This is a genomic window from Lysinibacillus sp. CTST325, assembly GCF_054665055.1.
Genome location: NZ_BAAFHO010000013.1, coordinates 1 through 57671, shown reverse-complemented (window position 1 = coordinate 57671; position 57671 = coordinate 1). Strand labels below are relative to the sequence as shown.

The window sequence follows — 57671 nt, the reverse complement described above, 5'->3', positions numbered from 1 at the left end:
TGCCATACCGAACTCATTTTACCAAAGCTGCCTAATGAAATAACCGTGTCTAACTTTTAGGGGTCACTTCAAATATAGTTATGAGGCTTTTTAAATTAATACCTATGTTTAAGAACTCTGTTGATATTTGATAGGAACGAACTCAGATGGAAGAAACGAGTTCGAGGGGTTTATCAAATTCAGAATGTAAAAAGTTTTCATAGTCGTTTGAAAGGCTGGAAAGTTGATTTAATGGCGTGGCAACTAAATACCTTGACCATTATTTAAGTTGCTTTCTATTTTCGCACCAAATCACCGTAATGATGATACAACAGTTAGCAAGATAATTGTTGAAGTTGCTTGTTCTCAACGATCGTTACCTATGATAAACTCAGGTTATCAAAATTTTCCATTCCAGAAAATAATCAGGGGGAAAGAGGATGCATACAACTGAACTACCAAAAGTCAATTTAAGAGAATTAACTCTTAATGATGTTGAAGACCGTTATCAATGGTGTCTTGATAAAGAAGTGATAAAGCATTTAAATATGCCAGAGAAATATCCACCTTTTAGTAGAGAAGAAACTGAAAGGTGGATTACAATGTGCATTACAAAAACAAATGGATATGAACAAAAAGCTATCGTTACAGAAGAAGGCAAGCATATAGGTTGGATAGATTTGAAGAACATCGACAAACTCAACAAACACGCAGAACTAGGGGTGGCAATAGGAGATAAAACCTATTGGGGTAAAGGCTATGGATTTTCTGCAATGAAAGAAATGCTTTTGTGGGGCTTTAATGAATTAGACCTTAACAAGATTTGGCTTAGAGTAGAAGTTGACAATGCAAAGGCAATTAAGTCTTATAAGAGAATTGGGTATGTTGAAGAAGGTATACTAAGACAGGACCGACTAAGAAATGGTGAATTTATTGATCGTTTAAGAATGAGTATTCTTAAACACGAGTTCGTCCGTTAACAAGAGCATAAATAGATTAAGGGAACTCCAACGATGTAGTTCCCTTCTAGTAATATTCTTTAACATAGCTAAATTAATAAAATATTAATAAGAGAGTACCTACAAGAAAGCAATAATATGTAAAGTAGCTAAGCTTGCCACTTTTCATGATTCCCATAAACCAACGCATTGCAAAATAAGTCATAAATAATGTCACAATAAATGTCGATGTGTAAGGAATTACTAAAGCACCTTTATTTGGCTCATTTAAAAAATCTGAAATTCCAAGGACAACCCCACCAATACTTACAGGAATATAAAGCATGAAGGAAAATCGCAAAGCAGTTTCCTGCTTCATACCAACTGCAATGGCTGAAATAATGGTCGCTCCTGAACGGCTAATGCCTGGTGTTAGAGCTACAGCTTGACCAAGACCTACGATAATGGCGTCTTTTGCAGTCAAATCCGCATCTTTTTTCGTACCACGCATATTACGGATTAGCCATAGGGCAATACCTGTCACAAATAGCATAAGTGCTATCGTAGTCATACTAACATTATCCGCAATAACATCCCTTAATAAAACACCTAAAATGCCTGCTGGAATAGAACCAATCACAATGAAAACGGCAAAACGGAAATCAGCTTTATAACGATTCTTTCCTGTTTTGAGATACAGGAAAAAGTTTGTAATGAGTCGGACAATATCCTCTCGATAAATATAGACAATAGCTAGTAAAGAAGCTGTATTCGTTAAAATAGCAAAAGTAAAACCTTGCTCACCAAGACCAAGAATTTCGCTAGCAATCATAACATGTCCGCTCGATGATACAGGAATTGGCTCAGTAAATCCTTGTACAAGACCGATAATGATATGTTTGATTATAAGTATTAAATCTATGTTTTCCATAAAAACCTCCCTATTAATATGTATGACCCAAACGTTACATTAGACGTTGAAGGCAGTGGAAAAGTTCATAAAGAATACCTAGAAAGTAAAATAATGCAAAAAAAGCTACCTCAATAAAAAAATTGAGATAGCTTTTTTGCAAACTAAAGAGTCATTCAAAATTATAACTTAACTGTATGTGCAAGCTTATTTTCTGCTGCTTGAACTGTGTTAAATAGAAGCATAGTAATTGTCATTGGTCCTACACCACCTGGTACAGGTGTAATATGAGAAGCCATACCATCGACCTCACTAAAGTTAACGTCACCGCAAAGTTTGTTGTTTTCATCACGATTAATGCCAACATCTATAACAACTGCGCCTTCTTTAACATGTTCCTTCGTAATAAAGTTTGCACGTCCAACTGCCGCAATTAATATATCTGCTTGTTTAGTGAATGAAGGTAGATTTGGTGTTTTGGAATGCGTATATGTAACGGTTGCATCTTTTTGTAGTAGTAGTTGTCCCATTGGTTTCCCCACGATATGACTACGACCCACGATGACCGCGTGCTTTCCTGCTATTTCAATTCCTGAATATTCAAGAAGTTTCATTACGCCAAACGGTGTACAAGGCAAAAATGTTTCTTGGCCAAGCATCATTTTCCCAACACTTACTGGTGAGAAGCCATCAACGTCTTTTTCAACAGCAATTGTGGCAATAACAGTATCCTCATCAATATGTTTTGGGAGTGGTAATTGTACTAAAATACCATGAATATCTTCACGATTATTTAATAATTCGATTTGTGCTAATAATGCATCCTGTGTAGTTTCTTCTGGCAGTTTGATTAACTCAGAAAACATACCAATCGCTTCACAAGATTTTTGCTTATTTCTCACATATGTAGCCGAGGCTTGGTTGTCTCCTACTAAAACAACCGCTAAGCCTGGTGTTAATCCTTGCTCTTTTAAACGCGTTACTCGCTCTGCTACTGAATTACGAATTTCTTGACCAATTTCTTTACCATTAATAATTGCACTTGACATAGACCTTAGTTACTCCTTCCAATTCAACACATTTTATTGTTCTGTAAATTTAGAAAGTACGCCATTAACAAATTTCGACGAGCCATCGTCGCCAAATGTTTTGCATAACTCGATTGCTTCATTAAGTACTACTCTTTTTGGTGTTTCTGGCATGTATAAAATCTCGTATACAGCTAGACGTAAAACCGTTCTTTCAATTTTGGGTAAACGGGCAAGTGACCACTTTTCAAGATGCTGCTCTAAAGTAGCATCGATTTCCTCTAAATGTTCAACTGTTCCAGTAACAATCTTTTCGTAGAAGACATTTGTTGGTTGTCCTTTAATATGACCCATTGCTTCTTCTACTGTTAGTTCAGTATTGTCTAGCTGAAACAAAACTTGCAACGCTTTTTCGCGTGCTTCATGTCGTTTCATGTAAAGCTCTCCTTCTTAAGTGGCATTAAGGTTTATAATAGCATAAATTCGTACGAGAAACACGAATTCAAGCAAGTTTTCAATAATCTGATACCTTTTTCAAGCATGTTTTTGCTTATTTTAACACCCTTCAATCAACTTTATGAAATTAAATGTTAAAAAATAAAAATCCATCATTATTATTTAAATAACAAGAATGTTATAATTAAGGAAATAATTCCATCTTTCGAGGTATTCATTATGTATTAGAAGTTACATTTACACGCAGTAAAAGGACTTTCTAGTTATATGAAGACGAGGAACAATATAAACAATACAAGGAACGCAAATCTCGCTTATTTTACTGCGAGGATTGTAAATAATATTCGGTATGATGTCATAAGAAATTTCTTTAGCAATTACAATTAGAAGCAACGCTCAACTTCGTAGTACGAAAAGAAATATATTGTGCCACCTTGTATAACTGCGAACTAATACTTCCACACTTATAAAAAACTGAAAAAAATAAAACAAATCTTTTGACCCTATAGTTACTATAGGGTTTATTGTATTACATGGAAATATTCTAGTAGATTTAGATTCATGTATCGTGAAAGATTGAAGGAGAACAAAATGAATAAGCAACAAATTTTAACCTTAAGTATTTTATTATCGAATTTATTCATTGCCTTTTTAGGTATTGGTTTAGTTATACCCGTGCTACCAACAATCATGAATGAGCTGAAAATTTCAGGCTCTGTCGTTGGTTATATGGTAGCAGCATTTGCTATTACTCAACTTATTGTCTCACCGATTGCTGGTAAAATGGTGGATAATATTGGCCGAAAAATCATGATCGTTACAGGTCTTTTTATATTCGGTTTTTCAGAGCTACTATTCGGGCTTGGACGCACAATTGAAATACTCTTTATCTCACGTATGCTAGGTGGTGTAAGTGCTGCCTTTATCATGCCGGCGGTGACTGCATATATCGCTGATATTACAACATTGTCACAACGTTCAAAGGCACTGGGCTATATGAGTGCAGCGATTAGTACTGGCTTTATTATCGGACCTGGAATCGGTGGTTTTTTGGCAGAATTCGGAACACGCATACCATTTTACGCGGCAGGTATACTTGGATTTTTAGCAGCTATCTTATCAATACTATTACTAAAAGAGCCGACACGTGCTTTAGATGATGTAGAGTCTGCACCATCAATTTTAGGTAGTGCGAAGCGCATTTTTAGCCCACTATACCTTATTCCATTCATCCTTATTTTCGTACTGTCATTTGGTTTAGCAGCATTTGAATCGTTATTTAGCTTATTTGTGGATCATAAATTCGCATTTACGCCTTCAGATATCGCAATTATTATTACGGGGAGTGGCGTAGTCGGGGCCCTTGCTCAGCTAGTGTTATTCGATTGGCTGACAAAGAAAATGGGCGAAATTAATCTTATCCGTTATTCACTCATCCTTTCTGCTGTTTTAACATTTGCTATGACCATTGTTAACCACTATTTCGCAATTTTATTTGTCACATTCTTTATTTTCGTCGGCTTCGATTTAATACGTCCTGCCGTTACTTCTTATTTATCGAAAATTGCCGGTAATGAACAAGGATTCGTCGGTGGCATGAACTCCATGTTCACAAGTCTCGGTAATATCTTCGGTCCTATTTTAGGTGGGATATTGTTCGATATAAACTTAAACTACCCATATTACTTTGCGACAATTGTTTTAACAATCGGCGTAATACTTGCTTTGTTCTGGAGAAAGCCAAAGCAAATTGAAATATAATAAAGTAGCGATACTAATCACTGCTGATCAATTTCCGTTAATAATGTAAAAAGAAGGATTGCCCTATAGGCAACCCTTCTTTTTATTCTTGTACGGCTACTTCTTCTTTTTCAAAGTGAATACCTGTAATGTGTACATTCACTTCCGCTGTTTCAAGTGCCGTCATATTATAAATCGCTTGGCGAATTTGAGTTTGTACTTCCTTCGCCACTTTTGGAATTGTATAGCCGTATTTTACAGAGCAAAATACATCAATGGCAATCTTACCAGTTTCAGTAACACCCGATTTAATGCCCTTATTGTGAACTTTTTTACCGAAGCGTTCTACTACACCAGTAGCAATATTACCACGAGTTGCCGCGACTCCTTCTACCTCGTTCACTGCGATTCCAGCAACAACCTCGATTACTTCCGCTGCTACTTCAATTTTCCCAAGTTCTTCTTTTCCAGAAGGCGTTGGTTGTACGAAAGATTGTCCTACTTTCTCTGCCATACAAATATCATCCTTTCCCTTACACATCACAAACAAATGCTGTACTTACGCTTATTATACTATAAAAAGGAAGGTTTGGCTTCGTAAAGCCGATTTAATTTATTTAGGAAAGGATAATGTCGATAAATTAACAAAGGATATCGATAAAAATGAAAGCGAAGAAAATCTTCATAGATTTCTTCGCCATAAACAATATTCCTTTTCTTCAAATAAAAAATATATCCGTTCAACAATAGCTCCCTTTTAATGGACTAACTAATCTACTTCTAAAGCGAAGGCGTAGAAAGCGTCGCCACGAGATAAATTCGCTTCCTTTTCATCCTTCCACCATACGCCATATGAATAATAATAAACTCCACGTTGTGTAGGTGCGGTAAAACGATTGTCTTTGACCATTACTTCAGTTTCTTTTTTATCATTCATTTGTACAACACTAAATTCATTTGGTTTTGGTTCGTATTCCATCACAAGAATTATATTTTCACCAGCTTTAGCTTTTATAGGTTTTTGACCTTCTAATAGTTCAACTGGTCCAGCAGTATCAACGCATTTATTTGGCCAACAATAGGTACCGAGTGTAGTTTCAAATTTTTTATTATCAATTTCTATATAGACTTTAGGAGGCTTTCCTCCTGGCAATCCATTAGTATTTGAACATCCCATTAAGGTAAGTCCAAAAAGAGCTGCTAAATATAAAAAATATTTCTTCTTCATGCACATCCCCCCTCGAATATTTGACGAACTCATTTATACTACGTTACAAAACAGTTTTTATGTTTTCTGATCCGTTCCATATTTTTTTGTTTCATCACATAGATATGTATCATTTATTTCTTCGATATATGCATTTTTATCAATTTGATTCATATATTGTTAGTTTGTAAACAGTCAGCTTTTCCCCTTTCTTTATTTACTATATATTATCTAATTGCAAAAATCGTTCGTCTAAAATAATCACGTCAAAAAAGCCTGAACACTCATTAATTTTAGACAAAAAAACCTCCTGACAAGTAAAAGTCAGAAAGTATAAGAAATAGACGTTAGCGCTTTATTCCGTTGTTTACAAATCAATTCGTATTGAATTGAGCTGATTTAAAGACATCATTGTTCATTAATTCTGCTTTTTGATACTTATCAAAGACTGATTAAACTTGACTGACTCTTCCCACTGGGGAAAATGACTAGAGTTTTCGAACCAAATGAGTTTTTTTGTCGTTTTTATTGTGTGATAGTAATCCTATGCTAATGAAGAAGAAACATGCTGATCATGACGCCCCTCAAAAAACGTAATAGGGATATCGAAACTCTTGTATTCACTAAAATTAATTTCCATGAGCTCTTGCCACAAATATTGTATAGATTGTAGACTACCTTTTTCGCGATTGATTAAATCTTTAAATGTGTACTTTGATGAAAAAATGAAATCCTTTACCAGTTGGTTGTAATTGCTTTTCCCATATAAAGAATGTCTGTATCGAACCACTAATTTAGTAACAAATAATAAATCGTTTAACCAATCTTTTTGAGTCAATGAAAGGTCAATATTTTCCAATCGCTGAACAACTTTTTTTTTATTTTGTTCTCGACTTTCTTTCAAAACAAAATCATATTGACACTGCAACCCTTTTTTCATGTTAACGACTTGGCCACATCCAAAATAACTATGTACTAGCTGTGGATATTTTTTAACGAAAATTAAGCCTAGGACACTTCCCCACGAGTGCCCTAAAAGGTAAACTTTCTCTTGTTTAAACGTTTCTAATAATGAATTAAACCGTATAGGTCTTCTATATAAGTTTCAATAGTTATTTGTTCCTCTTTCGAAAAAGTATAGTAAGATTTATGTGCCCAGACTACAACATTAAACGTTTTTCCAAGTTCTGAGTTATATTTATAAGTGGTAAAGCGGCATCACCTGGACCACCATGCAAATACACTAAAAGAGGCAGATTGTTATCTTCACCAAAAATAGAAATAAATTGTTCTGAAGAGCCTATTTTTATATAGTTTGACACTTGAGTTTTCATTTTCTTCTCCTTCCTTACTATCGATTTGTTCCACTTGTAATGACCGCGTTGTTTGACATAAGGAGCAATTTAGTTTTTGTATTATGGCTCTTCACCAAAATGTGCGCTTGACAGTATATTCCGTTACAGGTGGATGTTTTCCTCAGGCACAGCTTTCCTGTACTTGCCCCTTTGCTTTCGGTACAAAAACTCGCCACCTTCCACTCCATATTCAGTCTATTAAATTGCAAGTACACATATTTTGATGTTGACCTGAATTATTTCAATTGTATCATTTTTCCAAAAAAAGATATTTTATTTAAGTGTTAAAAAGCACATTAGTATATAAAAAAATAAGCCGATCAATAATCGACTTATTAAACACTCCAATTGTTGAATAAGTGAGAGTCTACATTCACTTCTCACTTTATTAACTTATATAAATTATTGTGAATATGTAGTGTTACTGTCTCTTTTCAACAAATAACAAAATTAGTGTTGCCAATGGACCTAACAAAAGAGAAAGTAAAAACCAATTGAATCCCGTTCTATTCTTCCCTTGTGCAAGTGCAGCATTGATCAACGCCAATGTACCCCAACCTACGACATATTGGTTATCCATCATTTGTTCCCCCTACTTCATTTAACCATACTGCACCGTTAGTGTAGATTTCTTCATAAATTTGATTATAACACATCCAGATAACATGCTTCATAAAAGGTGTCAATACAGTTAAATCAAATAAGCCTGAACGCGATTTCTGCTTGCGAGTCATATAAACCGTTACAACCTCCGTAACTACCTAGCCTCTCACAATTCCGATACCTCCAAAACAAAAGCATTCTTATTAGTATGTAAGCCTAGCTTTTTGCGTAATTGGTCTACTGATAAATTTCGTGTATGCACCTTCAATCACTTTCCTTAATTCGGAGTATAACGCCCTTGACACCGCATGAAAATAGGCTTTCATGTCTTTTATTTTGGGCTATTATTTATGTAGTATTTGAAAAACGAGTTATGAGCGTATGGGATTCCTGCGCTTATTTTTCCAACGCAAAACTGACGCGAATTAATCGGGATAACTAAATTCTATATATTGTAATAAACGACGTATTTAACCTAATTACGAGCGTCATTCAGACGACTCATGACGACTAACTATCCGCTTAAACGATCTCGATACGTCTGACAGCGTTAAATAAGTGAGGTAACTAAAGAATGATAATTTCACCAGAGTATTCTCTTAAATGTTCAATAGCTAATGTCACTGCAACTTCCTCTGTCTCAATCAAACTCAATCCTATTTTAATAGGACTCCAAAATTCATATCCGCAGTCTTCTTGCCACATATATACTTCTGTTGTATAAAGACCATCCCTCCGTTTTATAATTTGAACTTTATATTGATTACTTGGGGACATCATTTCCTTTATCATCTGTTCCATCGTTTCACCATCTTTACAAATATTAATGTGTATATTATAACTATTATTCTTCAAAATGTTTAAAAGCTGTGCGCAAGTTCCGAGCACCAGAATGCACCTGTCAGAATGAAGGGCTTTGGGGTCACGCACTTTCAACGCAAAAAAGAACGACCAACAAACGAGATTTAATTCTTTCGTTGATCGTATTGTGATCGTTTTATTCCTTTACGTTCAAGCAGTCGATAAATTGTTCTCGTTCCAACTTTGTAAGTCTTGCGAATGTCAGCGATTGAAAAGCCGTATTGATAATCCTTAATGATTGCGTTGCGTCTGACTTCTTCTTCTTCGCCTTCAACTAACTTCGTTTACGCCCTTTAAACTTTCCTTTGGCTTTAGCGAATTCGGACCCCTTTATTCAAATTAATTATGAATAATAATTTTCAATGGAATAATAATCCTATTTACCTTGATAAGAATAAAACGATAAAATATGTTAGGCCAACTTTAAATTTGCTACAAGGAAATATTCAACAGTTATACATAGGAAGTGAAGAATTGTATTATATAGTACTCTCAATAGGATTAATACTCGCTCTCTCGCAAGCTACATCATTAATCTTTATGTATCAAGACAAAGAATTGCTATCTTTTGATGGATTTAAGTCTCTTTTTGGTTTTTTAATAGGTTTGTACGATCGAAGTTGGTTCATTCGGCCGCCGTACATCAACAACTTTTGAAATGATCAAAACTGGTGAACAATATACCTCTTTCGATATCCCTGAACTGGATGCTTATGGTAAGTCAATTCCTTACTATTGCAAGGTGTCAGTTCAAAAGAAAATATGTTTACAAAAGACAATATGTTTACTATGGGTTACGAAATTTATGATGTAAAGTCACGAAAATTAATATTAAAGAATGACTAGAGACGAATGCAACCGCCTCTAGTTTTTTTGTCAACATTGGCACAAAGACCGTGTATAGGATGTTGGCGCAATCCTTAGTGATGTATTGCCCGTTTTTCCAACGCAAAACTCACGTAGGTTAATCGGGATCACTACATTCCGCATATTATAATAAACGATATATTTAACCTAATCATGAGCGACATTCAAGCGGTTCGATACCGCCAACTATCCGATTCAACGATTCTCGTTGCGTCTGACGGCACCCCTCTTCCCTTCTTTCACCTCAGTTACGTCCACTAAAATTTTCGAGGGTGCAATTAGCTCTGTATCATCCTGTTGAAATGCTCCACTGAATGTTGGAAGCTGTATGCTCCCTTAATGTCATTCAAATCAAATATCCCTGTTCTCTATTTATTTTTAGAAATAAAAAAACCTCCTAACTAATAAAAGTTAGAAGGTAATAAAATTGCGAACTTTGATAGGATTCTATTCCCTAAATCCACAAATCAATTACTTACTTGTCCCCAAAACATCATTCTCTTCAAGGAACTTCGTATTGAATTGTGCTGATTTGAAAACGTCATTGTTCATCAATGCTTGGTGGAATGGAATTGTTGTATTGATCCCAGGACCAGATACTTCAAATTCGCTAAGTGCACGATTCATTTTCGCAATCGCTTCTTCACGTGTATTGGCATGAACAATTAGTTTTGCAACCATAGAGTCATAGTATGGTGGGATTGTATAGCCAGCATATACAGCAGAGTCAATACGTACACCGTAGCCACCTGGAGTTACGTAAGTATCTACAGTACCAGCTGATGGCATGAAGTTTTTATAAGCATTTTCTGCGTTAATACGGCATTCAATTGCCCAACCATTTAGTTGAATATCATCTTGAGTGAAAGGAAGTTTTTCACCAGATGCAATTTTTAATTGTTGTTGTACAAGATCCACACCAGAAATCATTTCAGTTACTGGGTGTTCTACTTGGATACGAGTATTCATTTCCATGAAGTAGAATTTATCTTCTTGATAGTCATAAATAAACTCGATTGTTCCGGCACCTTCATAGTTACAAGCTTCAGCAGCTTTAACGGCAGCGGCACCCATTTCAGCACGACGCTCAGAAGATAGCGCTGGAGATGGAGCTTCCTCTACTAATTTCTGCATACGGCGTTGAACGGTACAGTCACGTTCACCTAAATGTACAACGTTACCATAGCCATCCGCTAATACTTGGATTTCACAGTGACGGAAGTACTCGATGAATTTTTCTAAATATACGCCTGGGTTACCGAATGCTGCAGCAGCCTCTTTTTGCGTAATTTCAATGCCTTTTACAAGGTCTTCTTCAGTACGAGCTACACGAATACCTTTACCGCCACCACCAGCAGTTGCTTTGATGATCACAGGGTAACCAATTTTAGCAGCCCATTCTTTACCTGTTTCGATATCTGGAACAATACCAGTACCCGGAACAAGTGGGACACCCGCTGCTTCCATTGTTGTACGTGCAACGTCTTTAATACCCATAATTTTAATAGAATCAGATGAAGGTCCAATGAACTTAATGCCTGCGTTTTCACAAGCCTCAGCGAAGTCAGCGTTTTCAGATACAAAACCGTAACCTGGGTGGATACCGTCTGCACCAGTTTTTTCTGCTACGCTAAGTAAAGCCGGGAAGCTAAGATATGAATCTTTTGATAGCTTTGGTCCGATACAATATGCTTCGTCTGCTAATTTCACATGTAATGCGTCAGCGTCTGCTTCTGAGTATACGGCAACAGATTGAATGCCTAACTCTTTACAAGCACGAATAATACGCACAGCGATTTCGCCGCGGTTTGCAATTAAAACTTTTTTCATGGTTGTGCACTCCTTACTCAGCTTTTACAAGGAATAATGGTTGACCGTATTCTACTAATTCACCGTCTTTAACAAGTACTTCAACGATTTCCCCTTGAACTTCTGCTTCAATTTCGTTGAATAGTTTCATAGCTTCTACGATACATACGATTGTTTCATTCCCAACTTTGTCCCCCATTTTAACGTAAGCTGGTGAATCTGGATTTGGAGATTGATAAAAAGTTCCAACCATCGGTGACACAATTTTATGTAACGATGGGTCGTTATTTGCTGCTGCTGCAGCTGGTGCTTCTTCAGCTTTTGCTGGAGTAGCTGGTGCTACAGGAGCTGCTACAGGCGCAACCTGTTGTACAACAGGAGCAACTACCTCTTTTTTTGGTGCTACAGTATCAGTAACAACAACACCATTCTTTTTTAATTTAACTTTTGCGCCATCTACTTCGTAAACGAACTCGTCAATCGAAGAAGAATCTACTAATTTAATAATTTCGCGAATTTCTTGAATTTTGAACATTCCTAACTCTCCTTATGAAATAAAATCTACTACAAACACTATTTTATATTTTTTTCGAACAATTTGAAATACTTTAATGCAAATTAAGTAAATATGAACAAAATAAAAGGCTTTCCTTTAATAAACGAAAGCCTTTTCATTATACTGATATATAACAATAGTTTCAAATAAACAGAAAATTCCTATTTATCTTTCTATTTTTTAATAGTTATTCGCGCTGAATTTTACTTGGACGTCATTTGCGCCTTCCATCTCTGTTTTTACCAAGTAAATAATTTCATTTGCTTGAGCTTTTGATAGCTCCTCTGCCATAACAGTTACCTGTACTTTATCACCATCTGCTCGTACAAACGCATCAGAGTAACCTGAAGATTTAATAAGCATTTCTAGCATTGCTTCAGAAGATTCTTGTTTTATAAGGTTATCCATGTCATTATAAGCCTTACTTTTTTCTTCTGCTGTGTAATCTTTTGAACCGATCTTCTGCTCTAATTGCAAACGAAGCTGACTTCTTTCATCACTAACTTGCATGCGCATTTCTTCAAATAAATGACTTGGGGAAGATACTTCCTTCGTCTCTCCCTCTTTCGTTGCTTCTTGATCAGTCACACCTGTTACTGCAGTTTGCTGTAATGCGTCATCTGTGAAAATAGTTAGTCCATTAAATTGTTTTGCTGGATCAACCAAATAATACACTGAGATAACCGCTACTAGACTTAATAATGTCATAAACCAAACTGTTCTTCTACGTACGCGCATTTACTTTTCCTCCTTATTCTCCATTGGAACGATAATAATTCGATGAATCGGCAATTGCATTACTTGACTAACAACAGCACGAATTTCATTTTTCACAAAGATATCTGATGCTCCTTCTGAAACAATTAGCATCCCTGTTACTTCTTTCGTGCCTTGTTCAGTTCCTCGAAAATATTGACTGAATAGTTTATTGTCATCCTTCTCAGCTGTCATATCTCCGTAATAAAAATAGACTTTAACCTCCCCAACACCTTTCATAGCCTTCAGTGTCTGCTCAAGTTTTTCTTCACTGGTCATCGATGTTACTTGCCCATTCGTTGTACCCGTTTGATACATTGGTAAAATGATGAAAATTCCCACGGAGGCAGCAATAAGCATTAAGACTATAAATGACGTTGTTTTTTTTCGGTTCTTTTCCACATCACTTGTACATTGCCTCCTTTCATCTTCTCTTTTTCAAGTGTATGTACGCTTGTTTCCTCCTATGAATTGATAAATGGAATCTTTAATAGCAATTGCAAAAATACTAACGTAATAACAAGCTTTGTAAGTGAAATTATTTCTTTATCGTCTGTTAAAAACACAAATATCTGACAGATAAAGAGCATCGCTAATAAAAGAATCAATCTATCTCCCCCCAGCCATAACTTGCACAAAAACGATGAGGAATAAACAAGAAAACATAAATGAAAAAGCAATTAGAAATGATACAGCACATAAGGTAAATAGAGACTTACTAACATGATCAAGTAGTTTACAAATATCATCAAAAGCAATTGGTTCTAAAATAGCAGCTAACATTTTCAACGAATACGCACTGACAACAAGCTGAACTGTTGGAATGAACGACACGGTAATAACCGCTATAAAAGCAGAAATACTAGTAATAGAAGAGGAAAATTGTGTCATATGCTGGAACATCGAAAAACTATCTACTATAAAGGAACCAACAACCGGAATATTTTCCTCTATTAATTTCTTCACAGGCTCTGCAACAGCTGCGTTGACACTAAATGCAGCAACGCCACTCGCCGACATTAAAATGATGTAACAAATTACAGATGCCGACACGATACTCATAATGGTAAAACGAATCAATTCGGCAATTCTCGTAAACGAAATTTCTTTCACAATGACACTGCAGACATCAAATACAATGGCAAAAAGCACTCCTGGAATAAGCCATTTACTACTAATAATCGTTAAGACTTGTACAAAGAAAAGTAAAAAAGGCTGCCAAGAAGCAATCGCTGTTATACTGCTAGATAAAAGAAAACTTGAAGTAAGAATGGGATAAAATGCGGTAAATATATGAGCAAGCCCCTGTGCTATTTCGTCTATTAATTTAAATGAACTCACAACAACTGGTCCTATAGTTGCCAGTACAATAAGAAAAAAAAGTATCCTTGTCCCTTTTTCAAATTCTGGTAAAATCATATTAACAATCAAAATAATAATGACATAGCCACACAAAATAAGCGTCATCTTCAGCAATAGAAAGAATGGATCAGTTAAAAACGAAAATATTTGCTCCAGCAATGTCTTCGCCCCTTAGTTTAGCCGTTGTAAAATGGCCGACACCTCCTGTAAAACAGCCAAAAATTCCTTAAACCAGTACAACAAAATAACAATCTTGACCCCATCATAGACAATATGTCCGAGTACTTTATAGCTTTGTTCTACAAGTAAAAAAGACACCCATTGCCCTACATAAAAGAGGCTAGCACTTACTACAATTGCTTTTGCATAAGGCAAAAAAGCTAATGTCTCAAGCAATTGCTTGATGAATGGCAATAGGAGTGTAGAGAACAACATACCAAACAGCAAAAACGAAAACATTACACTAATTAGCGCATGGAGTGGCTTTATGACTTCTTTTATAAGCAATAATAAAAGCAGCATGACAACAGCTACAATGACAATTTCCATTTACACTACCCAGAAGAGGTCAGCCATTGAAAGAATGTAAGGATTTCATTGAAAAATAGACGTAAAAATCGCAGTAATTCCGCTGTCATATATAAGTAGGCAATGAAAAATAGGAAAAATGAAAATTCTTTTTTTCCTGTTTGATCAAAGAAGACATGAAGAAGCGCAACTACTAGTCCCACTCCAGCGACTCTTAATACGTCTTGTAATTCCATTTCATACGCCCCCTCGTGTACAGCAATATATGTTGCTACCCACAAAAAAAGACCTCCATACATACGTATAGAGATCTTAGTATTTTTATGAAATTAATGATGCCTCGCATAACTTCGTCCGGAATCGGAAAGAAGTTAAAGTAGCTTTTCAATGATACTTTTCACAGTACCTGGTTGTTTCACTAAATAGCTCTTTTCACCCATCCACATCGATAAATATTCGGCTTTGCCCTGTTTTGCACTTTCTTTACGAATAGTTGTAGTTAGATCATTTTGCAATGGATAAGGTGCTACAACAGCATCCTTCATACGTTCCGTAAAACCATTTGCTAAGCCTCTTGCTGGTTTACCAGAAAAAGCACGAGTAATCGTCGTTTGCTGTGCTTTCGATTCAAGCAAAGCATTTTTATAAAGAGGTGAAATTTCACACTCATCCGCTACTAATAAGGCTGTACCAATTTGAACCGCTTGAGCACCCTTTGCTAGTGCTTTGTCTACATCTTCCTTCGTCACAATACCTCCTGCAGCAATAATCGGTATGGAAATTTGTCCTACTACTTGTTGCAGTAAATCATGCAAATCAATTAATTGCATTGGTTCAGTGAAAGAACCACGATGACCACCAGCTTCACCACCCTGAAGGACAACAGCTTGCATCCCTGCTTGTTCTACACGCTTTGCTTCCTCTAATGTAGTAGCTGTACCAATAACATAAACATCGTTGTCCTTTAAACGATGAATCACATCTGCTGAAGGAATGCCAAACGTAAAGGAACAAATGGCTACATTTTCATCAAGAACAGCTTGTACTTGTTCTTCAAATACTTCCTTGGACGTGACACTTTGTACAGGTGAAAGTCCAAGCTCATCATAAAACGGTTGTAAAGCCATTCGAGCTTTTTGAAGGACATCGATATCAATACGTGGCTCTTCCTGTACAAATAAATTAACAGCAAATGGCTTTTTCGTTAGCTTTTTAACTTCCTGAATAAAACTTTTTGTTTGTTCCCCATCTAAATAGCCTGCTCCAATCGAGCCTAATATATCTTCCTCTGCACAGGCAGCCACAAATTTCGGCGTCGTTACACCAGCCATTGGCGCCTGTATTATTGGAGACGTGGTCTCAAAAATTGTTTGTAACATAGCATTCACTCCTTACTATTATTGTAAACAACTTTTCCAACTATGACCACATATCAAATGATAGAAACTACTTTTTATACTAATAGCAAAGGTTGCCATTTCTCTATCTATTGTCACAAAATTTAACTTTATATGTATCAATTATGAGCAGATGTTTTTGTACCGAAAGCGTAGCGACAGGTACAAACGTTTGGACATAAAAAACCTACCCTTTTGTAAAAAAAGAGTAGGCTGAATGTTTTTATTTATTACGCACGAGAAACGTAAGAAGCTTCTTCTGTATTGATGATTAACTTGTCACCTTGGTTTACGAAGAATGGCACTTGTACAATAAGACCTGTTTCAAGAGTTGCAGGTTTTGTACCACCAGAAGCTGTATCACCTTTAATACCAGGCTCTGTTTCTGTTACTTCTAGCTCAACAGTGTTTGGTAATTCAACACCTAGCATTTCACTTTGGTATGATTGAATATGAACTTCCATGTTTTCTTTTAGGAATTTTAATTCATATTCAATTGCAGCTGAAGAAAGTTCAGTTTGCTCATATGATTCTAAGTCCATGAAAACATGCTCGTCACCTTGTGCATAAAGGTATTGCATTTTACGGTTATCGATTTGTGCTTTTTCAACTTTCTCACCAGCACGGAAAGTTTTTTCATTTACTGAACCGTTACGTAAGTTACGTAATTTAGAGCGTACGAACGCAGCACCTTTACCTGGTTTAACGTGTTGGAAATCTAACACGCGATATAATTGGCCATCTACAATAATTGTTAGACCTGTACGGAAATCGTTTACTGAAATCATTTGTGTTCCTCCATAGTTTATAAAATAATAAGTTCTTTTGACGAATGAGTTAACAGTTCATTACCTGTCTCTGTGATTAAAATATCGTCCTCGATACGTACACCACCGATTCCCGGTAAATAAACTCCTGGTTCAATCGTTACGGCCATACCTGGCTCTAGCACCGCTTCTGAACGTATTGATAAGCCAGGGCCTTCATGTACTTCAAGACCAATCCCGTGTCCTAATGAATGACCAAATGCCGCGCCATATCCTTTTTCTGTTAAGTAGTTACGTGCAATCGCATCTGCTTGAATCCCTGTGAAGCCAGGGCCAACCTTTTCAAGTGCTAAAAGCTGGGAAGCAAGGACTGCGTTGTACATATCCACTAATTTTTCAGATGGCTCGCCAACTGCCACAGTACGAGTAATATCCGAGATATAGCCATTGTACAATGCTCCATAGTCTAATGTGACAAAGTCGCCTTTTTCAATCACTTTATTCGTTGCAACGCCATGTGGTAAAGCTGAGCGGAGACCAGACGCAACAATTATATCAAACGAGGATTGAGTTGCTCCTTGTTTACGCATGAAAAATTCTAATTCATTCGAAACTTCAAGCTCTGTTTTACCAGGCTTAATGAAGTTTAAGATATGTGTATATGCGTGATCAGCAATTTCACACGCAACCTTAATAATATTAATCTCTTGTTGCGTCTTAATCAAGCGAATTTTTTCAATTAGCCCAGAAATCGGCACTAAATCAGCTTGAATTTTATTTTTATACAGCTCATACGTGCCATAGCTAACAGTATCTTTCTCAAAGCCCAATAATTTGATACCCATATTTTTTACTTGTGTTGCAATTTCTTCAACGATCGTCGCCTCATGCTTTACAATTCGGAAGTCCTGTACTTGCGCAGCTGCTTGCTCTGTATAACGAAAATCCGTGATAAACACAGCATCATTTTGAGACACAATCGCTACGCCCGCTGTTCCTGTAAAACCAGTCATATAACGACGATTGTACTCGTTCGTAATTAAAATGCCATCAATATTTTGTTCCTGAAGTGCCTTACGTAGCTTTTGTAATTTCATCATAATCAATTCTCCCTCTCAATAAATGTGCGTAATGCCAGTTCATAGCCTTTCGTACCTAGTCCACTGATTTGACCAAGGCATGCCGGAGCGAGATAAGAATGATGACGGAAAGCCTCACGTTTATGGATATTTGAAATATGTACTTCTATAACTGGCACAGAAATCCCTGCAATTGCATCATGTAACGCAATGCTTGTATGGGTATATGCACCGGGATTAAAGATTATACCATCATATTTTTCGTCCTCTGCTTCATGTACCCAATCAACAAGTACCCCTTCATGATTAGATTGACGAAACTCGACAGTGGCACCTAAAGACGCCGCAAGATTCTGAACATTTTTTTTCACATCTTCTAATGTTTCATAACCATAAATATGTGGCTCCCGTTTACCTAGTCGATTTAAGTTAGGTCCATTCAAACATAATAACTTCACGCATATTCGCCTCTTTCTATGTACTTGCCATTATTTTATCATACAAGGCGCATACAGCAACTAATTTCCTTTTTGTGCTGTGTGCTCCTTTTGATGAAAATTCGCAGTTTCAAGCAAGAAACGTAATAGACAAATAACAATGACCATGAAAGGAATCGAGAGTTTTTTAAAGGAAGAAGATTGCAAAGGCAAATCCAGAACCATCCATTCTAATGTGATGGACAAAAGTAGGCCAAGTAAAAAAGAAGATAGCACAGCTGGGATAATATAGACATATCTCAATGTAATAAATAATAAAAATCCAATAAAAAATAAGACTAGGATGAGAAAACTCCATTGAAATAGTTTTGAGCTTCCTTCAAATATATCCCACTTCTTATAAAAACCTATTGGATTCCATTTAATAAGTTGAAAGTATTGAAGTCCCTTTAAACATAATGCTAAAACAAGTGCACTGACGAGCGATGTTATACTAGCTACTTTCAAGCAAAAATCCTCCTAACTTGTACCACGAGTTTATTTTCAAACGTTAATCATTTCCTAAACTGTACGATTAGTGTAACCATATAGAAATTTTACTATGCGTAACTCTAGAGGTTTTTCACTAAATTTAGTACAATGGTACAGTTGAAATATATAAAGAGAGTGGTGTTAGCCTTGAGCAATTCACCTGTATACGGGGGACAAGCACAATTAGAAGGTGTAATGTTCGGAGGAAAGGAACATACGATTACCGCTATTCGCCGTAACGATGATTCCATTGATTATTATCATTATAAAAAAGTTCAAAACCCTATTTTGCAAAAGCTTAAAAAAATTCCATTGGTACGAGGCGTTGTAGCATTGATTGAATCAGCTGGCTTAGGCTCCCGCCATATGCAATTTTCAGGGGACCGTTACGACGTTACACCTGGCGAAGAAGAAGAGCATCAAGAGGAAGGCTCGAGACTTCAAATGATTTTAGGCGTTGCAGTTGTAGGTATTCTTTCCTTTTTATTTGGTAAATTTGCCTTTACATTAATTCCTGTATTTATTGCAGATTTTTTCTCTAAATGGATAGAGGGCAAAACCGGTCAAATTTTACTTGAAAGCGGCATTAAGCTATTTTTACTACTTACCTATTTATATTTTATATCTTTAACGCCACTAATTAAACGAGTATTCCAATATCATGGTGCAGAACATAAGGTTATAAATTGCTATGAAGCTGGTATGGACGTAACAGTGGAAAATGTGCAAGCACAATCACGTTTACACTATCGTTGCGGTAGTAGCTTTATGCTGTTCACTGTGTTTGTAGGCATGTTTTTATATTTCTTCGTGCCAACTGATCCACTTTGGTTACGCATTTTGGACCGTATTCTATTAATTCCAGTTGTACTTGGTATATCATTTGAAGTACTTCAAGCGACAAATGCGTGCCGTAATATTCCCGTGTTACGCTTCCTTGGCTATCCAGGCTTATGGCTGCAATTACTGACAACACGTGAGCCTAAGGATGAGCAAGTAGAAGTAGCCATCGCTTCCTTCAATATGCTGCTTCAAGTTGAACAACAACCAGAAATCGCAGCTACTTTGAATCATGATTAAAAATTAAAGGGCAGGTCCAACCGATGCATTTGGTTGGACTTGCCCTTTTTATCGTTTTTACAAAGGCTGTACAGAAATTATTTGTTGCTTTGCTTTCTCGTACTCTTCTTCCAATGTTATAAGTATTTCACGAACTGACTCTCGTTTGACAATATTAGTAATGCCATGCCCGGCTGACCAAATATCTCGCCATGCCTTGACATTCACGAGATGTGTTAAATCAACATCCTCTCTTGGCTTCAATGTCGCTGGATCAATGCCCTCCTTCAATAAAGATGGAATTAACACATTCACATGGACACCGCTAAAGGCGTCGGTATATAAAATATCAGAGGTATCACTGTCAATCACCATATTTTTGTACTCCTCAGGCGCATTTCCTTCATCACAAGCTAAAAAACGCGTACCCATATAGGCATAGTCTGCTCCCATTATTTGAGCAGCTAATACGTCTGCACCACTAGAGATGGAGCCTGATAAAATGATTGTCCCTGTAAAGAATTTCTTTACCGCAGATACAAAGCCAAATGGGTTCAGTTGCCCACCATGCCCGCCTGCACCTGCGCAAACAAGAATTAGTCCGTCTACACCCGTGGCAGCAGACTTTTCTGCATGCTTGACGTTCGCCACATCTGCATAGACCTTCCCTCCATAGCCGTGCACAATGTCCATAACTCTCTTTGGATTGCCTAGTGAAGTAATGACAATTGGTGGTTGGAATTGTTCAATTAACTGTAAATCTTCCTCAAATCGTGTATTCGCTACAGGATGGCATATAAAGTTAACTGCCCATTGCTCAGTCGGTAGTGCCTTTTTTATTTCTTCAAGCCACTCAGCACATGTTGAAGCAGGTCTTGCATTTAATAATGGAAATGAACCAATAGCCCCTGCTCTACTTGCTTCAATAACCATCTTAGGGTTAGAAACTAAAAACATCGGAGCCACTATAATTGGTAAACTAGACATACACTCTCCCCCTTTATACTTAAATATTTCGAGAGATTTCCTGAAAATCCTACTAAAAAAATTAAAATTTTAATTCTGCCCCCGCATCTTACATTAGAATAACAGCGACCCATCCCCTCTCAAAGGTGGAAGCTGGTGGTTGTCTATATGAAGATAAAAAAGTGCTATCCGTTTTTTTAGGAGTTAGATGTTGCCTTGCAATAAAGTTTGATGAAAAACACCCCACAACCAGTATTTAAGATAAATAAAAAGAATCCATTTTGAAAAAAAGATTGATCAAAACGGATTCTTATTCAGACGATTTAATTATCAGTTTTATAAAAAAAGTTTGACGATTTTCTACTGTGTTCTTCACAACCGCGCCCTTTAATGGAAGTTTTCTTGAAGATCATTGCTTAAGCCTAATTCAACATAAGCACCTGTTTGTGGCAAGATAAACTATATAGCCAATTTTTTAATGACGGTTATGAGTGGAGTAATCCGTTAAAGCGTGATTTCAATTCGAATACGTCAATGTGAAGGAAATAATTTAGCGAAAAGAGAAGGGAAATACCACGGAAGAGGTAAAAAGTATCATAAGCATACCGGGATTAACTATGCAGTGAGTCGGCTTTTTTCGATGTGATTAGCGGAAGAGGTAAATCAAGAAAAAAAACTGAATAGTTTTACCAAGTTCTTTAATATTGCACAAAAGCAGATACGAAGATATAATTATATCACAATCGCTATCTGCCTAATGTACACAATTATCCTATCTTATAATTTAATATTATCACGCAGGTATACTCTTGTCAAATAATTTTTCTCAATAGAATGGTTAGGAGAGATGTAGAATGAGTTCTTTGGTTCTTGATTTTCAGGAAATGGATAAATCACAGCTTTTGCTCGTTGGTGGAAAAGGGTTAAATTTAGGGGAATTATCAAAAATTGAAGGAATACAAGTACCGAAAGGATTTTGTGTTTCAACAGTGGGTTATCAAAAAGCTATAGAACAAAACGAAACCTTTCAAGTATTGTTGGATCAACTATCAACGCTAAAAGTAAATAATCGTGATCAAATTGGTGAAATCAGCAGGAAGATTCGACAAATCATTTTGGAAGTAGATATTCCTTCCGATGTTGTAGAAGCAGTTGTTCACACACTCTCTCAGCTTGGTGATGACCATGCTTATGCAGTACGTTCTAGTGCGACTGCTGAAGATTTACCACATGCCTCTTTTGCTGGTCAACAAGACACCTATTTAAATATCATCGGCAAGGAATCCATCTTGCAGCATATTCGTAAATGTTGGGCTTCCCTATTTACGGATCGCGCGGTAATCTACCGTATGCAAAATGGATTTGACCACAGTCAAGTGTATTTATCCGTTATCATACAACAAATGGTTTTCCCACAGGCATCAGGGATATTATTTACCGCTGATCCAATTACTTCTAACCGAAAGCTGTTATCAATCAATGCCAGTTTTGGACTCGGAGAAGCACTGGTCTCCGGCTTGGTCTCTGCCGATTGTTATAAAATACAGGAAGATAAAATCGTCGATAAGATGATAGCGACCAAGAAATTAGCTATCTATGGACTAAAAAGAGGAGGAACAGAGACACAACAAATCGATCCAGATCAGCAAAAGACACAAACACTTACTGATCAACAGATTTTACAACTAGCACGCATCGGAAGACAGATTGAAGCTTATTTTGGTTGCCCACAAGATATCGAATGGTGTTTGGTTGATGATACATTTTATATTGTTCAAAGTCGCCCGATAACGACTCTCTTCCCCATCCCTAAAGCGACTGACCAAGAAAACCACGTCTATATATCTGTCGGTCATCAACAAATGATGACAGATCCCATGAAACCATTGGGATTGTCTTTTTTCCTGTTAACGACTTCTGCGCCCATGCGTAAAGCAGGTGGAAGATTGTTTGTTGATGTTACGCATCAACTGGCTTCACCGGTCAGTAGAAACAATTTATTAAATACTATGGGACAACACGATCCGCTCATGAAAGACGCACTTATGAACATTATTGAGCGTGGAGATTTTATAAAATCGTTACCAAATGATAATAAAGCACCGAGTCCAAACAGAGGCAATACAGATACGCTAGCACAAATCGATAACAATCCATCAATCGTTTCTGAATTGATTAAGCGTAATCAAACATCCATAGAAGAGTTAAAACAAAACATCCAAACGAAATCAGGAATAGATTTATTTGATTTTATTCTAGAAGATATTCAGGAATTAAAGAAGTTTTTATTTGACCCACAAAGTTCAGCTGTATTTATGGCTGCTATAAATGCTTCCATATGGATCAATGAAAAAATGAACGAGTGGCTAGGTGAAAAAAACGTAGCAGACACGCTTTCTCAATCTGTACCAAATAATATTACTTCGGAAATGGGGCTAGCACTATTGGATGTCGCAGATGTGATCCGTCCTTATCCAGAAGTAATTGCATATTTACAACACGCAAAAGATGATAACTTTTTGAATGGACTAGTTAAGTTTGATGGCGGACAGGAAGCTAGAGACGCTTTCTATGTTTTTCTCAACAAATATGGAATGCGATGTGCTGGAGAAATCGATATTACGAAAACTCGTTGGAGTGAAGAACCAATTACACTTGTCCCCATGATTCTTAACAATATCAAAAACTTGCAGCCTAATGCCAGCACTCGGAAATTTGAGCAAGGGCGACAGGAAGCTTTGAAAAAAGAACAAGAGTTATTAGAGCGATTGAAGCAATTACCGGATGGTGAACAAAAAGCCAAAGAAACAAAAAGAATGATCGACCTAATTCGGAATTTCATCGGCTATCGTGAATATCCAAAATACGGCATGATTAATCGCTACTTCGTTTATAAGCAGGCTTTACTGAAAGAAGCCGGACAACTCGTACAAGCCAACGTTATTCATAAAAAAGAAGATATATACTATCTCACTTTTGAAGAACTTCGTGAAATCGTACACACAAATAAACTAGATTACCAGATCATCAGCGAACGAAAAGACGAGTACAAATTATATGAAAGACTTACTCCCCCGCGCGTTATCACGTCTGATGGTGAAATCATTGTAGGTGAATACAAACGAGAAAATCTCCCAGCCAAAGCTATTGTAGGGCTACCTGTTTCTTCCGGAGTTATAGAGGGACGGGCTCGTGTCATCTTAAACATGGAAGATGCTGATTTAGAAGAAGGAGATATATTAATTACCTCCTTTACTGACCCTAGCTGGACACCATTGTTTGTATCCATAAAAGGTCTAGTCACCGAAGTTGGTGGACTGATGACCCATGGAGCAGTTATCGCACGTGAATATGGCTTACCAGCAGTTGTTGGGGTGGAAAGTGCCATTAAACTGATAAAAGACGGACAACGAATTCGCGTACATGGAACAGAAGGGTATATTGAAATATTGTAATATCTAATTCGTCAAGTAAGAGCCTCTGTCTTAATGGACGGCACTAAATTCAACCTGTCATAGATAAACGGACGCTTCCCCTAATTTGTCCTATTTTCTATCCATTTTTGATTGATAGTAAATCCATTGCAAAATTGGGATTCTATTGTTCAATAACGAAAAGTCGATTCTTCCTTACTTTTCGTAAGAATAATTGATATTGAGCTTCTCTCGAATAAGATTTAGGCATTGATCTTCAACCACTGGACGCGTTTATGTAGTAACAAAAAAAAGGCCAATTTCTCGATTTTAATTCCGAGGAATTGGCCTTTTTATATATTAACGTTGAAATCCTCATTTCCTGACGCTCCCCCTCAAAATTTACTCTTCGTATTCATAAATTTTGAGATTCTGTTCATACCCATCTTTCAAATTCCTTGTACGATACATTTTAAACTCTTGGAAATAGAAGGAAGAGCATACTCTTATTCGATAACACTCATTTCTAATTTTTTCTGTACAGCTTTAATCATTCGAGCAGATCCATAGCAAGTTTCTCCATTTCCCATTAGAATTTCTTTCTTTTTCAAGTCCACTTCCTGAATATTGTCGATATTTACTACGTAAGAATTATGGCAACGAATGAAGCCTTCATACTCTTTTTCTATTTCTTTCAGCTTCCCATAAAACTCCACTTGACGATTATCCAAATGTAAAACAACTTTATGTAATGGGGAGGATTCAAAAAACATGATATCATCATAGTTGACACTAATAATTTTATCTGCAACTCTTTGAACGAATTTTTTATTGGATGTTTTGTTCATTACTTGCTTTCTTTCATTTGTCACCTTCAAACAGCTAACAATCTTGCTCTGTACAGAATCGACATCATCTTTAATAATAAAATCCATCGCAGCTACTTTATAAATGAAATTTAAATATGTAAGTTCTGAGTGGGTTGTGATAAAAACAATATCACCTATTGGATCAATTTTTCTGATTTCCGAGCCAAGTGTGATACCATTCATCTCATGATTCAAGTCGATATCAAGAAAATATAAACCAGGTCGATTACTCTCCTTTATATAGGCTAATATTTCTTCTGGATCTGCAGTTGTTAGTACCAGTTGCATATCAAGGTTTTCAATCATTATGTAATTTGAAACATACCTGGCTATCTTTTCTCTTTGTTCCTTTTGATCTTCACAAATAAAAACATCAATCATCTCAATCCCTCACTTTAAAATTACAATTTCTTGTTTAAAAAATCCATCCTCTATAACTGTATCCAACTGTGTGTTATTTTCCTGATCAACCATTTTCTTCAGGCTATTCAGCCCCAATCCTCGATTTTCTCCTTTTGTTGAGAAACCTTTTTCGAAATATTGAAAGAGCTTATACCCAGTATCTAGGAACGTATTCCAAACGACAAAGGACACGGAATGTTCAAACTCCACAAACCCCACTCGAACCGTACCCTTTTCTACTTCTTCAGCTGCTTCAATGGCATTGTCTAAAATAATTCCGATACAGCGGCACAACAGTATACTATCCATATTCAGATAATGAATTTCATTAGGACATTCAAAAACCACATCTATACCTTTTTCCTGTGCTGTAATCAATTTGGAGGATACCAAACCTTTTACTTCTGGGATTTTAATTTGGGACAATCCCCTCATTTTAAAATCATTGTCACGAATCTTTTGACTGACGCGCATTATATTGTCATTAAAATAGCTTTCTAAAGCATTCATATCACGATTGGTAATGTATTCTGACATAGAAGACAGGATATTGATGTAATCATGGCGGAAAGTTCGCATTTCATTATAGTTTCTTTCCAGCTGTTCAGTGTACATTTGTAGACTGTTTAGCTCAATTTCCTTTTCCCTCATCTCAAACCGCTTTCTGAAGGTATATACTAGAAACGACAAACTAACAGCAAAAATAATAAAATAGATAAATAAGTACAGCGTATTCATCAATACAAGCTTATTTTGATTTCCTGTTAATCGTACATAAACAATCATTGTAAAATAAATCGCATATGTAAAAAGACCCAATAAAGCTGCAATTCGCGTTAAATTCCTATCATCTGTATCCTTCTCAAAAATTCGAATAGTAACTTTTTTCCAAAAGGCTATAAATATAAAGCCAATAATCAGTGTAATAAATTGATGAAGTAATGTCGCTGATGAAATTATTCCGTTTGTTTCTATAAAGGTAGTACTAATCCCGAAGATTTTTACCATAATGAAAGTTGCTATATGATCAATTAGAATCGTAGCAATCATTACTGTTGATGCGTAGTACAATGCAGGTATCCACTTTAGATATGTATATTTAAACATAGCAAGAACAAACGCAAATATTAATAACGAACCAAAAATATCTAAATACGAATATAACCCAGCCATAATTAAACTAAACAATACGGCCGCAAAAATATATTCCTTTCGAAAAAAACGTTTACCTATAACGAAACTTACCAAAATACAATAAAATAAAACCTGAATGAATGCTAATATAGCCACTCACTGACCCTCATTTCTATATAGTAACTCCACTATATAGTATACTATAGACAAGTAAATAAAAGGAATCCAGGGAGGCGTGTTAGAGGAATATAGGAAATTAAAAGAAAGACAAAACCTGACCAAAATACAGGCTTATATTCCAGCTCTTAAAGCTATCACTTTTACAAAGCTCTTTCAAAAAATTCATTTAAAACAACAGCTCATTATCAAATAGTGTAGAAGACAATGTCTACTTATAACGATTCTCACCAAATCGTTGGAACTCATTAAAATCTTTTTTTGAGCTTCATAACAACTAATGAAATAATTAGAAGAAACGATGTGTACCCGATTGAAATCAACATATCTTGATTGAATTCAAATGTCTGATTCCAAATTGAAATATACATTCTATTTAAATGGTAGAACGGATTCACATAAGATACATATTTCACAAAATTCGGAAGACTATCCACAGGAACAGAAAAGCCGCCAGTGAACATAACAATTTGAAACAAAACAATAGACATAATTAGTGCTGTTTTCACTTCCTTGAAGTTTGAATAAATCGCATGAGAATAAACTAACATTATCGCATTAATAAGTAACAAACATAAATATGAAACTAAGAAATTAACAATAGAAAGTTGCAAATCATAAATAAGTATGCCAATCAATGTTATTAAGACAAATCCTGCAGTTGCAATAATAAATGACTTGGCAATACTGGACATCAGAAGAATTTTATCTGTTATAGGCGTAATGAAAAGTCTTTTTTCAATTCCTTCCGCACGATTCATTACCTGATCAAAACCAAAAGCAAAAAATACTACTGAAAAACTAATTAGGACAATAAACGATGGTGTATACATTTGAACATAGTTCATTCCTCCGCTATAGGTTGCATTACTGAACATTTGTCCCATTAAAATATATGTTACTGGCGGTACAACAACTGTGAAAACTAAATAAAATAACTCTCTAAAAAACATGATTAAGTCATATTTAATTTGTGTTAATAACATCTTTTCTCCTCCTTATTTAGAAATTTTATCAAGATAAAAGCTATTAATAGACTTATAACCTGATTTCAATATATTTTCTGGCGTATCATATATTTCGGTTACACCGTCGTTGATGAATAGAACTTTATCACAGTAGAGTTCTATTTCGTCCATGTAATGAGTCGATAAAATCACTGTACTGTCATTTTTTTTTATATAACCTGTGATGCTTTCCCATAATATGTTCCGCATATGAGGATCCAGACCGGTAGTCGGTTCATCCAAAATAATCAAACGCGGTTTTGAAGAAAAAGCAATCGCTAGGCTAACCTTTTGCTTCCAGCCTCCAGATAAATTATCAAAAAACGTATTTAGATGCTCTTGCAATTCAAACTCTTCGATAATTTCATTTAAATCTACTTTGCTACCATAATAGGCACGAAAAAGATCTAGTAATTCTTTTACTTTTAATTTTTTATAAAACTGTGTAGGCTGAAGTACAGCAGATATATTACTTTTGATTTCTTCCAGCTGAGCTTGATCAATTTCCTTTAAGTTATTACCAAAAACAGCTACCTTACCGTCATTATAATCATTAATCGTCATTAAAATTTCCAAGAATGTCGATTTCCCAGCACCATTTTTACCGATAACACCAATAATTTCACCTTTTTTAGCAGTAAAGTCTATTCCTTTCAGAACAGCTTTTTTCCCATAGTTCTTTGTTAATTTTTCTACCTTTACATTGTAATCCTGCATGATTCACCCTCCTAATTTACATACATACTATAACTCGAGAATTCTACTGTTTTTCATTCCATGCATACAATCTGCTCCTATATACTTAGATGTCCAAAGTATTTGATTTAGGTGTTCTATTTTTATTCCTAACTGTCAACAAGATTCCCTGTGGCAGCACTTGTTTTACAAGTACAGCTAATTTGAACAGGCAGACTGCTGCATGATTAGGAAATCACCTTCTCCTTTAGGTGTTCTATGAAACTCTAATAGACCATCTACTTTTCACAAAATAGGTTATGAAGTGATACTTCACGTTTCTGTCAGCCCCCCGGATAAGCACATACACTTTAACACCATCTTTCCACCTTATTTATCCGATACGGTCTTCAAAAGAAAGCGCTTTGTTTTATTGAGCAAACTCATTCTGAACTAGCCTTATATGTAGTAGTGTTCCTAGGGCAGGTGTGTTACTTCCTTCAGAGATTGGAACTTGCACCCTAAAGTTCATGTGCAAGCTACGCATACCACTAAAAAAAGCACCAGCAAGATGCTGATACTTTAGGTCTGTTAAATACATAATCAAATGGTTTTTTATTAAATTGATAGAAATTCTTGCTGTTTATTTATTTTAAAATGTTTTAACGAGCGGACCTTCCTAACTATGAAACATCAAGTTTAACTACAGTATATAATCCGCACCAACTCCAGCTTCTTTAATCCATTCTGACCGAAAGCCTACGAAAGATGAAATCTTAGAATTATCGTTTCCATGGAAAAACTAGGAATCATACCATACCTTTTATTTATGGCGTGTCCTTTATCTTAGTTTTAAACCAAGGCGGATAATCTACCCAACTGCCAGTTCCTTGACCCTCTTTAGTCCACCTATCGATTTTAAATGTTCTTTTTTTTTTCGACACAAAAACGCCCCTTTAGATAATCATATCCAAAGGGGCAAAGCTTCGCGAGTTTATTCTAAACATCACATTTTTTATAAACGGTTTATAGGCCACATTTTAACTGTGCTGCACAGTTTGTACATGTATTACAGCCACCGATTTCTTCTACAGTTCCTTTACGGCATACAGGGCAAGTATTCCCTACATCCGAACCGATAACTGTTGTCGATTCTAACGCTTGAATTGTATCTACTAATACAACCGGACGCTTCGTTGGTACTTCTACTAATTCTTCCTCGAATGATAGTTGATCCATATCATTTTCTTCAGCCTTTAATGTCAGTACTTGTGAATCACGGCTACCATCTACATAGACCGTACCACCTTTAGCGCCGCCTTTATATAAGCGCTCATATACTTTTTCAACTTGTTGTACTGTATAACCTTTTGGTGCGTTTACAGTTTTTGAAATAGATGAATCAATCCATTTTTGGATGATACATTGTACATCAGCATGTGCTTCTGGTTTTAATTCCATCGCCGTAACGAACCAATCAGGAAGATTATTCTCATCTACTTCCGGATGACGTTCTAAATATTCTTGTACGATTTCTGCTTTTACCTCGATGAATTTACCTAGACGACCTGAACGGTAATATGTGAACGAGAAGTATGGCTCAAGACCTGTTGCCACGCCAACCATCGTACCAGTAGAACCAGTTGGAGCTACTGTTAGTAAATGCGAGTTGCGAATACCTGTTGCTAAAATTTGCTCTTTAATGTGTGCAGGCATTTTTTGCATAAAGCCTGTTTCAGTAAATGCTTTACGTAAACGTGCTGTCTCTTCCTCATTTGTTCCTACAAGGAATGGGAAGCTACCGCGTTCTTTCGCAAGTTCTGTTGACGTCTCATACGCAGTTTCAGCAATCGTCTTAAAGATTTCATCGACTAGCTCATTACCAGCTTCTGAGCCATATTCTTTCTCACAATAAATTAGTAAGTCCGCTAAGCCCATTACGCCTAAGCCAACACGACGCTCTCCAAGAGCTTGTACACGATTTTCTTCTAAGAAGTATGGTGTTGCATCAATTACATTATCCTGCATACGAACACCAACACGAACTGTTTCACGTAGTGCTTCGAAATCAATTGTTTGATCTTCTTTATTTGCAAACTGCGCTAAGTTCACAGCGGCTAAGTTACACACAGAATATGGTGCAAGTGGTTGTTCCAATTATTGTTATCCTAAAGGCTTTTTATCCTCTAGTTCTTACAGTTCAATTCCTGTAAGTTCAGCATACATTTTCATTACACACTTTTTTCATAAACCTAAGTAGTTCTTTTCTTCCTCTATCTTCCCCAAAAATTGATTTTGAAATTACTCTAAAATCTTTAACTCCAAATTCTTGATATATTCTTTCGATTAATGGTTGAAGAGTTGATTTTATTTGATTATAAGGGGTTGCAATTATAATTTCTTTATTGTCGATTGCCCATTGAATTACTGTCTGTTTAATTTCTTGATGAATTTTCGCTCGCTTATCAACATAAGTTTGTGTGGCAACTTGAATATTTGAATATCCAGCACATGATTGAGTACAAAACAATTTTGATGAAGAAACAATCACTTCAAAGTTGCTCCCACAACTCTTACAGATTCTTTGTTTCCTAGGTTTCTTTTGCTTACCCTTTTGAGCCAGGCCAGATTTTCTTAAACCTTCAATCATTCTTGCTTTTGCTGGACTATTAGATTCCCACAATCGCTTTGTATGCTGTCCAATTATTTTTTTAGTTTGCTCATTATGTTGTTGATTGAAATGGCCATTATACTTACCATAACTAGCTTTGTTTATTGTCGTATTTTTAGATTCTATCCACTCTGTTATCGTAGAAGTTAACGAAAATGGTACAAGCTTATACATTTCGAGCAATTCTTCATAAGAAATTAATTCGCAATCAATATCATAAATTGTTTCAATAACCTTTAAAGCTTCAAGAGCTTTTTCTTTCGCTGTAATATCGCGAGACTTAATTTCAACAATCTTTATAATATCACCGTTATCATTATAGAAGAAAAAATCAGGTTTATAAAATTTAAATCCTATATTAAATACTTTGTCTTCATAGCCCCAAGAAATGGAATGATAATCTAGAAATTTGGCGTATGCATACTCATATGAACTTCTTAAATAATATGATTTATAAAAACCTGCATAACCTCTGTTCATTTGATCACAGCCTTTCTTTAATTAGGCTAGTATTTATTATATTGTGTAATGTTGCGGTCTCGTGCCCGGATTATAGTCTACTAGTAGGATCACCGGGTATGCGTTGCCCCTGACTTAAGTTTTACCTTTAGCCTTCGGTTCGGATTAGCATCTCAGCCTTCCCGCTTTATCCCGCAATTTTTAATGTGAGGCGAAGTCCACCACACGGATTTGTCGCTACAACGCTTTGACCATAAGCTTTTGCGTTTGTCATTTCATTGGCGTTGTCGATGAAGAAAATACCTGGCTCTGCAGAGTACGTTGCACAAACGTTGATTAAATTCCATAATTCCTTCGCTTTAATCGTGCGGTAAGTGCGTACTTTATAGCCCATTTTCTCCCATTCACGCACATCTCCAACTTTATGCCATTCACTGTTGTAAATAGCCATCTCTTCTTTTGTATATTCTTCAACAGCTGGGAAACGAAGCTCAAAGTCAGCGTCATTTTCTACAGCTTGCATAAATTCTTTTGTTAATGTTACAGAAATATTTGCACCCGTTAAAAACTCTTGATTGTGAACAGTATAAGTACCACCATCACGAAGCTTGTTTTCCGCTTCACGAATAATAGCCGTATCAAAACCGCCTAAACCTTCGATACCTTTATAGTTTACAATACCTTGATACATAGCTTCCTCTTGAGTTGAAAGAGGTTTAAAGTTTAATTTTTCTTTTGCTAGACGAATAATCGTTTTATCCGTTGTATTTTCGATTAGGTATCGTAGAATACGTGGATTTTGCATTTTTGAAATAATAAATTCCACGATATCAGGATGCCAATCTGCCAGCATAATCATTTGTGCCAATTTCTTACGCGGGTTCGCTATACCCACTCTCTATGTCACCATAGAAGTTGAGACCATATCTTACATCTATTAGATGTCCTCGCACTTCGGAGTGGCTTCACTCCTACTCTACTCACTTCCGCTAACTTAGCGTGCTTTCGATGGTCGTTGAACCTTCCTCTCTGAAAGAGGCTCGGCTGCTGATTGTCTTTATCCCACTGCTATTTTCAAGCATTCACGCTTACCGTTTCCAGTTACGTTGTAGCTAGCAGTGCATTTATAATGCGTTGTTTAACATTTTCAAAATCGTTTTTTATCTCATCTTCCCAGAAACGGAGTAAAGTGTAACCGTGAGCTGCTGCAATTTGATTTTTTTCAATATCCCTGGCTTTTATCCTCTTTTGAACTTCATAAAAAGTGGAATAAAATTTCGGATTCCCATGCCAAAAATCGCCATCACATTCAATTAGAATTTTTGTCCCTAATAGTAAAAAATCAAATTGTGCTCCTTCAAAGATGAAGGAATATTTGTAGGGGATTGATTGTTCAACTAAGAAATGCTCTAAAGCTTTTTCAATACTAGTTTTTCTAAATGTTTCCCTCTCTAGTTGCTTTAATGCAGCTTGTCGAATCTTTTCGATGGTTTCTTCACTATAAACCCCTGTCTTACCGCTATTCCATGAAGGAGTTCCATTTATTTTTCTAGTTTTAGCTGTTTTTGAAATGATACTTTCAAAATGAACCTTTTTTTGTTCATCTGGCATTTCATTATGCCATTTTCCTGTATTTTGTGATCGAAGCCTACTCGCACACTCTTTACTACAAGTTTTAGTCTGCCGATGTTTTTCATCGAATAGTTTTCCACAAATTACACAAGTTAAAGGCTCACCTTTTCCTCGACAGCTTCTACTACAAAATTGATTGGGAATCCCACGCCTCAATTTTACCTTTTTATTACATAAAATATATTGGCAGGTAACCGTTTCTATTGGATAAAAATAAGATATTAAATAATTATCTAACGTTAAGTTATGCTCATTTTTCAAATGAGACGTAAACCAACCTTGTTTATTATGATTTATTGTAAAACCACATATTAAACAAGTCTGTGGCTGTTTCGCATCATAAACATCCATATTTCCCACCTCGATTAAAGTGACAATATTTCCGTTAAAGAGTTTCCAGCAATTCACGAGGTTTGTTTACGCAGAAGCACCTAGATTATGCTTACCTCTGCGGCTGCCACCTTGTTCAACAAGATGAGTCAGCTTCGCAATATCATCTAACCATGAAACGGAACCAGATGATTTACCATTTACACCACGTGCTAAAGTGTTACGCGGACGCAATGTCGAACCATTTGTCCCTACACCACCACCGCGGCTCATAATTTCCATCACTTGCTTACGGTGATCACTGATTCCTTCACGTGAATCTGCTACAAATGGCATTACGTAACAGTTGAAGAACGTTACATCTGTTTCAGATCCTGCTCCGTAAATAACTCGTCCAGCTGGAATGAATTTTAATGATACTAACTGCTCATAAAACTTCTCAAACCATTCTTGGCGTTTCTCTGGTGTTTTTTCAACAGCAGCAAGTCCTGTTGCATTTCGTTTTGCGATTTGTTCATAAAATATTTCAAGAGGCTTTTCTAGCACGTCAATTGAACGCGTAATCACACCTGTTTCTTGCTCTTTCGGATCATCTAAAGCACTACGGTAATCTTCCTCAATTAAAATTTCTGCTGTTTTTGTAGACATATCAAGCTTTTGGATTGTCCCTAAACCACGTGCAGGGAATTTTGGATCTGACTTCACTGTTAATACGACAAAATCACCGGCTTTTAACGTTTTCTTCTCCGTATCCTTAAACGAGTAGCGATCGATCATCACAAGTCTTGATACACCTTTATGCGTAATGTGCATATCAGATGTTACAGGATGAACCTGCGGAAATTGTTCAATATCTTTGTTTAACTGTTCAAATTTGTTTACTTCGGGTTGATGATTTGTAAGTACCATCGTTTTGCCTCCCTTGTTTTCTGCATTACAATAATAAATACACAATATCATGTGTCGTTAAACACTACATATTGTGTATGTTTCTTTAAAAAAGATACTATATATAGTTTTTTAATTCAACTCTTGCAATTTCGAATAGAATCCGAATCACTTGTTATTACAAGGGTTGAACGATAAAAAAATATTTTTCTTATACCATTTTTTATTTTTTGAAGTTCCAATCATCACATGCATATTTTTTTTCTTCTAGTGCATGCACATATTCTAATTGCTCCTCAGAAAGTGTAAATGGTTTTAAATCAATTTGCAACGATTTTGCAAAACCATCACGAAAAGCTGTGACACATTGTTCAATAGTCACAGGTTCTTTAACAAGGTTATTGATAGCAACCGCTTTCTCGGGCATCTTTCTACGCATACGGTCCTTCGCTTCTTCACTTGAAAAATTAAAAACAGACAATAATTTCTCCTGATCTAAATCAAGTAAAATAGCTCCATGCTGTAAAATAACACCTTTTTGACGAGTTTGTGCACTACCAGCTACTTTTTTACCTTCTACAACAAGCTCATACCAGCTTGGCGCATCAAAGCAAACTGCGCTTTTTGGTTTCTTTAAGTCTGCTCTTTGTTCTTCTGTATCAGGTACACTAAAATAAGCATCCATCCCTAGATTATGAAAACCTTGCAATATACCTTCACTTAACACTCTATATGCCTCCGTCACTGATTCAGGCATATCTGGATAGCTTTCCGAAACAATGACGCTATATGTCAACTCATGTTCATGTAAAACTGCTCTACCACCTGTTGGTCGGCGAACAAAGCCTAGTCCTTGTTCTCGTACGGCTTCTAAATTGATATCTCTTTTCGCCTGCTGAAAATAGCCAATCGAAAGTGTTGCTGGCTCCCATTCGTAAAAACGAATGACTGGCGGAATTAAACCTTCACTATGCCAATCAAGTAATGCTTCATCTAAAGCCATATTAAAAGAAGGGCTACATTTCCCTGAATTAAGAAAATACCAAGTTGTCATATTTTCATCTCCTACAAATATTTAATTGAACATTAGCGATCGTGTACAAAAATAAGTCTCATCACCATAACGTGAGGTAGATTTCCGTCGGCTGTGCGCTTTCTTGGTGGAGTCAGATAAGCCCAAAGGATACTCTCCGCCTCATTTTGACACTTTGCGTTTAGTTCTATTCTTTATTAAAGCAATCATCCATCCTAGTCCAAGAATAGTGGTGGAATGATTCTGTGACCTTTCACTAATAACATCCATAAATATAGATAGATTAATTCTAGCCACAATCTAATTAATTTTATCAAACTCATTGGACTATCGCTAGCGCATCTTTTATAATAATAAAGAAGATAGAAAGGGGTAAGAAATTTTGTTGAACATACTTATCACAATCGGCGTTATTTTAGTAGTTGTAATTGCTTATATCGGCATTAATGCTCTACGACTAAAAAAAGCCGTAACGAACCTAACACAAGAACAATTTATTGAAGGCTATCGTAAAGCACAGCTTATCGACGTACGTGAACAAAAAGAATTTGATGCTGGTCACATCCTTGGTGCACGCAATGTTCCTTCAACTACACTACGTCAACGTCACAAAGAAATTCGCCCAGATTTACCAGTATATTTATACTGTCAAAATACAGGCCGTAGCTCACGTGCTGCTCTATTTCTTAAAAAACGTGGCTACAACCAAATTTATCAACTTCAAGGCGGCTTCCGTACTTGGACAGGTAAAATAAAGTCCAAAAAATAAAATTAAAAATCAATAAGACAATAGTGACTAATATCAATAAACCTACTCATGGAAACTAGGTAAATTTATTTATATTTACCTATATCACTTTGTTTTAAGCAAAAAGAAACCATCTCAAATAACTATGAGATGGTTTCTTTTTGCGAAAAATTCTGAGTTTCTACTATATTATATATATATATTGTTTAACGTCTGACAAGTAAGTTAAAGCAACGAAAGACACTATGCTCTCATTCACATTCCTTTGCCAAAATGCCAACCGCTTCCTAAGCTAGTTCCAATTCCCACCTCTTTCAACACCATATACCTCGAATTAAACATTATCCTTAAATTAACATATGTCTAAAAATACTATTTTTCGTAAAGTATTTACCTAGATGAACTCCATTCTTCTTTTTTTCTGAAAATGTCTGTAATTTATCCTTGAATAATTAAGTAGGCACTGATAGGATTTATAATATCTTAAAATAATGTCATACAGACATACAATACAAGCTATGAATGCTATGGATAACACTATAGCAGGAGCAGTTCTGGAGAGAGCGCATTTTGCGTCGCCGAAGGGTTCACTATCTCAGGCAAAAGGACAGAGGAGTAATATCAACTTTCAACATGAAAGCTATACCATACGGGTGTTTTCTTTTTTACATACAACATTCGCAATCGGTATTTGTTATTCTGTCGTTTACGAGACTAGTGTCACTACTAGTCTCTTTTTTATTTTCCAGTCATAGTTTTTACGTATCTTTGAGGGGGATCAACGTGGAACAACAACAATTAAAACGTGAATTAAAAAATCGCCATGTGCAACTCATTGCGATTGGCGGAACAATAGGTACTGGTTTATTTTTAGGATCAGGTAAAGCTATTGCTTTAGCGGGACCTTCCATTATCTTTGCCTATCTCATCGTCGGAACCGCCTTATTTTTTGTTATGCGGGCATTAGGTGAATTATTATTATCGAATGCTGGCTATACATCATTTACTGATTTTGCATCCGAATACATAGGACCTTGGGCAGGTTACATCACTGGCTGGACATACTGGTTCTGCTGGATCATGACCGCTATGGCAGATATTATTGCTGTCGGCGTTTATACACATTATTGGTTTGATATACCTCAATGGGTGCCTGCAATCGGCTGTTTAGTACTATTACTAATTTTGAATTTGTTAACTGTAAAACTATTTGGCGAACTAGAATTTTGGTTTGCCCTTATAAAAGTCATCACCATTGTGGCACTGATTGTTATTGGCCTAATCATGTTATTTACAGGCTTTCAAACAAGTTCTGGCACAGTGACAGTTGAAAATCTTTGGGCACATGGCGGGTTATTCCCGAACGGCCTATACGGTTTCCTAATGGCATTCCAAATGGTTGTTTTCGCCTTTGTTGGTGTCGAGTTAGTAGGAGTTTCTGCTGCAGAAACGGCCAATCCTAAAAAGAATATTCCTTCTGCCATTAATAAAATTCCATTACGCATTTTATTATTCTATGTAGGAGCGTTATTTGTTATTTTATGCATTAATCCTTGGTATGAAATGTCTGCATCAAGTAGCCCATTTGTACAAGTATTTACACTAGCCGGTATTCCAATTGCTGCAGGTATTATTAATTTTGTCGTCCTAACATCTGCTGCTTCTGCCGGTAATAGTGGTTTATTTTCTACTAGTCGCATGCTTTTTAATCTTGGAAACAACAAGCAAGCTTCGCCAAAGTTTGCAAAGCTCAATAAAAACAGTGTGCCAAGTAACGCACTCGTTGTTTCTGCAATTGTAGTTTCCGCTGGTGCATTACTAAGTAAATTAATGCCTGAAAACGCCTTTAGTGTTGTTACAACGATTAGTGCTATTTGCTTTATATGGGTGTGGAGTATTATATTAATCTCTCATATCATTTATAAACGTAAAAATCGCGCACTTCATGAAGCATCGATTTTCAAAGCACCTTTTACTCCATTCGTGAACTATTTAGTACTTGCCTTTTTTGCATTTTTATTAGTAGTCATGTTCATTTCAGAGGCAACACGTACCGCATTACTGTTAACACCAATTTGGTTTATCATACTAATGATTATTTATAAAATGAAAAGAAAGAAACCAATACGCTAAGGTGAATTGTCCTGGATAGTGACACTTTTAAAGAAAGTGATCCTATTCAGGACTTTTTTATCGCTAATTAACGATAGAATCAAGTGCAAAATAAAATCATAAAAAAGATGACTCCATTTACTGAAGTCATCTTCCTTTGATTGAATCAATTATGCCTCGACATAATTGCGTCCGGAATCGGCTTTGGGCCAACGTGCTGCTGGACACTCAGTCGTTGCCACAGGACGTGGCGTTCTTAGACTGAGTTGCTCTTTTTCACAGGATGTTTAAACACCTGCTGAAAGAAGTTAAAAAATATTCATATTCCACTCGGTAGCAATATGCTTTAGTAAATTCACTCCGGCTACACTGTTTCCGATGTCATCAATTGCTGGTCCATAAATGCCGATACCGCAGCCAGTAGGAAAAGGTGAATCTAAGCCTGCGTGACTTGGTACAGCCGCTAAAATCGCTCCAGAGACACCACTTTTAGCGGGTAATCCTATAAATGCAGCAAATTTACCAGAAGCATTATACATCCCGCAAGTAACCATCAATGCCTTCGCTAATTTTGCTACTTGTTTAGGAAATAGCTGCGTTTTTAATAAAGGATGATAGCCATCATTGGCAATGACTAAACCAATCATCGCCAAATCTGAAACATTTACTTCAATAGCACATTGTTTCAAATAAACCTCTAATGCTTCTTCTACAGGACAGTCTAAAAAGCCAGAATCCATTAAATAATAGGCTAATGAACGGTTTCGATTGGCAGTTTGCCACTCAGATTGATAAACCTCTTCGTTAACCTTTAATTCCTTGCCAACGATTTGTTCTAAAAATTGAAGGATTTTTGAAACCTTCTCTTGCGGTGAATTTCCGTCAAGCATAGAGGATACTGTAATCGCTCCTGCATTAATCATTGGATTAAAAGGTTTTCCAGGCTGATGGCTTTCTAGACGAATGATTGAATTGAAGGTGTCACCTGTAGGTTCAACATCTACTCGTTCTAAAACATAAGGTAATCCCCGTTCCATACATGCTAAAATAAATGTAACGACTTTCGAAACACTTTGCAGAGTAAATAATTCAGTTGTCTCTCCGGCTTTCATTTCCTCATTATTAGTACCGATAATTGAAATCGCTAATTGATTTGGATCTTTCTCCGCTAATGCGGGAATATAGCTTGCACATTGTCCCTCTTTAGCATAAGGGCGAAACTGTTTCACCCATTCTGCCGCAAGGTGATTATTATGATTGATATGTTCTGTCGGCATTTTGTGATCTCCTTTCAAAAAACGGCATTTTACGCCATAACTACTCAATAAGTACACTTTACTAAGATAAAAACTTAATAATAGGCAAAAACAGAGCCTCCATAGTTTACCCTACGAAGACTCTATTTGGTATAACTTTTTAAAGACTTTTTAAAGTTTTTGAGGCTTTGCCTTCTAGAATTAGCAAAACATAAGTCCCCCATCCAGAGTTCCTGCCATTCTTTTTTGCTTCTTCAATAAGTGCTGGATTGTCAATAAAAATCAACAGCAGTCTATTTCATAAGTTGACATTCCTAAATCACTAAGTATGTCACCTCTGCATATGGTTGAACGACATTTGGAGACGATTCTCCTATGTTTGTAACCGAATAATGCACGCGCTCTTCTGGAATGATATTAGTTTACCCCAACATTCATGAGTTCAACTGCATCTAACGCAGTTCTTCCTAAATTTGGTACACGCAGCTACTTTTCTCCGTAAACTTAAAAGTAGCCGCATAGTTTGCTAGAGAGGCGTAAGTCATAACAGATGTAAAAGTACCAGGATGCCAAGATATTTTTCCTCTCTCCACATAATGTCATCCAACTTATGAATTTCATCGGAACACTTTTGTGTTTATTACCCAACTTTTGAATTTTATCAACTAACTTTTACATTTTATCACCGAACTTTTGAATTTTATCGACTAACTTTCACGTTTTATCACCCAACTTTTAATTTTTATCGACATCCTCCTTCCAGGCACACAAAAAAACCCCGAATAAATTTCTTTATCCGGGGTTTGGGTTTAAACTATTTTTTATAAATCGTTTGCGTACATCTTCTTATATAAAATTTCTAATTTTTTCGAGAGCTTACCATATGCAGTTTGCCAAGTTTTACGTGCTGCTGCATTGTCTTCTGTCGAAGGTACGTAAAGAGCATGAACCTCGGCTACCTTTTTCAAATCACTCTCGGCCTGTGTTAGATTAGAATAATTTTTCACGACGCTCTTTTCGGAAGCACTCAGATTATCATATGCTGCACGAATTTCTTTCACTTTCGTCTCCAAGTCATCAATATATTCACCATTTACAAGCAATGAATTAATGGATTCAACTAATTTTAAAGCAACTTCATTAGACTGTTGTTGATCTTTATTTTTTTCAATAATAGATTGTCGTATTTCTGGACTAACTAAACTCATTTGTTTTGATGTTAGCTTATCAAAAGCTTTGATGACCGTCGTTGGGTTACTAGTAAATGATTTTTCATATGTCTTCATAAATGATTCTACTTTTTTTACATCAGAAACTGCTGTTGTTAAGATGGCAGCATTCGTAATACGTTTTTTATCACTAGAGCTTAGCTTATTATATTGCGTTGAAAGCTCATTAATTTTTTCCTTTGAAACTGTATACGTATCATTTGAGACAATTTTTGCAATTTCATTATTTAACTTTGTAATATCTGGTGCATTCACATCTTCTAAACGATGATTGAGCAAGTCTTCATATTGCTGTTTTGCTAAATACTGTTGATTTGCAGGTAGCTTAGCATAAGCAGTTTGTACTGTTTGAATTTTTTTCGCCTGTTTCGTAGCATCTTTTTCTTCTCTTGCAGTTTGCACTTTTTTATGGAATGACTTCACACCAGAAAGATCTTTACTAGCCGCTGTTAATAAATAATAGTTTGTTACGTACTTTCGTCCAGCGGAAGATAGGTTTTTATATTTTGTTGTTGCTGCATTAACAGCTGATTCAAATTGAGCAAATGTATATTTCGTTACATCAGCAAGCTTATCAACATCAGCCTTTAATGCCAATGCAGCAGCCTTATCAGCAGGTTCCTTCCCATTTAAATCAACTGTAATAGTCGGAGGATTCAATAAAAAATCGTTTGCGTTATATACAAGTGATTGTTGTAGACTAGTTAACTTATTATAAGCTTTCAATACATTAGTATAGTTAGTTTTCAACTTACTTTCGGCTACCCCTGGCGTTACTGATAGCTTTTGATAGGCGTCCATGTCCTTAATAATTTTTTCAGCTGCTTTAAAATCTTTTTGCAGGGTTACCATGCTATCATATCCGACAATTTTAGCCGTTGAATTTTTTGTTAAGCCCTTATATTCATTAATAATACGGTTTACATTATTAACATGACTTTGCCAAGTAGTTACTGACGGATCAATTGGGTAACTGTCATCAGCATCGCCTACATAATTGTCAATCTCGATATTTAATCTGTCAATTTGACTATTTTCTGCGTTTTCTGCTTGAAGTAATGTACTCATATATTTTGCTGGTACAAGTTGAAGTTGTTTATAAGTTAACTTTTCATAAGACGTACGTATTGATTTTGCTGTAGTCACCTGTTTGCTAGGTGAATCATTTTGTGACAGCTTATCGAAAAGTTTAATAAATTGTTCAACCTTTTTAATATCCGACTTAGCATCACTTAAAATTGCTTGATTTTGAACAGTTGCTCGGTAATTTTGAGATAACTTTGCTATATCCTTTTCAATTGTTTCAACTGCTGATTTTAAAGATTCTATGCTAGTAGGTACATACGTAACAAAAGAATTTTTATGTGCTAACAAGTCAACAATTGCTTGATTAAGTCTTCTAACTTCTTTAAATTCTTCGATATGTGACGGATCTATCAAAATGTTTTTAATGCTATTGTATAAGGCATCATTTAAATCTAAGCTACGTTGTAATAAATCAAACTTACCATAGGACTCATCGATGTCTTTTAAATATTTCGGTAGGTCTTTTTCATTAACCTCTTTTACCTTATCTACTTTCTCATTTAATTTGCTAATTAAATCTACATCTGCAGCTGCTCTCTTTAATACATCATAATTTGTCACATTCGCCTTTGCTGCAGTTGATAGTGCCTGATATTTACTTTCTAATGCCGTTACTTCTGCCTTAAAAGATTCTAGACTTGTTACATTATATTTGTTGTCATTTATTAGTAAAGTTTTTATTTCCTTCATCATTGACTCAGATGGTTCGTTAGATACGGTTACCACACTAGAAAACTCCGATTCAACGAAAGTAGTTCCTACCTTAGCCTTTACATTAACCATTATATCTGTGATGCCATTATTTAAAGCATTATTAGGAATTCTGTATGTGTCGTTAGTAGCTCCATCAATAATTGTGAAGGATTCACCAACTTTATAAAACCATTGATAGCTATATGTAATCTGACTGCTTTGTAACTTTGCTCCGGCATCATCGGTTACCATTGCACCTGAGACTTGTACCAATTCACCAGGTACTGCATAATTTGAACTACTATCAATTCTTGGTGCAGTTATTGAAAGTTTTAGTTCATTAATCGAACGGGGTTCACTCTTATACTTATCGCCATTTGTTGTAGTCGCTTCCACGAAAACTGCTTTGCCTGCCGCTTCAACTGGTATTGTAAATGACGCTGTTGTGGCACCAGAGATTGGTTTGTTCGTTGAATCGTTAGAACCATCTACATAATACCACTGATAACCTTTAACAATCGAATTTGCTGGTAAGTTTTCAATAGAAGCTTTTAAAGTTTCATTTACTGTATTTTGTCCTGTGATGGAAACTGTATTGGCTGCCGCTCCTGCAACTGTTGGTACAATAAGAGCTACTGGGATAGCTGCCGCTGTCAAAAATAATTTTTTATTCAAATTTTCATACCTCCTCTATCATCTATTGAATTATATCGGTTCCATTTTTAATAATTCTCTTCATTTTATTGAATAATTCTAAAAAGTGTATTTCCTCCCTCTTCCAATATCAAAAAAAATATTTTTTTGATAATACATTAATTTTAACACTACTTATTTCCCCTTCCGTATTTTCACAGCAAATGTCATTTACTTGAGTTAATAACATCCAAAACGACGAAACAAAAGAAATCATCGTATGAAATTGATTCAAAAAAATGAACCTGAACAATTTTTTATTAATGAGAATTAAGGAACATAATAACTGTTTTACAATCCTGCCAAGAAGGTGTTTCCAGTTTCAAGAAATATATGTATAATACAAATGTTATTAGGATATTAATAGGAAACAAGGAGCTTGATGGAATTATGGAAAATCTTTATGAACCTAGTTTAACAAACAAGGAAGTAGACAGGACAAGAAGCTACGAGATTGGTAGTCTATTTTTTGTTGCTATATTTGGTGGTATTTTTGCCATTACCATATTAGGTATACAAAACGCTAAATGGCTAAAAATCGAGAAAAAATACATACAGTTGTTAACGATTATTAGTATTGTACTTATTATTGCGAAGCTTGCAGTCGTTTACGCAATTGGTCAACAACTAATCCTCATAGATGAAAAGTATATTAAATTTATTAGTCAACTTTTTGGGGTTGCCTGTTTTTTCATTTTCTTCGTTTTTTTAGATGAGCCATATAAAGAACATTTAGCAGTAGATGGTAGTGCTGAATCATTATGGAAGCCAGGGTTTATCGCAATCATCATCTCTGGCTTAATTGATGCTTTGGTTACGTTATTCTTACTAGCACTATAGGAAAGGAGATATATTATGAGTGAATATGAAGAATTTGATGAATACGAAGAATATGAAGAACCATCCTTTGAAGTTATCGAGCATTATTTTGATATAGGGAAATATCCCCAAGTTATTGAGCTTATTAACGAAGAATTACATGACAATATTGAAAATAGCCGGCTTTGGTATATGTTAGCTTACAGTAACTATGCAATAAACGAATTTGACGAGGCTGAAGAACAATTTCATGAAGCCATGAGATTAGGATTCGATGAGGAAATCATATTTTATTTTCTCGGCCATTTATACATGGAAACCGAGCGATGGCAAGAAGCAGAAAAAGCCTTTCTTGAATCACTTCGCTTAAATCCAAATAATGCAGCAACACATGCAGGCTATGCTGTTTTAATGAAACAAACAGGCTATCGAAAAAAATCAAAGCTATTAATCAATAAAGCATTAGAATTAGATCCAGAAAATTCATATGTTTTACGTAAAAACTTTATTTTACAAGGGGTCCATGGAAGTAGAGAACAACAAATCCTTGCATTAGAACAATATATGAATTCAGCAGATAGTGAAGTTGCAAAATTGTTGCACCTTGGAATAAATGCCTCCTTCCGAAATAATGAAAAAGAAGCGAAAGAATATTACAGACAAGCCTTTCTTTTAAATCCTGAGGATCAAACATTACTATCTATATTAGAAGAGATGGAAATTACAACCCACCCTCTGCTAGCACCTAATCGTTTTATGGAGCGTTTAGGAGGTCCATCTATCATTTGGCTTGTAGGGATTGGACTAACCTTTTTGTTACTAGCATTAGGATTTGATAGTATAGCCATGCTGTTTTTAAAATGCTATGTAGTACTTGCACTTTATACATGGATATCAGTTCCATTGGCAAAGGGACTAAGAAAAATAAGGGGTTATCGATATGGATAAAATTAAATGGTTACAGCAAATGGTGGAACAAAGCCCAACTGACCCTCAAGCACATTACTGGCTTGGAAAAGAGCTTGCTGAAAACGATCGCTGGCTAGAAGCTGTACAATCGTATTCAACAGGAATTTCTATCTGTACAGATGATACACTACGTATGGAAATCATAAATGAATTAACAAAAACGAGTATACAAATTCAACAAACGAAGTCAATGGATTTCCAATCACCCGTTATTGAGCAGGAAAGTCCTGATTTAGATGAAATGATTGAGACTACTGAAGACATTGCCGCTTCAGCTGAAGAATTGCTTGAAGGAGAAGTCAAAAGTGAAGAAACCGAGTCGGATCAATTAATAGATTTTACACCTAGGTTAAAAATTATTGATGGTAAAGCTCCTAAAACAGTTAAAAAAGGTAAGGAACAAATCACTTTTACGGATGTTGCTGGGCTTGATGACTTAAAAAAGACCATTACTTTACGTATTATTAGCCCATTTTATAACAAAGGTCTATTTGCTAAGTTTCGAAAAAAAGTAGGCGGCGGTGTTCTTCTCTATGGTCCCCCTGGTTGTGGAAAAACATTTATTGCCAAGGCAACCGCTGGTGAATGTAAGGCTAATTTCTATCCTGTTCATATTACTGACATATTAAATCGCTATATTGGAGAAAGTGAACAGAATTTAAAAGCGGCTTTTGATAAAGCGCGTTTTCAAAAGCCAAGTATTATGTTTTTTGATGAAGTAGACACGATTGGTATGAGTCGGTCTAAAGCTTCTGAATATACTCGAGGAATCATCGACACATTCCTTACAGAGTTAGAGGGAATTGATACAAGCACAGATGAAGTGCTTATTATGGCTGCTACAAATACCCCTTGGGATATCGATAGTGCCTTAAAGCGCCCTGGTCGATTCGACCGTCTCATATTTGTCGCTCCACCAGATAAAAAAGCGAGAGAGCAAATTTTTAAATTAAAGCTAGCGGGAAGATATGCTGAAGAAATAGATGTAGCAACACTAGCTGCTCAAACTGAATTTTTCTCAGGTGCAGACATTGAAAATATGATTGAATTAGCTACTGAAAATGTACTTGCTGAAATTTTAGCAACTGGTGATGAACGTCCAATCACAACTAATGATTTATTTCACGTTTTAGAAGAGATACAACCGTCTACATTAGAATGGTTACGTACTGCAAAAAACTACGTGAAATACGCAAATCAATCAGGGTTATACAATGATGTTGAAAAATATCTACGTGCCCATGCTAAACGCATTTAAAGAATGACATCAAAGAGGCATCTCCATAGATAGTTGGGATGCCTCTTTCTAAATTTCAAAATATAATATTGATGCTCCATCTATTGCTTATGAAGCATATAAGTTTTTTCATAACAATCGATATATTGCACACGCTCTATTTCGCCTGATATTGAATAATAAAATATCAATCGTTCATAAATCATCTCTGTTAAAAAAGTACTTTTCGTAGCGTCATGACTAATTGGTATAAGCTTAAATTTATATAATGCTCCATACATCTTAGGGGCCGTTAGATAAAGCTCTTCATTTTTAATAGAAATAGTAAGTACTTTATTTTCCATTAAATATTCCCCCGCGATAGATGCTTTCTTTGTGAACATTATCGGGACTGCAGGTACCGGTGGAGATACATTTTTAGCAAAAACAATCTTTGGAATTTCTCTACTTAAGTGCATGACAGGTGTAACATTCATATTGCTTAAAAAGGTAATCGTAACTTGGTCATCAACAAATCTAAGGAAATCACTTGAATAACCGCTAATATCTCCAAAATGATGCACACATTTTTTCCCCATTACATCAGAGACCATCCAGCCACACGCATAGGATCCAAGATTTGGAGTCAACATTTTCTCTGTTAATTCCTTACGAAGTAATTTGGATGATGTTAATGCCTGATCCCAAATAAATAAGTCCTCTGTTGTTGAATATAAACCATAAGAACCTAATGGAAATGACATATCCGCATACGCTGGATGAATGGGTTCTTCCCAAAATGAATAACCCGAAGCTAAACCTGGAACAAGCTTCACCCCATCATCACAGCCTGTATGATACATACCTAATGGATAACATATATGCTGCTGTATGTAATCTGCATAAGACATGTCTGAAACTTTTTCAATAATAGCCGTTAACAACACATACGCTGAATTTGAATAACCAAATTTACTACCAGGTTCAAACTCTAATTCCCTTTCTTTAAAGGAATCAATTAGCTGATTTAATGTTGATGGCAATCTCATTGTGCGAAACCAAAAATCAGGGGCATTTGTATAATTAGGTATTCCAGAACTATTCGTTAAACAATGAAATATTGTTATTTGTTGACCATTCGGATAATCTTGTAGATATTTTCCTACGCAATCATCTATATTCAATTTTTGCTTTTCATGCAATTGAAATATAGCCATCGCCGTAAATGCTTTCGTGAGTGATCCTATACGAAATTTAGTTGTTGGTACATTTGGAATGCTATGCTCCCAATTCGCCATACCAAACCCTCTGTTTAAAAGAATATTCTCATTAGATGCAATTAATAAAGTACCATTTAAATAACCGTTTCGATTATAAGAATCTACCCAATTATTTAACCGTTCTTCTAATAACATGTGAGTTTCTCCTTACTAAAATGAATAATCATTCTTTAAATTTTTCACGTGATAAGTTGCCGCCGTATCTTGAAGTTGTTTAGTAGAAACCCTTCATTCATTTTGTTGCGATTTCTATATACTTCAATGCAAAACCTCCCAATCCAGCTTGTACTGTAATTTCTACAATACTAGAAGATTAGGAGGCGTTAAAATGGTTCATATCTTTCTTTCTATTCATATATTATCCTCTACTAAGAGTTGGCCATCTATTATAAGTGTCGTAGTCATAGGAATGAGTATGATTTCCTTCATTTATTTTAATTCGAATGGACATTCCTTCTCCCACATTGGTATTGATAGAAAACTGTCCGTTAAAGGCTTGTACTCTATCTTGCATTCCCCTGATTCCCATTGAATCAGAAACAATAATTCCATCCATTTTGTATCCTACACCATCGTCTAAATAAATAATTTCAAAGCCATCGTCTGTTTCTAACAAATGAATTTCGACAGTGTTGGCATACGAATGTTTTAATGCATTGTTTAACAACTCTTGAAAAAGCCGATAAATCATCAAGTTTAAACGTTCATCTTCTAAATATAGACGATCAATTGTGTAGACTAAAACAAAATCCGCACGCTTATGAACTTTTTGAATAAGCTTCTCAAGCGCAGCATTTAAGCCTAGTGTATCTAATAATGGTGGCTTCAAATTTTCGCAGTAGCCTCTTAAATCATTCAACGATGCAATCATATGATCATGAATCTTAGTAAGGTTCACCTGAATATCCGTTGTCCTCTTCGCATGAATACATACATCCATTTCTCGAGCAATATGTAGCTGCTCTTGTAAAACCGTATCATGAAGCTCTTGAGCTAATTGATATTTTTCTTGTTCAAATCGTAGCCAAAGAAGCTTATTGAGCCATGGTAGCTGACTTTTATCAGCCTCTTTCATATGCTTTAACTGTTCTAATAGATCTTCCACCATTTTCGTATTTTCTATAAAATTATTTAAATATAAAAGCAATAATTCAAGCCATAATAATTCCTCATCCTTTAAATAAATCGATTTATTATGGTCTACAACTAATATTCTTTTATAATTAATATCTTGATGAATAAAAGCAATATAAAAATGCTCCGTTTTCTTTATATCTCCCAAGCGGAGATTCTCAAGTAATATTTCGTTAATTTGATTTTGTGTATATTCCTTCGATGGGCTTGTGGAAATCACTTGATGTGTTTGCAAATCATAGGTCAATACGTAAACATGTTTGATCTCAAGGTGCAAAGCAATTTCTTGAACAAATTTATCAAGCAAGTCTTCAATCTTCACGACCCTACCAATACTATCAACTGTCGTATACAATCGATGGATATAATCCCCTTTTGTTGAAAAAAGAATTTTCCGCTTATGATAATCTATTTTTTCTTTAATGTAAAAAAGTGCTATCAAAGAAAAGAACGTAAAAAAGAAAATTTCCGTCATTCTTGAAATAGATAAATCAGTAAGCCAATAAAGACCCATTAACAGCCAAATTGTAAAAATAAATGAAAAATTAAAATAATGGCGTAAACGGGTAACAAAGTATTCCATATCAAATATACGTTCAGTGAGCTGTGTACATATAAAGCTGTATGGTATGAGCATTAAGAATAAGGAGCATACTTCTGCAGAAAGTATATATCGATTAAATAAGATTACTGGTAGTGCATACAAAAAAAGAAAAGGTAAAAACGGAATAAAAACACTACTCAATAAAATTTTCAATTGTGGCGTTTTATGTTTAAGATAACCTATTATCATAATACTTAATAGGATAGTCAAAAGTATTAAAAAAATCCCCAGAATAATGTATGAATAGAATAAGTAATTAGATGGATAAATTATACTTAAAACGCTAATCAATATGATAAATACAGGGATCGCATAAAGTGCTTTTACATTATCAAAAAAGAACCATTTTATATTTAAAAATTCAAAATATTCCTTCAAGAAATGAATTAACAACACTAAGCACAATAGCATCGTACTACGATTTACAACAATACCAACATAATCTAATCTACTCGAAGCCCCACTGCTCACATAAGCTAAAGAAACCGTTAGAATAAATAGAATTAGTAAATTAATCAGGATATTATTTTTTTGTTTGTAATTTAAGTACACGGTAATAAACAAACTTAGTAAATAATAGCAAAAGGGAACTAAAAGAACATAATAAAATTGTTGTGGAATATCTAAATGCTTTGCTTTTACTTCAATTAGTTTTCCATCTGGTTTCATTATTAATAAATTATTAGCTGCTCTAATTACAGAATCATATTTTAGCCTAGTATCATATCCTATCTGAGTACCATCAACCTCTAAAATTATATCTCCAGACATTATATGATGATCATCTGCCCATTTTTTGAAATATGGTTCAATCACAAACCATTGTCCATTTTTTTCCTTGATTTGAATATTTAAAGAAGGCGAGCTATAAGTTACATTGAGCAGATAAATACCGATTACTAAATAGACACTTATAGCTAGCCACAACCATTTAATTTTTTTAAACCTTAGACCCAAATTAAACTTTTTGAACCGTATTCTTCATCAAAAGAATCCAGAATTGCCTTTTGTTCAAGTTCTGTAACACCAACTAGAGAAGCTTTTCTTTCTTTTAACAATGTTACTAGTGACGGATTTTTTTCCAAAAACTGAATAATGTTAACCATAAAATCTCCTCATTTCATTAGTTTTTTTACACCTTTCACACATAATTACATTCTTCCTTCGAAGTATTGTGTATACCTAAACTTGTTTTACTAATTTTTCCAAGGAATTATTAACCATAAATGTAACTACACCTTCATTATACTATTATTTCACATTTAATCAACAACATTTTCTATTAAATGCTAAGAAATGATATATTATGTAACATTTTCATATAATGTACTAATTTTCGCAATTTTTAGCTTCAACTCTATTTTTAACTTCCATAACTAAATTTCATTTCAAAAAATTTAAAATAAAAAAGCTTATTCCTTCTACTATATTGTCCATGGACTATTGACGTTGGTGGTTATGTAATTACGTATAGTTATGTAATTGTGCTTTTAGAAAAACATTATGGCCTGTTTTAAGGTTGGAAAGATTTCTCTACTTTCTCATTTAAACATCGTTTAATTACTCCAACTTCAATTCTCAGAAATGAAGCAAGCTTTAGATTAGCACCAGGAAGTTATAGAGTAAAGCTTGGCGGAAGCTTTACAACTGCTAAAAATGGTATATATAATGCAGTAGCCAATGGTCCGTTTTATTTTGAAGTTAAATAATAATGAGGATTTGATAACAAATCATATAGCATAATATATATGTTACATACTATTTTAGTACTTATTGTAATAATCCAGATTCGGCATTTTTTCTCAACATCCTATCGAATTTTTTTAAAAGTCATTACAATTTTTCTACTATTGATTTACAAACTGTATATTATGCTTTATCAAACTTTCCTTTCTTTTCGATACTTACCATTAATGCTATCCTATTTCTTCCTATGTAATTTCACTCCAATCCAATAATAATTAAGCGCTCTCCAAAAACCTTTCCTCTTCTATCTTCTTATTTTATTTATTGATATACCCCTCTTTCATCTAACTCTTCGTTTCACAAATTACGCTCTCCCTTATAGAATCCTGATAATTATAATTTAAAGTTTCATTAAACAAAGTTTTTTCAACAGTAGCCATTTGTTGAAAGAACAAAATAAAACAATGTAAAGGATGATTATATGAAGCAAAAACTTTCACCCATCTCTGCCAAAGAGCGGATTGAAACACTCGATGTATTAAGGGGGTTCGCATTATTAGGAATCATATTAGCAAATATTGTTTGGTTCCTTTATCCAGCCTATATGCAGGAAGATCTAAGTTTTAAAAATGAATGGACTTCTTTTTGGAATCAAGCCGATTATACCGTTCATACTATTATTACTATGTTTGTCGATGGAAAATTTGTCATGCTGTTCTCTATGTTGTTCGGTTTTGGTATGGTCATCATGCAGGAAAGAGCTGCCGTAAAGCAACTAAACTTTTGGGGAATTTATTTTAGACGACTTATTGCGTTATTTATTTTTGGTTGTATCCACGCTTATTTCATTTGGTTCGGAGATATTTTAACAGACTATGCAATTTTGGGATTGTTACTCCTTTTCATGCATAAGTTAAAACCTAATGTTATGTTAATCATTAGCGTAACTTTATATAGCTTATATTTTGGATTATTTACTTTAGGAGCTCTATCCTCCGATTCTACGACGATGTCTATGACAATGTCAGAGGAAAGTCGTCAGCTTATGCAATTTACGATAGATGCCCATCAAAATGGAAGTATTCAAGAATTAATGAATGCTAATTTTATGGAAAGAACTTATTATACAATGCGTAATGGATTATATGTTCTTTCTCTAGGCAACCCTATACTTTATTTATTTACAAATCTTCCGTACTTACTAATGTTCTTATTCGGAGCAGCTGTTGCGAAGAAAAAATGGCTTCACCGTTTTAAAGAATATCGAAAAGGCTTTTTCATTACGTGGTTGCTAACATTGATTTTTGGTGGAACATTGTGCTGGATCTTACCTTTCCTTTTAGAAAATTTTTCAGTTGTTCAATATATTAGCTCACCACTCCTAACAATCTTTTATGCTATTAGCTTGATCTTTATTTATCACACGGTGAAAGGGAAGAAAGTTTTACAGTGGTTAGCGTTTCCAGGAAGAATGGCATTCACAAACTATATCGCCCAATCTATCATTTGTACATTTTTATTTGGACCATTTGCATTTGGCGTATACGGAAAACTCCACTTAACGACAGCTATCATCATTGCCATTGTCATTTTTGTCTTCCAAATAATTATTAGTAAGCTATGGTTATCCAAATTCCGCTTCGGGCCATTAGAATATGTTTGGAGATCATTCACTTATTTAGGTATTAAAAAGGAATCTAAAAATGCATAGCTTAAGTGAGGATTGACTGCAATTCGGTGAATTCCTCGATAAAACGAACTAAGAGGCTGCCTCTTAACCATCTAAAAAACAGCCAGAAATCGGCTTGACCGTTGACTGGCTGTTTTTATGATTCTAAAGAAAAAGTATTTGAATTTAAAAATTTCCGACCGAGCTATAGCATTCTCGTTAGAAATTGCGTAAAGTACCTTAAATTATTATAACTTCTTTAATATCGGCTCATTTGTTGTAAGCAATTCTACTCCAGTATCAACTCTATCAAATAACAGGTAATGTTTTATGTTGTCTGTTGGAATTGCTCCAGAAATTTGAAGTGTAAAGTTATTAAAATAACTTGAGTCTGTTAGCACAAACATTCTATTATTTTTAGGATATCTAGTAATTTCGTTCATTTATTTGAATTAAGTCCTTTACTTCCTTCATTCGTTCATCTAGTATTTCTTTTACCTCTTCATCTGAAATTACTCTTTTTTTGTACTCCTTCATTGCTCGATCAAAATACTTCCAATATTTATTAGTACGCATTCTTCCACTCCTTTTTGATGTCATTTCGCAATGAGAAAATTACTTTATAATCTACAATCGCATATCAAAATCTATTTTTTGCCTTCTTAAAGTACTTTTATAAATTTCATCCAAGATATCTATAAAATAATTAATTTTTCCAAAAAAATATATGTAAAGAAAGGATTTTTGGTATCTTCTTTACATATGTTTTGGAATATTATATTGATTTACCTAATCAACTACTTGGTTTTATAGTCATTTCCTCTGGTTTGTTAATATTTATCATATAAATTAAATCAGCGGTTGAATGTGCTTTTAATAAGTTATCTTCTAATTCCAATTTATAAAATGGATTGGAAGCCGTTGAAAAGAATGCCCATATCAAATTATTGTTCATGTCAACATTAGCAATAAACCCTTCATTCCCCATACCACCTTCACCACAAATAAATATTCTATCATTATGTTGAATTTGTGGATGTTTCTCAATCTCACACCAGATGTCCTCATTAAAAGACATGATACTTTCTAAAGAGGTTTCACATAGGGGATTTATAAAGTAATTTTTAGTATTACCGTCCATTACTTCATAAGAATCCATAATAATAACTTTACCTGATAAATAAATTATGCCATCTATACCTGGAAGCTGATTGTTTTTCCAATTAGTTTGTATAATTTCGTTTATTTTCATTTTAATCTCCTTCGTTACTATTACGATCCTTTTATACATACAATATCAGATTATTTTGCTGTCCCTTTCGGTGGCATTATGATTTTTGGAAGACCTGATCTGTTAGGAGGTTTTGAAAGTAGTTTCTTATGTAGATTACTGCAGTAAGTTCCACCGTTATGTTTGGGTTATAGATACTTCTGTTATTCCTGCCCTTTGGGACGCAAATGATTTCTATTAACCTATTGTTGAACATCATCAAGAAGTACAGCGCTCTCGATAAACATCCTTATACCAAGAGCTTAGTAAAATTGTTACTGAATAACAACCCTCTCTATAATAGAATTCCGTTATAAATCAGTATCAAAAACACCTATATAAGTAAGTTTATTATACAGTTTAGTTTCATCTGATATTACTAACTCTGGATCCATATAATAGAACATTGAATTTATATTTTCAAAACCTTTTTCTTTACTGGTATGCTGTATTTCAATACCTATTTCTGATGAAACTGATAACTCCCCCAAAAACTCTTTTATATTTCTCAACTCTTCTGTTCTAAAAACACCTATTAAATCCTCGTCATACCACCTTTCACCAATATCTTTACAAAATTGACATACATTATATTCAGGGTCATCGATATCTATATCCGGATCACTATAATCCAGTTCAAAGTATTTTTCAAAAACATTTGATTCATCATGGTTAATACCAACCCATATATGAACTTTAGACATGTGCATTTTATTACAACCCACTTTCAATAATTAAATATCTCTGATAAAAAAAAGGAAATCATATTCCTCTTTCTGTATATTTAAAAACTTTTTCAAACTTCTATTAATTATAGAGAGTCCTATATGTAATTTAGTTTTTCTTTTCTTTCCTTCCCTACATGATTTTATCTGATTTATCTTCGTTCTTATGACATTAATTCAATGCAGGTTCCTCGATATAGTATAAATCAGAGCTATTCATCATAAGTTTCACTAGGCGTTCCGAAACTGTCTATATTCTGTTTTACTTCACTCCACTTATCTAATAATTCTTTTCGAATTTCTAGTACTGTTGAGTTCATTCTACTCCTCCATTTAAAAACACATATCATTAAACCTTTTATAAGAGGTAACATATAAATCACTTAACTACGGCATAAGACTACTTACCCACTCTTTAAGATTTTCAGTCCACTCTTTACTCTTAACTTTTTTAAAGTAAAGTATCTTGCTATTCCGACTTTCTTCACAATAGAAAATATCATTCAGATTAGTACTTCTTCTCCCAAAATCACCATGAATAGGGAATATTAAAGTAATAGCTTCTTTATTTATACCTCTCGTGATTTCCCAATAAACTGTAAAATCATTTGTTACATAATACAATTGATCAGAATATGCATTTGAAACCGACCAGCCTCTTTGAATTAGCTGATTCTCTAACATTTCTAAATGTTTAATTGACATAGTTCTCCTTCTTAAAATTGATCCCGGAAATTTTTAAGAGGTATTTCCATCCTTAGTTAAATGTCTTCAATTTTTTCTGCATTAAAGGAGAACCTCATCCGCAAATCCCCTTGCCGGGTGTTCTGGAAATTGGTTTTTCCATTTACAATAAGTCTTCATCAACTTGATTTCCTCGTACATTATTCAAATATAGTTTCATTTTCTATCCTCTATTTTATAAAAATAACTTATTTCACTAGATTATTTATCAACCTATGAAAATTGCCAATATCCTACTATTGGATTCTTTATTGAATCCTCCATCACAAGTGCATACAAATACACAGCACCAAACCCAAATGGAAGGCTTGTGCCTGAATGGAATAATCCACTGGGATAACCGTCCTCATCAATTTGACACAAGAAACTATACCCATCTTTTTCTAATTCTGAGTAATAATATTCTTCTTCTTGGATGTGAAAGGGATTCCCACCAAACTTAATAAAAAAAGGTGTTTCAAAGGCTTGTTCCTCATTTACAAAAATACCTTCTGAAATATAGTGTTTAACAATTCCAAATTCGGTATAAGTGGAATCCAAACTTTCTTTTGAAACCGGATGTTTAAACACGTACAATGAGCAGTTTGGATAAATATTTTTTGAAACACGATTTTCGTATTCTTTTGGTATAAAGACCGAAACCATGTTATTTTTATCTAGTGGACTTACAAAACAAAGATAGAAGTGATAATCAGATCCAATTTCACTAAATTCGTCAAAATATGCTGGGGCATTTCCACCAATCCATCCATTACCAACATTCTGATTTTTGTCTAACTGAAATATAATACTTTCTTTTCGTTCAACTACTATGTTATTTTTATTCTCCATATTATTATCCAAATAACTTATCGGATTTTACACCCCTTTGCATTGAGTTACTTTCTACAGATTAATCCATGTCTTCAGGCGACTTCATTCCATTACCAAAATATTCGTACTTCCACACATCGCCATTCGGTTCTGTTTTCTGAATCAAGTGGCCCTATCATAGCTGAAAATCCTAGTCTAAGAAGAGGATGAAGAGTAAATATTACATCTCTTCCAGCTCATATTGCAAACTTAGGTTTACAATGACTTTACAAACTTCCTCTATTAACTCACTTTCTTGAACTCTTCTGTTACCATTAGTCCAGATGTATATTTCATCCTTGCATTTTTCTATAGTACACCATCGATCCCAATTAAAATCGTCATATGGAAATACAATTACTTTTTGATCCATAATTACATCTTTATACATTTCATTAGACTTTAGGACAGAGAATATTTCCTCGATTACCAAATCTATTTTTTCTTTATCTTCAAGAACTATACTGTACTCAATACCCATATTATCAACCCCCTTCTTCATGATTTCTTCATCACGTCAGCCAAGTCGACTGCTTTTTCGATGGTCTATCGGTATAATATATTCTTTACATACCTTTTTGGAAGTTTTATATTTAAATTCCATCAAAATATTAAAGTCATCCAACAATCCAGCTAATTATTATCCCTTTTGCCTTTTTCAAATTATCATTATTTAATGTACAAACTATTACTAATTCATTCAGAGTACCTTTGGCATCAACAGTACTATTTCTCCAAGAGGTAAATACGTCCCCATCAATTGGATTTTCTTGAATAACCCTTATTATTCTCCCATCTTTTTTAGATCTCGCTGAGAATATTTGGTTTCCATCCATCACTTTTTTCCCATTACTGAAAGTGGTTTTATAAAATGGGCTTATAAAGTGTACCCTTTGTAAAGGACATTTTGAAAAAAAGCTAGGCTACCTTTTGAAGCTGCTGTCTGTATTTTGCAGGCGGCAGCTTTTTCAAGTTCCATTGCCCTCGATAATGGTTGTAATACAT

Annotated in this window: 56 protein-coding genes, 6 pseudogenes and 1 riboswitch; of the genes and pseudogenes, 12 read left to right on the top strand and 50 right to left on the bottom strand. The window is 35.1% G+C overall.

The features are described from left to right. Window positions 1-150: 150 nt before the first annotated feature. Together ACYQ73_RS22185 and ACYQ73_RS22180 are read left to right on the top strand one after the other, a co-directional pair. Window positions 151-453, top strand: a pseudogene (locus ACYQ73_RS22185) (hypothetical protein); the annotation flags it as partial. Beyond that, a complete protein-coding gene (locus ACYQ73_RS22180) occupies window positions 420-959 on the top strand; it encodes a GNAT family N-acetyltransferase (protein WP_460014436.1) in 540 nt (179 codons plus the stop codon). The pseudogene ACYQ73_RS22185 and the gene ACYQ73_RS22180, both read left to right, overlap by 34 nt. Before the next feature lie 73 nt (window positions 960-1032). Here the strand turns inward: ACYQ73_RS22180 and ACYQ73_RS22175 are convergent, their stop codons facing one another. The 3 genes from ACYQ73_RS22175 to nusB form a co-directional block, all read right to left on the bottom strand. Next, complete coding sequence (locus ACYQ73_RS22175) at window positions 1033-1848, bottom strand: undecaprenyl-diphosphate phosphatase (RefSeq protein WP_460014435.1); 816 nt, start codon at window positions 1846-1848, stop codon at window positions 1033-1035. Between the two features lie 161 nt (window positions 1849-2009). After that, window positions 2010-2876, bottom strand: a complete 867-nt coding sequence (gene folD, locus ACYQ73_RS22170; RefSeq protein ID WP_460014434.1) for a bifunctional methylenetetrahydrofolate dehydrogenase/methenyltetrahydrofolate cyclohydrolase FolD — start codon at window positions 2874-2876, stop codon at window positions 2010-2012. A gap of 33 nt (window positions 2877-2909) precedes the next feature. After that, a complete protein-coding gene (nusB, locus tag ACYQ73_RS22165) occupies window positions 2910-3290 on the bottom strand; it encodes a transcription antitermination factor NusB (RefSeq protein ID WP_100544800.1) in 381 nt (126 codons plus the stop codon). A gap of 612 nt (window positions 3291-3902) precedes the next feature. Between nusB and ACYQ73_RS22160 the strand changes: the two genes are divergently transcribed. Then, window positions 3903-5072, top strand: coding sequence for an MFS transporter (locus ACYQ73_RS22160; protein ID WP_460014433.1), 1170 nt, complete (start codon window positions 3903-3905; stop codon window positions 5070-5072). Window positions 5073-5154: 82 nt separating this feature from the next. Here the strand turns inward: ACYQ73_RS22160 and ACYQ73_RS22155 are convergent, their stop codons facing one another. The 21 genes from ACYQ73_RS22155 to ACYQ73_RS22055 form a co-directional block, all read right to left on the bottom strand. Beyond that, the gene (locus ACYQ73_RS22155; RefSeq protein WP_460014432.1) at window positions 5155-5565 is read right to left on the bottom strand and encodes an Asp23/Gls24 family envelope stress response protein; all 411 of its coding nucleotides are present in this window, start codon (window positions 5563-5565) and stop codon (window positions 5155-5157) included. A gap of 255 nt (window positions 5566-5820) precedes the next feature. Beyond that, complete coding sequence (locus tag ACYQ73_RS22150; protein WP_460014431.1) at window positions 5821-6279, bottom strand: hypothetical protein; 459 nt, start codon at window positions 6277-6279, stop codon at window positions 5821-5823. A 523-nt stretch (window positions 6280-6802) separates the two neighbouring features. Further along, a complete protein-coding gene (locus ACYQ73_RS22145; RefSeq protein ID WP_460014498.1) occupies window positions 6803-7345 on the bottom strand; it encodes an alpha/beta fold hydrolase in 543 nt (180 codons plus the stop codon). Between the two features lie 73 nt (window positions 7346-7418). Next, a complete protein-coding gene (locus ACYQ73_RS22140) occupies window positions 7419-7592 on the bottom strand; it encodes a hypothetical protein (RefSeq protein ID WP_460014430.1) in 174 nt (57 codons plus the stop codon). Window positions 7593-8034: 442 nt separating this feature from the next. Further along, window positions 8035-8193: a hypothetical protein gene (locus ACYQ73_RS22135; RefSeq protein ID WP_415732121.1), complete on the bottom strand. Its 159-nt coding sequence runs from the start codon at window positions 8191-8193 to the stop codon at window positions 8035-8037. Then, window positions 8186-8347: a hypothetical protein gene (locus ACYQ73_RS22130; RefSeq protein WP_460014429.1), complete on the bottom strand. Its 162-nt coding sequence runs from the start codon at window positions 8345-8347 to the stop codon at window positions 8186-8188. Before ACYQ73_RS22130 ends, ACYQ73_RS22135 begins: the two co-directional genes overlap by 8 nt. A 436-nt stretch (window positions 8348-8783) precedes the next feature. Next, window positions 8784-9017 (bottom strand): hypothetical protein, encoded by a 234-nt coding sequence (locus ACYQ73_RS22125; protein ID WP_460014428.1) that lies wholly within the window; start codon window positions 9015-9017, stop codon window positions 8784-8786. 164 nt (window positions 9018-9181) lie between these two features. After that, a complete protein-coding gene (locus ACYQ73_RS22120) occupies window positions 9182-9277 on the bottom strand; it encodes a hypothetical protein (protein WP_460014497.1) in 96 nt (31 codons plus the stop codon). Window positions 9278-10415: 1138 nt separating this feature from the next. Beyond that, on the bottom strand, window positions 10416-11774 hold the full coding sequence (gene accC / locus ACYQ73_RS22115; protein ID WP_460014427.1) for an acetyl-CoA carboxylase biotin carboxylase subunit: 1359 nt from the start codon (window positions 11772-11774) through the stop codon (window positions 10416-10418). A gap of 13 nt (window positions 11775-11787) precedes the next feature. Continuing rightward, a complete protein-coding gene (accB, locus tag ACYQ73_RS22110) occupies window positions 11788-12288 on the bottom strand; it encodes an acetyl-CoA carboxylase biotin carboxyl carrier protein (RefSeq protein ID WP_460014426.1) in 501 nt (166 codons plus the stop codon). 201 nt (window positions 12289-12489) lie between these two features. Next, window positions 12490-13047, bottom strand: coding sequence for a SpoIIIAH-like family protein (locus ACYQ73_RS22105; RefSeq protein WP_460014425.1), 558 nt, complete (start codon window positions 13045-13047; stop codon window positions 12490-12492). Continuing rightward, window positions 13048-13467, bottom strand: coding sequence for a hypothetical protein (locus ACYQ73_RS22100; RefSeq protein WP_460014424.1), 420 nt, complete (start codon window positions 13465-13467; stop codon window positions 13048-13050). A gap of 62 nt (window positions 13468-13529) precedes the next feature. Next, complete coding sequence (locus ACYQ73_RS22095; RefSeq protein WP_166672062.1) at window positions 13530-13673, bottom strand: hypothetical protein; 144 nt, start codon at window positions 13671-13673, stop codon at window positions 13530-13532. A gap of 1 nt (window position 13674) precedes the next feature. After that, complete coding sequence (locus tag ACYQ73_RS22090; protein WP_460014423.1) at window positions 13675-14586, bottom strand: stage III sporulation protein AE; 912 nt, start codon at window positions 14584-14586, stop codon at window positions 13675-13677. A gap of 12 nt (window positions 14587-14598) precedes the next feature. After that, on the bottom strand, window positions 14599-14976 hold the full coding sequence (locus ACYQ73_RS22085) for a hypothetical protein (protein WP_248716406.1): 378 nt from the start codon (window positions 14974-14976) through the stop codon (window positions 14599-14601). A gap of 5 nt (window positions 14977-14981) precedes the next feature. Next, window positions 14982-15191 (bottom strand): hypothetical protein, encoded by a 210-nt coding sequence (locus ACYQ73_RS22080; protein WP_012295089.1) that lies wholly within the window; start codon window positions 15189-15191, stop codon window positions 14982-14984. Window positions 15192-15326: 135 nt separating this feature from the next. Next, window positions 15327-16334, bottom strand: coding sequence for an NAD(P)H-dependent flavin oxidoreductase (locus tag ACYQ73_RS22075; protein WP_460014422.1), 1008 nt, complete (start codon window positions 16332-16334; stop codon window positions 15327-15329). Window positions 16335-16582: 248 nt separating this feature from the next. Next, complete coding sequence (efp, locus tag ACYQ73_RS22070; RefSeq protein ID WP_460014421.1) at window positions 16583-17140, bottom strand: elongation factor P; 558 nt, start codon at window positions 17138-17140, stop codon at window positions 16583-16585. 17 nt (window positions 17141-17157) lie between these two features. Next, on the bottom strand, window positions 17158-18219 hold the full coding sequence (locus ACYQ73_RS22065; RefSeq protein WP_460014420.1) for a M24 family metallopeptidase: 1062 nt from the start codon (window positions 18217-18219) through the stop codon (window positions 17158-17160). A gap of 2 nt (window positions 18220-18221) precedes the next feature. Next, on the bottom strand, window positions 18222-18656 hold the full coding sequence (aroQ, locus tag ACYQ73_RS22060; protein WP_323655051.1) for a type II 3-dehydroquinate dehydratase: 435 nt from the start codon (window positions 18654-18656) through the stop codon (window positions 18222-18224). 60 nt (window positions 18657-18716) lie between these two features. Next, window positions 18717-19142 (bottom strand): hypothetical protein, encoded by a 426-nt coding sequence (locus tag ACYQ73_RS22055; RefSeq protein ID WP_460014419.1) that lies wholly within the window; start codon window positions 19140-19142, stop codon window positions 18717-18719. 132 nt (window positions 19143-19274) lie between these two features. Here ACYQ73_RS22055 and ACYQ73_RS22050 point away from each other — a divergent pair, with 132 nt between their 5' ends. Next, the gene (locus ACYQ73_RS22050; protein ID WP_460014418.1) at window positions 19275-20246 is read left to right on the top strand and encodes a DUF1385 domain-containing protein; all 972 of its coding nucleotides are present in this window, start codon (window positions 19275-19277) and stop codon (window positions 20244-20246) included. 57 nt (window positions 20247-20303) lie between these two features. Here the strand turns inward: ACYQ73_RS22050 and ACYQ73_RS22045 are convergent, their stop codons facing one another. Continuing rightward, window positions 20304-21212, bottom strand: a complete 909-nt coding sequence (locus tag ACYQ73_RS22045; protein WP_460014417.1) for an NAD(P)H-dependent flavin oxidoreductase — start codon at window positions 21210-21212, stop codon at window positions 20304-20306. An 833-nt stretch (window positions 21213-22045) separates the two neighbouring features. Between ACYQ73_RS22045 and ppsA the strand changes: the two genes are divergently transcribed. Next, window positions 22046-24646, top strand: coding sequence for a phosphoenolpyruvate synthase (gene ppsA, locus ACYQ73_RS22040; protein ID WP_460014416.1), 2601 nt, complete (start codon window positions 22046-22048; stop codon window positions 24644-24646). 464 nt (window positions 24647-25110) lie between these two features. On the opposite strand, the gene ACYQ73_RS22035 is transcribed toward ppsA, so the two are convergent. From ACYQ73_RS22035 to ACYQ73_RS22020, 4 genes are all read right to left on the bottom strand, one after another. Beyond that, window positions 25111-25854, bottom strand: a complete 744-nt coding sequence (locus ACYQ73_RS22035; protein WP_460014415.1) for a LytR/AlgR family response regulator transcription factor — start codon at window positions 25852-25854, stop codon at window positions 25111-25113. 9 nt (window positions 25855-25863) lie between these two features. Then, window positions 25864-27048 carry a sensor histidine kinase gene (locus ACYQ73_RS22030; RefSeq protein WP_460014414.1) on the bottom strand — a complete coding sequence of 395 codons (1185 nt, stop codon included), beginning with the start codon at window positions 27046-27048 and terminating at the stop codon, window positions 25864-25866. A gap of 386 nt (window positions 27049-27434) precedes the next feature. After that, window positions 27435-28172 (bottom strand): ABC transporter permease, encoded by a 738-nt coding sequence (locus tag ACYQ73_RS22025; protein WP_460014413.1) that lies wholly within the window; start codon window positions 28170-28172, stop codon window positions 27435-27437. Between the two features lie 12 nt (window positions 28173-28184). After that, window positions 28185-28910 (bottom strand): ABC transporter ATP-binding protein, encoded by a 726-nt coding sequence (locus ACYQ73_RS22020; protein ID WP_460014412.1) that lies wholly within the window; start codon window positions 28908-28910, stop codon window positions 28185-28187. A 695-nt stretch (window positions 28911-29605) separates the two neighbouring features. Here ACYQ73_RS22020 and ACYQ73_RS22015 point away from each other — a divergent pair. Further along, window positions 29606-29674 (top strand): annotated as a pseudogene (locus ACYQ73_RS22015) (hypothetical protein); the annotation flags it as partial. A gap of 220 nt (window positions 29675-29894) precedes the next feature. Here ACYQ73_RS22015 and ACYQ73_RS22010 read toward each other — a convergent pair. The 6 genes and pseudogenes from ACYQ73_RS22010 to ACYQ73_RS21985 form a co-directional block, all read right to left on the bottom strand. Next, a pseudogene (locus ACYQ73_RS22010) lies at window positions 29895-31022 on the bottom strand (hypothetical protein); the annotation flags it as partial. 61 nt (window positions 31023-31083) lie between these two features. Then, window positions 31084-32019, bottom strand: a complete 936-nt coding sequence (locus ACYQ73_RS22005) for a restriction endonuclease (RefSeq protein WP_460014411.1) — start codon at window positions 32017-32019, stop codon at window positions 31084-31086. Window positions 32020-32218: 199 nt separating this feature from the next. Next, window positions 32219-32863, bottom strand: a pseudogene (locus tag ACYQ73_RS22000) (hypothetical protein); the annotation flags it as partial. Window positions 32864-33099: 236 nt separating this feature from the next. Continuing rightward, a complete protein-coding gene (locus ACYQ73_RS21995; RefSeq protein ID WP_460014410.1) occupies window positions 33100-33981 on the bottom strand; it encodes an endonuclease domain-containing protein in 882 nt (293 codons plus the stop codon). A gap of 93 nt (window positions 33982-34074) precedes the next feature. Next, window positions 34075-34869 (bottom strand): annotated as a pseudogene (locus ACYQ73_RS21990) (ribonucleotide reductase N-terminal alpha domain-containing protein); the annotation flags it as partial. A 202-nt stretch (window positions 34870-35071) separates the two neighbouring features. Further along, the gene (locus ACYQ73_RS21985; RefSeq protein ID WP_337989567.1) at window positions 35072-35902 is read right to left on the bottom strand and encodes a lipoate--protein ligase family protein; all 831 of its coding nucleotides are present in this window, start codon (window positions 35900-35902) and stop codon (window positions 35072-35074) included. A 364-nt stretch (window positions 35903-36266) separates the two neighbouring features. On the opposite strand from ACYQ73_RS21985, the gene ACYQ73_RS21980 reads away from it, so the two are divergent. Then, entirely contained in the window at window positions 36267-36650 is a 384-nt protein-coding gene (locus tag ACYQ73_RS21980; RefSeq protein WP_370043147.1) for a rhodanese-like domain-containing protein, read from the top strand. Window positions 36651-37173: 523 nt separating this feature from the next. Then, window positions 37174-37250: riboswitch (glycine riboswitch) on the top strand. Window positions 37251-37412: 162 nt separating this feature from the next. After that, complete coding sequence (locus ACYQ73_RS21975; RefSeq protein WP_460014409.1) at window positions 37413-38762, top strand: amino acid permease; 1350 nt, start codon at window positions 37413-37415, stop codon at window positions 38760-38762. A 287-nt stretch (window positions 38763-39049) separates the two neighbouring features. On the opposite strand, the gene ACYQ73_RS21970 is transcribed toward ACYQ73_RS21975, so the two are convergent. The 3 genes and pseudogenes from ACYQ73_RS21970 to ACYQ73_RS21960 all read right to left on the bottom strand — a co-directional run bounded on the left by ACYQ73_RS21970 (window position 39050) and on the right by ACYQ73_RS21960 (window position 43680). Next, window positions 39050-40018 (bottom strand): glutaminase, encoded by a 969-nt coding sequence (locus tag ACYQ73_RS21970; protein WP_460014408.1) that lies wholly within the window; start codon window positions 40016-40018, stop codon window positions 39050-39052. 299 nt (window positions 40019-40317) lie between these two features. Beyond that, window positions 40318-40575, bottom strand: a pseudogene (locus tag ACYQ73_RS21965) (amidohydrolase); the annotation flags it as partial. Between the two features lie 243 nt (window positions 40576-40818). Next, window positions 40819-43680 (bottom strand): hypothetical protein, encoded by a 2862-nt coding sequence (locus tag ACYQ73_RS21960; RefSeq protein ID WP_460014407.1) that lies wholly within the window; start codon window positions 43678-43680, stop codon window positions 40819-40821. A gap of 351 nt (window positions 43681-44031) precedes the next feature. On the opposite strand from ACYQ73_RS21960, the gene ACYQ73_RS21955 reads away from it, so the two are divergent. Genes ACYQ73_RS21955 through ACYQ73_RS21945 form a run of 3 tightly spaced genes read left to right on the top strand, consistent with a single transcriptional unit; the run spans window position 44032 to window position 46744 of the window. Further along, on the top strand, window positions 44032-44538 hold the full coding sequence (locus ACYQ73_RS21955; protein WP_460014406.1) for a hypothetical protein: 507 nt from the start codon (window positions 44032-44034) through the stop codon (window positions 44536-44538). 15 nt (window positions 44539-44553) lie between these two features. Continuing rightward, on the top strand, window positions 44554-45465 hold the full coding sequence (locus ACYQ73_RS21950; RefSeq protein ID WP_460014405.1) for a tetratricopeptide repeat protein: 912 nt from the start codon (window positions 44554-44556) through the stop codon (window positions 45463-45465). Further along, window positions 45458-46744, top strand: coding sequence for an ATP-binding protein (locus ACYQ73_RS21945; protein WP_460014404.1), 1287 nt, complete (start codon window positions 45458-45460; stop codon window positions 46742-46744). The genes ACYQ73_RS21950 and ACYQ73_RS21945 overlap by 8 nt, the downstream gene beginning before the upstream one ends. Before the next feature lie 80 nt (window positions 46745-46824). Here ACYQ73_RS21945 and ACYQ73_RS21940 read toward each other — a convergent pair whose 3' ends face one another. The 3 genes from ACYQ73_RS21940 to comX form a co-directional block, all read right to left on the bottom strand. After that, complete coding sequence (locus ACYQ73_RS21940; RefSeq protein ID WP_460014403.1) at window positions 46825-48117, bottom strand: serine hydrolase domain-containing protein; 1293 nt, start codon at window positions 48115-48117, stop codon at window positions 46825-46827. A gap of 223 nt (window positions 48118-48340) precedes the next feature. Continuing rightward, complete coding sequence (locus ACYQ73_RS21935) at window positions 48341-50647, bottom strand: sensor histidine kinase (protein ID WP_460014402.1); 2307 nt, start codon at window positions 50645-50647, stop codon at window positions 48341-48343. A gap of 20 nt (window positions 50648-50667) precedes the next feature. Beyond that, the gene (gene comX / locus ACYQ73_RS21930; RefSeq protein ID WP_460014401.1) at window positions 50668-50826 is read right to left on the bottom strand and encodes a competence pheromone ComX; all 159 of its coding nucleotides are present in this window, start codon (window positions 50824-50826) and stop codon (window positions 50668-50670) included. A gap of 1061 nt (window positions 50827-51887) precedes the next feature. On the opposite strand from comX, the gene ACYQ73_RS21925 reads away from it, so the two are divergent. After that, window positions 51888-53117 (top strand): DUF418 domain-containing protein, encoded by a 1230-nt coding sequence (locus ACYQ73_RS21925; protein WP_460014400.1) that lies wholly within the window; start codon window positions 51888-51890, stop codon window positions 53115-53117. 206 nt (window positions 53118-53323) lie between these two features. Here ACYQ73_RS21925 and ACYQ73_RS21920 read toward each other — a convergent pair whose 3' ends face one another. The 9 genes from ACYQ73_RS21920 to ACYQ73_RS21880 all read right to left on the bottom strand — a co-directional run bounded on the left by ACYQ73_RS21920 (window position 53324) and on the right by ACYQ73_RS21880 (window position 57671). Further along, window positions 53324-53518, bottom strand: coding sequence for a hypothetical protein (locus ACYQ73_RS21920; RefSeq protein WP_460014399.1), 195 nt, complete (start codon window positions 53516-53518; stop codon window positions 53324-53326). After that, window positions 53502-53651 carry a hypothetical protein gene (locus tag ACYQ73_RS21915; RefSeq protein WP_460014398.1) on the bottom strand — a complete coding sequence of 50 codons (150 nt, stop codon included), beginning with the start codon at window positions 53649-53651 and terminating at the stop codon, window positions 53502-53504. The genes ACYQ73_RS21920 and ACYQ73_RS21915 overlap by 17 nt, the downstream gene beginning before the upstream one ends. 217 nt (window positions 53652-53868) lie before the next feature. After that, a complete protein-coding gene (locus tag ACYQ73_RS21910) occupies window positions 53869-54327 on the bottom strand; it encodes a hypothetical protein (RefSeq protein ID WP_460014397.1) in 459 nt (152 codons plus the stop codon). Between the two features lie 329 nt (window positions 54328-54656). After that, the gene (locus ACYQ73_RS21905) at window positions 54657-55049 is read right to left on the bottom strand and encodes an immunity 22 family protein (protein ID WP_460014396.1); all 393 of its coding nucleotides are present in this window, start codon (window positions 55047-55049) and stop codon (window positions 54657-54659) included. A 408-nt stretch (window positions 55050-55457) separates the two neighbouring features. Continuing rightward, window positions 55458-55775, bottom strand: a complete 318-nt coding sequence (locus tag ACYQ73_RS21900) for a hypothetical protein (protein WP_460014395.1) — start codon at window positions 55773-55775, stop codon at window positions 55458-55460. A 252-nt stretch (window positions 55776-56027) separates the two neighbouring features. After that, window positions 56028-56645: a hypothetical protein gene (locus ACYQ73_RS21895; RefSeq protein WP_460014394.1), complete on the bottom strand. Its 618-nt coding sequence runs from the start codon at window positions 56643-56645 to the stop codon at window positions 56028-56030. 202 nt (window positions 56646-56847) lie between these two features. Further along, window positions 56848-57147 (bottom strand): hypothetical protein, encoded by a 300-nt coding sequence (locus tag ACYQ73_RS21890; protein ID WP_460014393.1) that lies wholly within the window; start codon window positions 57145-57147, stop codon window positions 56848-56850. Between the two features lie 136 nt (window positions 57148-57283). Further along, window positions 57284-57502: a hypothetical protein gene (locus ACYQ73_RS21885; RefSeq protein WP_460014392.1), complete on the bottom strand. Its 219-nt coding sequence runs from the start codon at window positions 57500-57502 to the stop codon at window positions 57284-57286. 82 nt (window positions 57503-57584) lie between these two features. Continuing rightward, the gene (locus tag ACYQ73_RS21880) at window positions 57585-57671 is read right to left on the bottom strand and encodes an IS3 family transposase (RefSeq protein WP_332870823.1); all 87 of its coding nucleotides are present in this window, start codon (window positions 57669-57671) and stop codon (window positions 57585-57587) included.

Bases quoted from the DNA above. Each gene is read 5' to 3' on its own strand.
- ACYQ73_RS22180 (WP_460014436.1), top strand. From the start codon at position 420: ATGCATACAACTGAACTACCAAAAGTCAATTTAAGAGAATTAACTCTT.
- ACYQ73_RS22175 (WP_460014435.1), bottom strand. From the start codon at position 1,848: ATGGAAAACATAGATTTAATACTTATAATCAAACATATCATTATCGGT.
- folD (WP_460014434.1), bottom strand. From the start codon at position 2,876: ATGTCAAGTGCAATTATTAATGGTAAAGAAATTGGTCAAGAAATTCGT.
- nusB (WP_100544800.1), bottom strand. From the start codon at position 3,290: ATGAAACGACATGAAGCACGCGAAAAAGCGTTGCAAGTTTTGTTTCAG.
- ACYQ73_RS22160 (WP_460014433.1), top strand. From the start codon at position 3,903: ATGAATAAGCAACAAATTTTAACCTTAAGTATTTTATTATCGAATTTA.
- ACYQ73_RS22155 (WP_460014432.1), bottom strand. From the start codon at position 5,565: ATGGCAGAGAAAGTAGGACAATCTTTCGTACAACCAACGCCTTCTGGA.
- ACYQ73_RS22150 (WP_460014431.1), bottom strand. From the start codon at position 6,279: ATGAAGAAGAAATATTTTTTATATTTAGCAGCTCTTTTTGGACTTACC.
- ACYQ73_RS22140 (WP_460014430.1), bottom strand. From the start codon at position 7,592: ATGAAAACTCAAGTGTCAAACTATATAAAAATAGGCTCTTCAGAACAA.
- ACYQ73_RS22135 (WP_415732121.1), bottom strand. From the start codon at position 8,193: ATGGATAACCAATATGTCGTAGGTTGGGGTACATTGGCGTTGATCAAT.
- ACYQ73_RS22130 (WP_460014429.1), bottom strand. From the start codon at position 8,347: ATGACTCGCAAGCAGAAATCGCGTTCAGGCTTATTTGATTTAACTGTA.
- ACYQ73_RS22125 (WP_460014428.1), bottom strand. From the start codon at position 9,017: ATGGAACAGATGATAAAGGAAATGATGTCCCCAAGTAATCAATATAAA.
- accC (WP_460014427.1), bottom strand. From the start codon at position 11,774: ATGAAAAAAGTTTTAATTGCAAACCGCGGCGAAATCGCTGTGCGTATT.
- accB (WP_460014426.1), bottom strand. From the start codon at position 12,288: ATGTTCAAAATTCAAGAAATTCGCGAAATTATTAAATTAGTAGATTCT.
- ACYQ73_RS22105 (WP_460014425.1), bottom strand. From the start codon at position 13,047: ATGCGCGTACGTAGAAGAACAGTTTGGTTTATGACATTATTAAGTCTA.
- ACYQ73_RS22085 (WP_248716406.1), bottom strand. From the start codon at position 14,976: ATGGAAATTGTCATTGTAGCTGTTGTCATGCTGCTTTTATTATTGCTT.
- ACYQ73_RS22080 (WP_012295089.1), bottom strand. From the start codon at position 15,191: ATGGAATTACAAGACGTATTAAGAGTCGCTGGAGTGGGACTAGTAGTT.
- ACYQ73_RS22075 (WP_460014422.1), bottom strand. From the start codon at position 16,334: ATGTTACAAACAATTTTTGAGACCACGTCTCCAATAATACAGGCGCCA.
- efp (WP_460014421.1), bottom strand. From the start codon at position 17,140: ATGATTTCAGTAAACGATTTCCGTACAGGTCTAACAATTATTGTAGAT.
- ACYQ73_RS22065 (WP_460014420.1), bottom strand. From the start codon at position 18,219: ATGATGAAATTACAAAAGCTACGTAAGGCACTTCAGGAACAAAATATT.
- ACYQ73_RS22050 (WP_460014418.1), top strand. From the start codon at position 19,275: ATGGTACAGTTGAAATATATAAAGAGAGTGGTGTTAGCCTTGAGCAAT.
- ACYQ73_RS22045 (WP_460014417.1), bottom strand. From the start codon at position 21,212: ATGTCTAGTTTACCAATTATAGTGGCTCCGATGTTTTTAGTTTCTAAC.
- ppsA (WP_460014416.1), top strand. From the start codon at position 22,046: ATGAGTTCTTTGGTTCTTGATTTTCAGGAAATGGATAAATCACAGCTT.
- ACYQ73_RS22035 (WP_460014415.1), bottom strand. From the start codon at position 25,854: ATGATTGATGTTTTTATTTGTGAAGATCAAAAGGAACAAAGAGAAAAG.
- ACYQ73_RS22030 (WP_460014414.1), bottom strand. From the start codon at position 27,048: ATGGCTGGGTTATATTCGTATTTAGATATTTTTGGTTCGTTATTAATA.
- ACYQ73_RS22025 (WP_460014413.1), bottom strand. From the start codon at position 28,172: ATGTTATTAACACAAATTAAATATGACTTAATCATGTTTTTTAGAGAG.
- ACYQ73_RS22020 (WP_460014412.1), bottom strand. From the start codon at position 28,910: ATGCAGGATTACAATGTAAAGGTAGAAAAATTAACAAAGAACTATGGG.
- ACYQ73_RS22005 (WP_460014411.1), bottom strand. From the start codon at position 32,019: ATGAACAGAGGTTATGCAGGTTTTTATAAATCATATTATTTAAGAAGT.
- ACYQ73_RS21995 (WP_460014410.1), bottom strand. From the start codon at position 33,981: ATGGATGTTTATGATGCGAAACAGCCACAGACTTGTTTAATATGTGGT.
- ACYQ73_RS21985 (WP_337989567.1), bottom strand. From the start codon at position 35,902: ATGACAACTTGGTATTTTCTTAATTCAGGGAAATGTAGCCCTTCTTTT.
- ACYQ73_RS21970 (WP_460014408.1), bottom strand. From the start codon at position 40,018: ATGCCGACAGAACATATCAATCATAATAATCACCTTGCGGCAGAATGG.
- ACYQ73_RS21955 (WP_460014406.1), top strand. From the start codon at position 44,032: ATGTATAATACAAATGTTATTAGGATATTAATAGGAAACAAGGAGCTT.
- ACYQ73_RS21950 (WP_460014405.1), top strand. From the start codon at position 44,554: ATGAGTGAATATGAAGAATTTGATGAATACGAAGAATATGAAGAACCA.
- ACYQ73_RS21945 (WP_460014404.1), top strand. From the start codon at position 45,458: ATGGATAAAATTAAATGGTTACAGCAAATGGTGGAACAAAGCCCAACT.
- ACYQ73_RS21940 (WP_460014403.1), bottom strand. From the start codon at position 48,117: ATGTTATTAGAAGAACGGTTAAATAATTGGGTAGATTCTTATAATCGA.
- comX (WP_460014401.1), bottom strand. From the start codon at position 50,826: ATGGTTAACATTATTCAGTTTTTGGAAAAAAATCCGTCACTAGTAACA.
- ACYQ73_RS21925 (WP_460014400.1), top strand. From the start codon at position 51,888: ATGAAGCAAAAACTTTCACCCATCTCTGCCAAAGAGCGGATTGAAACA.
- ACYQ73_RS21920 (WP_460014399.1), bottom strand. From the start codon at position 53,518: ATGAACGAAATTACTAGATATCCTAAAAATAATAGAATGTTTGTGCTA.
- ACYQ73_RS21915 (WP_460014398.1), bottom strand. From the start codon at position 53,651: ATGCGTACTAATAAATATTGGAAGTATTTTGATCGAGCAATGAAGGAG.
- ACYQ73_RS21910 (WP_460014397.1), bottom strand. From the start codon at position 54,327: ATGAAAATAAACGAAATTATACAAACTAATTGGAAAAACAATCAGCTT.
- ACYQ73_RS21905 (WP_460014396.1), bottom strand. From the start codon at position 55,049: ATGTCTAAAGTTCATATATGGGTTGGTATTAACCATGATGAATCAAAT.
- ACYQ73_RS21900 (WP_460014395.1), bottom strand. From the start codon at position 55,775: ATGTCAATTAAACATTTAGAAATGTTAGAGAATCAGCTAATTCAAAGA.
- ACYQ73_RS21895 (WP_460014394.1), bottom strand. From the start codon at position 56,645: ATGGAGAATAAAAATAACATAGTAGTTGAACGAAAAGAAAGTATTATA.
- ACYQ73_RS21890 (WP_460014393.1), bottom strand. From the start codon at position 57,147: ATGGGTATTGAGTACAGTATAGTTCTTGAAGATAAAGAAAAAATAGAT.
- ACYQ73_RS21885 (WP_460014392.1), bottom strand. From the start codon at position 57,502: ATGGATGGAAACCAAATATTCTCAGCGAGATCTAAAAAAGATGGGAGA.
- ACYQ73_RS21880 (WP_332870823.1), bottom strand. From the start codon at position 57,671: ATGTATTACAACCATTATCGAGGGCAATGGAACTTGAAAAAGCTGCCG.